We start from the raw sequence: 55068 nt of genomic DNA, 5'->3' as shown, positions 1-55068 counted from the left end.
GCGAGCTGATCGAGGCGAAGAACCAGGCGGAAAGCCTCATCCATTCGACCGAAAAGTCGATGGAAGAGCATTCCGACAAGGTCGACCCGACCACGATCGAAGCCATCGAGTTGGCGATCGCCGCGCTGAAGGACGAGCTGGAAACCGAAAATGCCGACAAGATCAAGTCGGGCATCCAGAACGTCACCGAAGCCGCGATGAAGTTGGGCGAAGCCATCTATAAGGCGCAAGCCGAAGAAGGCGAAGAGGAACCCGCTGCCGCAGACGCTGCACCAGGCGACGATGACATCGTTGACGCCGAGTTCGAAGACCTCGACGACGACAAGCGTAAGTAACGGGTAACCGGGCCAGTATGGGCCGGTCCGGATGCCGGGCCGGCCTATTTACGTTGAGGCGGAAGGAAACACTGATGTCAAAACGCGACTATTACGAAGTGCTCGGCGTGTCCAAGGGCGCTTCGGCGGATGAGATCAAGAAGGGTTTTCGTAGGAAAGCCAAAGAGCTGCACCCAGACCGCAACAAGGACAACCCGGATGCCGAGGCGCAGTTCAAGGAAGCCAACGAGGCTTACGACGTGCTGCGCGATGCCGAAAAGAAGGCGGCTTACGATCGCTTTGGCCATGCTGCATTTGAAAACGGCATGGGCGGCGGTGGCCGCCCCGGTGGCGGTTTTGGCGGTCAAGGCGACTTCTCCAGTGCATTTTCGGATGTATTTGACGACCTGTTCGGTGATTTCATGGGTGGTCAAAGGGGCGGCGGCGGACGTCGCGCCGCGCGCGGCTCGGACCTGCGCTACAACCTGCGTGTGACGCTGGAACAAGCCTACTCGGGCCTGCAAAAAACCATCAACGTGCCAACGGCCGTGGCGTGTTCGTCCTGCGAAGGTACCGGGGCTGAAGGTGGCGTTGAACCCACATCCTGCCCCACCTGTTCGGGCATGGGGAAAGTGCGGGCACAACAGGGCTTCTTTACGGTAGAACGGACTTGCCCGACCTGTTCGGGATTGGGTCAGATCATCAAGAACCCCTGTAAATCTTGTCAGGGGGCCGGCAGGGTCGAAAAAGACCGCGCTTTGTCGGTGAACATTCCTGCCGGTGTCGAAACCGGTACGCGAATTCGTCTGGCAGGCGAAGGTGAGGCGGGAATGCGCGGCGGCCCTCCGGGCGATCTGTATATTTTCGTCGAAGTGGCCGAGCACAAACTGTTCGAACGCGACAGCGTAAACCTCTACTGCCGCGTGCCGGTCAGCATGGCCAAGGCGGCGCTGGGCGGATCGATCGAGGTTCCGACCATTGATGGCGGTCGCGGCCGTGTTCAGATTCCGGCCGGAAGCCAGTCGGGTCGGCAAATGCGCCTGCGCGGCAAAGGCATGCCTGCGTTGCGCGGCGGTGGTGTTGGTGACATGTTCATTGAACTGGCCGTGGAAACCCCGGTCAACCTGACCAGCCGCCAGAAAGAACTTCTGCGCGAGTTTGATGATCTGGGTGAAGACAACCATCCGGAATCAAAAAGCTTTTTTTCGTCCGTCAAGTCTTTCTGGGATGGCATGAAAGGCTGAACGACCAGGAACGGGGGCTCTGCCCCCGCCGCCCTTTGGGCGACTCCCCCGGGATATTTTCAGCCAGATGAAGCAAGGGACCCTGTATTCATCTGGCGAATAATATCCCGGAGCGCGAGGCAGAGCCTCGCATGTCACTGTTCTAAACATGCAGTTTTGGCCTTAGCAGAAAGCTGAAAGTGGCAATACATCTGGAAAATTGAGTCTTGATTCCGGCCCTCGACCCTGAGATTGTCCGCTTCAACCGTTGGGGTGCCCTTTGACAGGGCTGAGAGACGCGACCGCGTTAACCCATCGAACCTGATCCGGGCAATTCCGGCGTAGGGAACGGTCTCTTGAACACAGACGTTTTCTCTACTCCGTTGCCCATAGAAGATGGAGCAACGACATGGTGGCAATTGCCCTGACCATAGCAGGATCCGACAGTGGCGGCGGCGCGGGCATTCAGGCTGACCTGAAGGCAATGTCGGCGCTGGGTGTTTTTGGCGCAAGTGTCATCACCGCCGTTACCGCGCAGAACACGCAAGCTGTCACCGCTGTGCATGGAATTCCGCTGGATGTGATTTCCGCCCAAATCGACGCGGTTCTGAACGATCTTGACGTCAGGGCCGTTAAAATAGGCATGCTTGGGACACCTGAGATCATTCATACGGTCGCCAGGGGCCTGGCGGCGTTCGACGGTCCCGTGGTTCTTGATCCGGTTATGATTGCAAAATCCGGCGACGCTCTGTTGGAGCAAGAGGCGGTCCGGACGCTGCGCGATGTGTTGTTGCCAACGGCGACTGTTCTTACGCCGAATCTGCCTGAGGCGGCGTGCCTGCTGAACATGCCAGCGGCAGAAACGCGTGAGCTGATGGCTGAACAGGGCCGGGCATTGTGCGCCTTGGGTGCGGGTGCAGTCGTGATGAAAGGCGGACACGGGTCAGGTGATATCTGCCACGATTTGCTGATCGATCCGTCGGGTGTCATGGCCGAGTTTCGGGCCCCACGTCAGGATACGAAAAACACCCATGGAACAGGATGCACCCTGTCGTCATCCATCACCGCCGGTTTGGCCAAGGGGCTGACCCTTAGGGACGCAGTTGCGCAGGCGCATGACTATCTGCAAGGGGCCATCGCGCGCGCGGATGAGTTGAATGTCGGCGCTGGGCACGGGCCGGTGCATCATTTCCACCGGGTTTGGCCCTCGTGACGCTTTGGTCTGTCATAGGGGCAGGGGTTGCCGGTCTTGCCGTTGCCAGCGAACTGGTGTCGCGCGGTGCAAAAGTGCAGATATTCGACCCCGGCGGGCCACCGGGCCCGCATGGGTGTTCATGGTGGGCCGGAGGAATGCTGGCACCTTGGTGCGAATATGAAAACGCGGAAGAACCGGTGTTGCGTCTGGGGCAGTCCGCGATGGAATGGTGGGCCCAACGCACCAAAGTGACCCGGCGGGGAACGCTTGTTGTCGCAAGTGCCCGTGATGTGCCGGACCTGCGCCGATTTGCGCGTCGAACAAAAGAGTTCACCAAGGTTGAACGGGCAGAAATATCTGAATTAGAGCCTGATCTGACGGGGTTTGGCCAAGGCCTGTTCTTCGAACGCGAAGCCCATGTTGATCCGCGTCAGGCGCTGCAAGATCTGTATCGTCAACTGCAAAGCCAGGGCGTCGTGTTCCACCGGAAGTTGGCGCCCGCCCAGTTGGAGAATGCAATTGACTGCCGTGGCCTTCACGCCCGCGAATACCTACATGATCTGCGCGGCGTGAAGGGTGAGATGCTGGTCATACGATGCCCTGACGTGGAGCTGACGCGCCCGGTTCGTTTGCTGCACCCGCGGATGCCGCTTTATATCGTTCCGCGCGGCGGCGGCGTCTACATGTTGGGTGCGACCATGATCGAATCCGAGGATAGCAGCCGCATTACCGCCCGTTCGATGCTGGAATTGCTCAGCGCGGCCTATGCCGTGAACCCGGCTTTTGGTGAAGCCGAAGTGTTGGAGATAGGCGTCGATCTGCGCCCCGCCTTTCCCGACAACTTACCGCGCATCCGGCGTTTGGGCCGCACGATCTATGCCAACGGGCTTTATCGCCACGGATATCTGTTGGCACCGGCGCTGGCGCGGGGTGTTGCGGATCTGGCGCTGAACAACACACATTCGGAGATGGTAGATGAAGATCGTGCTTAACGGCGAGACGCGCGAGGTGCGCGCCGAAACCCTGTCGGAATTGTTGGACGAATGCGGTTTCTCGGGCCGTGTGGCCACCGCTGTGAATGAAGAATTCGTGCCCTCAAGCCTGCGCGTCGCTCACAAGCTGGCTGAAGGTGACCGGGTCGAGGTCGTCGCACCGATGCAGGGGGGCTGAAGATGAAGACGTTTTACGGCACTGAACTGCCCAACTCACTGATGCTGGGCACGGCGCAATATCCAAGCCCGGCCATTCTGGAACAGGCGTTTCGCGAAAGCGGTGCAGGCGTTGCCACTGTATCCTTGCGGCGTGAAGCGGGTGCAGGCCAGACCTTTTGGAACATGATCCGCGAATTGGGAGTTCTGATCCTGCCCAATACGGCCGGTTGCCATACGGTGAAAGAGGCCGTGACGACCGCCCATATGGCCCGCGAAGTGTTCGAGACCCGATGGATCAAGCTGGAACTCATCGGACATACGGACAGTCTGCAACCGGACGTTTTCCAACTGGTAGAAGCCGCCCGCATTCTGACCGAGGATGGGTTCGAGGTGTTTCCCTACACCACCGATGATCTGATCGTGGGCGAACGCCTGTTGGAAGCGGGATGCGAGGTGCTGATGCCCTGGGGCGCACCGATCGGGTCAGGACGCGGGCTGAACAACGAATACGCCCTGCGCGCGATGCGGGCCGAATTTCCTGACATTCCCCTGGTGGTGGATGCCGGTATCGGCTTGCCCAGCCACGCGGCCCGCGCGATGGAGCTGGGCTTTGACGCGGTTCTGCTGAACACCGCTGTGGCCCGTGCCGGAGATCCGGTTCTGATGGCCAAGGCGATGGCGCAGGCTACCCTTGCCGGGCAATTGGCCCATCAGGCCGACCCGATCGAGCCGCGCGATATGGCGGAACCCTCTACTCCTGTTGTTGGAAAGGCCTTCCTGTCATGACGCTGGACCGTTTCTATCCGATCTTTGATCACTCGGACTGGCTGCGGCGGATGTTGCCGCTGGGCGTCAAGCTGGTGCAGCTGCGCATCAAGGATCAGCCAGACGATGCGGTGCGCGACCAGATCGCAGTTTCACGCGAATTGTGCCGCGACCATGGGGCGGTTCTGGTGATCAATGACTATTGGCAACACGCGATCGATCTGGGCTGCGACTGGATCCATCTGGGGCAGGAAGATCTGGACGACGCCGACCTGAAAGCCATCCGAAAAGCGGGTCTGAAACTGGGCGTTTCCACCCATGACGACGATGAGCTTGAGCGTGTGCTGGCCATGGATCCCGATTACGTGGCACTGGGCCCGGTCTACCCCACCATTCTGAAAAAGATGAAATGGCACCAGCAGGGCCTGCCCCGCGTAACGGAATGGAAGGCGCGGGTTGGTGATATTCCCTTGGTCGGTATTGGCGGCATGAGTGTCGAGCGCGCAGCCGGTGTGCTGAAGGCCGGGGCGGACATTGTCTCGGCAGTCACGGATATCACCCTGAACCCCGACCCCGAAGAACGGGTGCGCGCGTGGATCGAGGTCACACGATGAGTCGATATGCCCGCCAGACGCTTTTGCCCGAAGTCGGGGCACAGGGGCAGGCACGCTTGTCAGCGGCCCGTGTTCTGGTCGTTGGTGCGGGCGGTCTGGCTGCACCGGTTCTGCCACTTTTGACAGGGGCCGGGGTGGGGCGGATCACGGTCATGGACGGGGATACCGTCGATCTGTCGAACCTGCACCGTCAAACGTTTTTCTCCGAGGCCGATTGCGGGCAACCCAAGGCGGAAACCGCCGCCGCCCGTTGCCGCGCGCTGAATGATGACACCGATGTCATCGGTCTGAATCAGGCTCTGACCAGTGAAAATGCGCCCGGTTCGGTGTCGCAAGCCGATATCATTCTGGATTGTGCCGACAGCTACGCAGCCAGCTACATCCTGTCGGACACGTGTCTGGCGCAGGGCAAACCTTTGATCAGCGCCTCGGTGCTGGGGCTTTCGGGTTATGTGGGCGGTTTCTGCGGCGGGGGCCCATCGCTGCGCGCTGTATTTCCCGATGCACCGGACAGCGGCGCCAGCTGCGCCACTGCGGGGGTTTTGGGCCCCGTGGTTGGCGTGATCGGGGCGATGCAGGCGCAGATGGCGCTCAGCTTGATCCTTGGACTTGATCCCTCACCCCTTGGGCAGTTGGTTCAATATGACGCAAGAACCCTGCGCAGCACCGGGTTTCGCTTTGATGACGCACCCGAGCCCGGCAACTGCTTTCGCTTTCTGTCCGCAAGCCAGCTGAAGGGCACGGATCAGATCATCGAGCTGCGCAGTTCGCAGGAAGCCCCTGTTCCCATCCATTCGAACGCGACGCGCATTTCGCCGGATAATTTGCGCGAAATAGACCCTAATGGCGGAAAAAGGCTGGCTCTTTGCTGTGCCACCGGTTTGCGGGCATGGCGTGCCGCAGAACAAATTCAACCAGATTGGCCGGGCGAGATTGTCCTCGTCGCGGCCTCAACCTCGTGAAGAAAAGGGAAACGCGAGATATGAAAAAGCTGATGACAGCCATCGCCCTTCTGGCCGCCGCGCCGGCATGGGCCGAAGACAAAATGACCGTCCTGCTGGACTGGTTCATCAACCCTGACCATGGTCCTATCATCGTGGCGCAGGAAAACGGCTATTTTGCTGAACAAGGGCTTGAGGTCGAGATCGTTCCGCCCGCCGACCCGTCCGCCCCGCCCCGTTTGGTGGCTGCCGGCCAAGCCGACCTGGCGGTGTCTTACCAGCCGCAATTGCACTTGCAGATTCACGAGGGCCTGCCTCTGAAGCGTGTCGGCACATTGGTTGCGACGCCGTTGAACTGTCTTCTGGTGCTGGAAGACGGGCCGATCAAGTCGCCTGCTGACCTCAAGGGTAAAAAAATCGGCTTCTCGGTCGCGGGGGTCGAAGAAGCCATCCTTGGCACCGTTCTGGGCAAATACGATGTTGCGCTGGGCGATGTCGAGCTGATCAATGTCAACTTTTCCCTCTCGCCGTCGCTGATGACCGGTCAGGTGGACGCGGTGATTGGCGCTTATCGCAACTTCGAACTGAACCAGATGGATATCGAAGGTCGTCCCGGCACCTGCTTCTATATCGAGGAAGAGGGCGTTCCGTCTTATGATGAACTGATCTATGTCGCCAATCCGGAAACGATGGACAAGGACAAGATCGCCCGGTTCCTCGCCGCGACTGAAAAAGCGACCCAATTTATCGTCAATAATCCGGAAAAAAGCTGGGAAATCTTCGCGGCGACCTCGCCTGAACTTCAGGACGAGCTGAATGCCCGCGCCTGGGTCGATACACTGCCGCGCTTTGCGCTGCGTCCGGCAGGTTTTGATGCCGGTCGTTATGCCCGGTTCGAAACCTTCCTGAACGAAAGCGGGATGATCGACAGCGTCCTTCCGGTCAGTGACATCACCATCGACGTGACCGCGCAATGAGCAATTATGGCAAAGCCTTTGCGCTGATGCGCGATGCTGCGGCGGATCCGTGGCGGGATTACACCCGCCACGCCTTCGTAGAGGGTATGAAAGACGGAACGCTGCCACGCGAGGCGTTTCTGCACTATCTGCGGCAGGATTATGTGTTTCTGATCCACTTCTCACGTGCCTGGGCGCTGGCCGTGGTGAAATCAGAAACGCATAAAGAAATGCTTGCCGCATCGCGAACTGTGAACGGTTTGATCAGCGAAGAGATGAAACTGCATATCGGTATCTGCGCGGCGGAAGGTATCTCGCAGGCAGAGTTGTTTGCCACGCCAGAGCGACACGAGAATCTGGCCTATACCCGGTTTGTCCTGGAAGCAGGCTACAGCGGAGATCTTCTGGACCTGCTGGCGGCCCTTGTTCCTTGCGTCATGGGGTATGGTGAGATCGGTACGCGCCTGTCCGCCGAGGCAACGTCCGAGACATATCGCGGCTGGATCGACACTTATGCCGGCGAAGATTACCAAGCCGCATGTGTGGCGGTTGGCGAGTTGCTGGATCAGGCTCTAACAAAACGTACTGGGGCTGATTTCCAAGGTTCGCCACGCTGGGATCGACTGTGCCAGACCTTCCGCAAGGCGACAGAGCTTGAAGTCGACTTCTGGCAGATGGGTTTGACGCCATGACACCTGCGCCCGAACTGACCATCAACGGCACTGCCACGATCGACGGCGCGACCCTGTTTGCGCCGTTGTCCCTGACCCTAGGGGCCGGGGCGTGGACATGCCTGCTGGGCGGTTCGGGCGTGGGAAAAACCACGGTTCTGAGGTTGATTGCGGGGCTCGAGACCGGGGCTGTCTTCGCCGGGCGGATCACGGCCAGTGATGGCTTGCCTGTGGCTGAGCGTGTCGCATACATGGCGCAGGATGATCTTCTTTTGCCTTGGGCAACTGTCGCGCAGAATGTCTCGCTGGGTGCGCGTCTGCGCGGGGAAAACGTTGATCTTGATCGACGTGACCGCCTGATCAAGCGTATGCGGTTGCAGGATCACATGAACAAGAAGCCCAATGCGTTGTCCGGCGGGCAACGTCAGCGTGTCGCCCTGGCCCGGACACTGATGGAAGATCGCCCCGTTGTTTTGCTGGACGAGCCCTTTTCGGCCCTTGATGCCCGCACCCGCGCTGACATGCAGGATCTGGCCGCCGAAGCATTGCACGGTCGCACCGTCCTTCTTGTGACCCATGATCCCGCAGAGGCCGCGCGACTGGGGCAATCCATCGTGGTGATGACCGAACACGGATTGACGCAGTGCGAACCGCCCCGGGCCCAGGCCCCGCGCCGCGTGGATGATTTGGAGACATTGGAAACCCAGGGTGCCTTGCTGCGTCTTCTCCGCGAGGGCGTGGCATGAAGTATTTTTCTGCACTGGCCGCAACTTTGTTTGCCTTGCTGATCTGGCAGGGCATCGTGACCCTGACCGGGTTGCCGAAGTTCATCCTGCCCGGACCCGCCGTCGTGGCCGAAACCTGGTGGCAGAACCGCTGGGTGATCGCCGAGCATACCTGGATCACAGCGATCGAAGTGGTGATCGGTCTGGCATGCGGAACGCTGCTGGGTGTCGCTACTGCGTTGCAACTGGCGAATTCGCGGGCGGCGCGGGTCCTGGTGCAGCCGATGCTCGTGTTCACGCAGGCTCTGCCGGTATTCGCATTGGCGCCGTTGCTAACGCTATGGCTGGGCTATGGGCTGTGGTCCAAGGTCGCCATGGCGGTGTTGATCATCTATTTCCCGATCACCTCATCCTTTTTTGACGGGCTTATGCGCACCCCGTCGGGGTATCTGGATCTGGCCCGAACGATGCAGGCCAGCAAGCGCGCCGTATTGTGGCATATCCGTATTCCGGCCGCTCTGCCGTCGCTGGCGTCGGGGATGCGGCTGGCGGCGGTCTATGCCCCGATCGGAGCGGTGATCGGCGAATGGGTCGGCTCGTCGCAGGGGCTGGGCTATCTGATGCTGCTGGCCAATGGACGTGCCAAGACCGATCTCATGTTTGCCGCGATGCTGACCCTGGGCGTATTCTCGATCCTTCTGCACATGATTGTCCGCCGGGCCACGGCACGCATGGCGGGTGAGGTGCGTTAACCAATCAGAAACCGATTCTGGGTCAGGGTGCGCCCATGACACAGGACGCCTTTGCCGAAGCCCCGATGCTGTTTGATACGGACGAAGCGCCGGCGCAGCCGCTGCCCTCTGGCCGGTTACCCTCCTACATAAAAGACCACCGCAAGCGGCTGCGCGAACGGTTCATGACCGGTGGATCGGCGGCGATGCCGGATTACGAACTGCTTGAACTGGTCCTGTTCCGATCCATTCCCCGTCAGGATGTGAAGCCACTGGCACGGGCATTGATGGACACTTTTGGTGATTTCAATCGTGTCCTGACCGCGCCCGAGGAACGGCTGCGCCAGATCAAGGGCGTTGGCGATACCGTGGTTACCGACCTGAAAATTCTTGAGGCCTGCGCCCACAGGATGGCCCGCGCCCGGGTGATGCAGCGGCATGTGATCTCGGGATGGGATGCGCTACTGGATTATTGCCACACCACCATGGCGCATCGTGAGATCGAACAGTTTCGCGTGTTCTATCTGGATCGCAAGAACGTAATGATCGCGGATGAGGAACAGGCCAAAGGCACCGTGGATCACGTGCCGGTTTACCCGCGCGAGGTTGCCAAACGAGCGCTGGAACTGAATGCCTCAGCCCTGATTCTGGTGCACAACCACCCGTCGGGTGATCCGACGCCCTCGCAGTCGGATATCGACATGACCAACCGTATTCAGGATGCCTGTGCGGCCTTGGGCCTGACCCTGCACGACCACCTGATCATTGGAAAATCGACCGAGTTGAGCTTTCGGTCCGAAGGGTATCTGTGAGCTTCACTGCACCCAGATTTCAACCCGGCGGTTGACCTTGCGGCCCCATTCGGTGTCGTCACAGGCCATCGGCATTGCTTCGCCAAACCCTTCCGCGACCACCTCGATACTGTCTGATATCGATGTCTCGGCTGCGGCCAGAACCGCGTTTCGTACCGTCTGTGCACGTCGCAGGGCAATGCGGGCGTTGGCGGCGGCCCCGCCATCCCCGTCGCTGAAACCGGCAAACACCAGCTTGCGCGCCTTCAATATGCCGGCGTCAAGCATATGTGCCAGTTGCTGAATATTGGAACGTGACTGCGCATCCGGACGGGATGATCCGGGCTCGAACCGAACCGACAGGGACAGCCGTGACAGCGGACGCAGGGTTTCGATCATGCGCTGAAGCTCATCCAGCCCAACTTCGGGCCCTCCGGTGGCGATGGCATTGGCAAGCCGGTCGCCCTGTACGCCAACCGGCAAGGTTTCAGGCGATTGATCCACATAACCTGCGTCACGAATGGCCATCTGGGCCCCGGGGCTTAGGCTAAAGGCCAGAAATTGCCGTGCAATCCGCGGCAGGCGGCGTTCGGGCAGATACAGAAACATCGGCATGTTCAACGGATAATCTTCGGTCTTGATCGATTGACGGGTGGCGGCCAGCGGATGCCCACACCCTCCGGTCAACGGCAGGGCTCGGGTATTGTCGGCTGTCGCTTTGCTGGCGATTCCGATGGAAAACGGGTCCTTTGCCACGGCCTTGGCCAGATCGCTCGTTCGAATATGACGGATTGCGGTATCGGTCAGTTCCACGCCAGCGGTCTTCAATACCTGATCCTCGACAGCCTGCGCCAGCCCCGATCCCGGATCCGGCACATGCAATGCGATCGGAGCATCCGGCCCGCCCAGGTCCACCCAGTTCTTCACTTCACCTGACAGAATGCGGGCCAAGTCGGCCAGCGAAATCTGACGCATCACACTATCGGATGCCACCACCGGAACCATGGCGTCCAATGCAACAACCCTGGATCGCCGGGCCCGTTTCAAATCACCCAGCCCCGCGGCATCGGCTGCATCCCGCTCTGCCTCGCGTACTTCGCGCAGGGCCATCACGATATCTGTCTGATTCCCGATCAACTTGGCGAAGCCGCGATCCGTGGTCCCGACGTCAAAGTAGAACCGCGCCAACGGGGCGTCACGGCCTGACTGAAAAAGCTCATAGACGAAGGTGTCAGAATCCACGCGGGCAGGCGTTGCGGTCAAGCCTTCCTGCTGCGCAAACCCGATGATCAGGGCGGGCAGGACCGTTTCGGCCATGACAGACGATCCGGAAAATCGCAACTCGGCTACGAAATCCGTCAGGCTGGGGCACGCAGGTCCGTCGCAGGTGACGCCCGAGCCATCAACGGTCAACTCACCGAACTGCGTATCAACGCGGTAAAATTCGCCGTCGAAGCCCAGCAGGTTGCCTGTTACTTCGACCTTGCCGTCATGAGACGTCAGTGTGATGTCTTGCGCCATTGCACAGGTCGCACCTGCAACGGTAAACAGCGCGGTCACAGCCGCACGAAAGAAAGTCATAAGAGAGTCGAGCCTGCCTGCGGATTACTTTGCCGCGATTGTCAGGTCTGAGAGCAGATTATTCAACACCAGAAACTCACCGGCCTGTGAACAATCCGGCAGGGTCAGGGACATGTCGCGCGACCGCAGGCGGCTATCTGACAGAAGTTCCAGCGCCTGCACATTCAGCGTTTGCCCGCAGTTGGATTCGGTCACTTCGGCTTCGACCGTCAGGTCGATGCTGCCGGACCGATCCGACGCGCCCGTCGGAAAGGAATATACTTCGATATTCTTGGCACGACCCAGACCCGTCTGGCCCAGGCGCAGAACCTCTCCTGCGCCATTTGCCGAGGAATCATTCCACACATGGCCGCTGTTGCCATAGCTTGCCCCGAATTCCAGCGCGTGAATCTGCAACTCGGTATCACCCTGCCATTGCAGGACGACGCGGTCATATTCGGCAATGTCGGTCACGTGAGTGGTGGCGACCGTGCCTGTTTCATCTTCGAATGAAATCAGGAAAATCGCGTATTCCGACAGTGCCGGGATGGACATGTTCAAGGCACCGGAATCGTCGGTGTTCTGGCTGACCGTCAGGCCGCTGTGATGAATTTCAACGCGTTCGTTTCGGTGGCAGGGTGCCCGCAGCGACAGGTGTGCCATGGCGCCGGGGACGGCGACGGCGCGCGCGCTGATGTTGCAATCCGTTGTTTTCGGTGCTGACGGAACTGCGCGAGGTTCGGGCGCTGCCGCCCCGAAATCTGCGTCAGACGCCGGAGCCGAAGTCAGTACGATAGCATCCAACCCCGACAGAACCGAGGATTGCTGAGATGCCGAGGCAACATCAACACTACCCCCCGCGTTCGCAGGCTGCGCGGTTGGTCCGTTCTGCATCAGGTAGCCTATGCCCAAAGCACAAGCGACCGTGCCGCACATGGTCACGTAGTTTCGAACTACAAACAAGACACCCTCCCCAGTTGAAGGAGCAAATCGCACATTCGCCACGAATCGCGGCCAATTTGTGGCCGCAAGACGAACACATTGTGGATTCGGCGGGTAACGTTAGGTCAGTCGGCCATGGCAGTGTTTGAACTTCTTGCCTGAGCCACACGGGCACGGATCATTTCGCGACGGGTTGCCCCAGGTCGATGGATCGCTTTCGTCGAACCCCGGAAGCGCATCACCCGAGGCCGCAGCCTCGGCCTTGGCTTCGGCCTGTTTCGCGGCCTTGTCCACGGCCTCCTGCGCCTGAGCCTGCTGCCCGGCCATCTGCGCCAGCATTTCTTTCTGTTCTTCTTCGGTCAGCGGACGTACGCGCGACAATTGCTGTGTCACGGTCTCGCGCAGCGAATCCAGCATGCTTTCGAACAGCTGGAAGCTTTCGTTCTTGTATTCGTTCAGAGGATCGCGCTGGGCATAACCGCGGAACCCAACGACCGAGCGCAGGTGTTCCAGGGTCAGCAGATGCTCGCGCCATTTGCTGTCAATGGTCTGAAGCAGAACCTGTTTTTCGATGTTGCGCATGTTTTCAGGGCCAAAGGCGACGGCCTTCTGGGCCATCATCTCATCCGCGGCCTTGATCAGACGTTCGCGCACCTGCTCGTCATCCACGCCTTCTTCGGCGGCCCAGTCCTGAACCGGGACGTCCATGTTCAACTTGTCCTTTATCGCCTCGTGCAGACCCTCAGTATCCCACTGATCAGCATAGGATTTCGGCGGCATGTATTCGTCAATCAGGTCGTCAATCACCTGTTCGCGCATATCCGAGACGATCTCGGACAGGTCGTTTGCAGACATGATTTCGCGGCGCTGGCTGAAGATCACCTTCCGCTGGTCATTCATCACGTCGTCGAACTTCAGAACGTTCTTACGCATGTCAAAGTTGCGGCCTTCGACCTTGGACTGCGCGCGTTCCAGCGACTTGTTCACCCAGGGGTGAATGATCGCCTCGCCTTCTTTCATGCCCAGCGTGGTCAGAACCTTGTCCAGCCGTTCCGAGCCGAAGATACGCATCAGGTCATCCTCGAGGCTCAGGTAAAATACCGTTCGGCCCGGGTCGCCCTGACGGCCGGAACGGCCGCGCAGCTGGTTGTCGATGCGGCGGCTTTCGTGGCGTTCCGACGCCATGACGTAAAGGCCGCCAGCAGCCAGAACCTTTTCTTTTTCTTCGGCGTGGCGTGCTTCTTCGGCGGCCCGCAGCTCGGACGGATCCGCGTCTGGATTCTCGGCAATCGCTTTCAGGACCTTCATCTCGACATTGCCGCCAAGCTGAATGTCGGTGCCGCGACCGGCCATGTTGGTGGCGATGGTTACCGCACCCAGACGACCGGCATCGGCAACGATCTGTGCCTCTTGTTCGTGCTGGCGGGCGTTCAGAACGTTGTGCTTGATGCCTTCCTTGGTCAGCATCTGGCTGAGCAGTTCGGATTTTTCGATCGACGTGGTCCCCAGCAGAACCGGCTGGCCCTTTTCCTGCGCCTTTTTCGTCTCGGCGATCATCGCATCGTATTTTTCGGCGGCCGTACGATAGACCTGATCATCTTCGTCGATACGGGCAATCGGCAGGTTGGTCGGAACTTCGACCACGCCCAGACCGTAGATCTCGGCAAATTCTTCGGCCTCGGTCAACGCGGTGCCGGTCATGCCGCTCAGTTTGTCGTACAGGCGAAAATAGTTCTGGAATGTCACGCTGGCCAATGTGACGTTTTCCGGCTGGATCTGAACCTTTTCCTTGGCTTCGATCGCCTGATGCAGACCTTCGGACAGGCGACGGCCCGGCATCATGCGGCCGGTGAACTCATCGATCAGAACGACATCGCCGTCGCGCACGATGTAATCCTTGTCGCGCTGGAACAGCTTGTGGGCACGCAGCGCCTGGTTGACGTGATGCACAACGGTGGTGCTTTCCGGATCATACAGGGAATGGCCTTCGGGAATCAGGCCGGCCTGAAGCAGCTGTGCCTCAAGAAATTCGTTGCCTTCATCGGTAAAGGTCACATTGCGCGATTTTTCATCCAGGGTGTAATGATCGTCGCTCAGCGTCGGGATCAGGCCATCAATGGCGGTGTACAGATCCGACCGGTCCTGCGCGGGACCCGAGATGATCAGCGGTGTCCGCGCTTCATCGATCAGGATCGAGTCGACCTCGTCCACAATCGCAAAGTTGTGGTGTTTCTGGTAAACCTGCTCTAGATCCGCCTTCATGTTGTCGCGCAGATAGTCAAAACCCAGCTCGTTGTTGGTGGCATACGTGATGTCACAGGAATACGCGGCCAGTTTTTCCGCGTCGGGCTGGCCGGACCAGATCACACCAGTTGTCATGCCTACGGCCGCAAACACCTTACCCATCCATTCCGCGTCACGTTTGGCCAGGTATTCGTTCACCGTGACAACATGCACGCCCTTGCCGGTCAGCGCGTTCAAATAGGCCGGGAAGGTGGCGACCAGAGTCTTGCCTTCGCCCGTCTTCATTTCCGAGATGTTGCCCTGATGCAGGAAAATGCCGCCCATCAGCTGCACGTCAAAGGCCCGCAGGCCAAGTGCGCGCTTGGCGCCCTCGCGTACGTTGGCAAAGGCCTCGGGCAGCAGGTCGTCCAGGCTTTCGCCATCCAGTGCGCGCTTGCGCAGGTCTTCGGTCTTGTCGATCAGACCTTGATCTGAAAGCGTTTCAAACTCTGGTTCCAGCGCATTGATCTTTTCGACCAGAGGGCGGGTCGCCTTGATCTTGCGGTCGTTCGGTGTTCCGAACACCTTTTTGGCGAGCGTTCCGAGTCCCAGCATGTTCACTCCAGAGGATCTGTTCTTTTCGTGGTTGCGACAGGCTTGCCCACCTTGCGCGCAACCCATAGATACGGGGGGTGAAAGGCGGCCCTGTCCAAGGCTTCAAAGCGATGTAAGCGGCAGGTTCCAGAGTGTCAACGCCGCGCCCTGTCGCGGCAAGAAAATAGGATGATTCAATGCCCAAAGGTCTCACTTTTCTGCCATCGCTGGCCCTGGCCGCCGTGATGGCCCTGCCGCTGGCCGCCGAAACCCAGCCGGATGCGTCGACCGTGGTCGCTCGGGTAAACGGGGATGAGATCACATTGGGTCACGTGATCGCCACCGTCGCTTCTCTGCCACCGCAATATCAGCAGGCGGAAGACGACGTGCTGTTCGATTTCATTCTGGAACAGCTGATCCAGCAGCAATTGCTGGGACAGCAACAGGATGGCCTGAACATGCGGAACGCGCTGACACTCGACAATGAAAAGCGGTCGCTTCAGGCGGTTCAGACGGTCGCGGCTCTGACCAACGATCTCGTCACAGAGGAAGCCATTCAGGCCGCTTACGATGCGCGTTTCAATGATTTTGCGGGTGAAGACGAATTCGACGCCAGCCATATTCTGGTGCAATCGGAAGAAGAAGCCAAAGCGCTCAAGACTCAGCTTGATGATGGTGCAGATTTTGCGGAACTTGCCCGCGAGAACTCGACCGGTCCGTCCGGTCCGAATGGTGGCGCGTTGGGATGGTTCGGAAAAGGCCAGATGGTACCTGAATTCGAGGCAGCCGTGATCGCGCTGGAAAAAGGGCAGGTGTCGGATCCGGTGCAAACTCAGTTTGGCTGGCATCTGGTCAAGCTGAACGACAAGCGCAAAACCGAAGCCCCCGAACTGGACGCGGTGCGCGATGAGCTGGCCCAAACGATCCAGCAAGATGCCATTCAGGCGCGGATCGACGAGTTGACGCAGCAGGCACAGATCGAACGCCCCGCGCTGGAAGGCGCAGGCCCCGAGATCATGCGCCAGCTGGACCTGATTCAGGAGTAAAGACCAGTGGCCACGATCACGAAGGTATCGCCACTGGCACCGGCGTCTTTCCCTGAACTGCCTGCGATTGACGGTGTGCGTTTTGCCACCGTCGAAGCGGGTGTGCGCTATCAGGGTCGCACGGATGTCATGCTGGCTGTTCTTGATCCGGGCACGTCGGTGGCGGGTGTCTTCACCCGCTCGGCCACCCGCGCGGCACCGGTTCTGGATTGTCAGAAGAAAATAGGAGGCCCCAGTGATGGACCTGCGGCGATCCTTGTGAACTCGGGCAATGCGAACGCGTTCACCGGCCACTATGGCCAGACATCGGTTGCCGAGGTGACACAGGCCGTTTCCAAAGCGACCGGCGTCCCCGTCGAACGGGTCTTTACGTCATCCACCGGTGTCATCGGTGAACCGCTGCCACATGATCGCATCGTATCGCAGCTTGAAGCGTTGAAATCCGGCCTCAGCCGCCATGCCATCGAAGATGCCGCGCGGGCGATCATGACGACGGACACGTTTCCCAAAGGGGCGAGCGCACAGGTCGAAATCGGTGGCAAAACAGTCTCTATTGCAGGGATAGCGAAGGGTTCTGGAATGATCGCGCCAGACATGGCGACGATGCTGGTCTATATCTTCACCGACGCACAGGTTGAGCAATCGGCGTTGCAGGAAATGCTGAGCGCCCAGACAGATCGCACCTTCAACTGCATCACTGTGGACAGCGACACCTCGACCTCGGACAGTCTGCTGCTGTGTGCGACCGGATCTTCGGGCGTTGATGCCACCGGCGATGCCGCTTTTGCACGGGCTTTGGAAACAGTGATGCTGGACCTCGCGCAACAAGTGGTGCGTGACGGGGAAGGCGCCACGAAATTCGTGGAAATCCGCGTGACCGGAGCCGCCTCGGACGCTGACGCCAAGACCCACGGTCTGGCCATCGCCAACTCCCCTCTGGTGAAAACCGCCATCGCCGGTGAAGACCCGAACTGGGGCCGCATCGTCATGGCCATCGGCAAGTCGGGCGCGGCAGCGGATCGCGACAAGCTCAGCATTTCATTCGGTGATATTCTTGTGGCCGAGAACGGCTGGGTCAGCCCGGATTATCGCGAAGAAGACGCCGCCGCCTATATGAAAGGTCAGGACCTCGTGATTGCGGTCGATCTGGGGCTGGGCGAAGGGAAATCCACCGTCTGGACCTGTGATCTGACCCACGGCTATATCGAGATCAACGCGGATTATCGCTCGTGAAAACCGTGTTAGTCTCTGCTGTCGCCCTGATCGACATCGAGGGCCGCGTGCTGCTTGCCCAACGTCCCGAAGGCAAATCCATGGCCGGACTGTGGGAATTCCCCGGTGGCAAGATCGAGCCCGGCGAAACCCCCGAGGCCGCCCTGATCCGGGAACTGCACGAGGAATTGGGCATCGACACCTGGGCCTCGTGCCTTGCACCGCTGACCTTTGCCAGCCACAGCTATGATGATTTCCACCTGCTGATGCCGCTGTTCGCCTGCCGCAAATGGGAGGGTATTCCGCAGTCGAAAGAGGGCCAGGCGCTGAAATGGGTGCGCGCGAATGACCTGCGGAACTTTCCGATGCCGGCGGCGGATGTGCCGCTGATTCCGATTTTGCGGGATTGGCTGTAACAATTCGTAAGAATTGAGAAAACATCACGAAAAAGTTGACGCTGATCGTTCTCCTTGTCCTTAATCGGGGCAGCAGCGTTCCGGTCTGACCCGGCGACGCCGTTCCGGCCCGACCCGGGGCCGGATGGGGAGGAGAGATAGAATTGGCTCAGACGCAGTCGGGCGCCGAGGGGATGCACTCCCTTCCGGCGCTGCTACATCGCAATGCGACGCAGTTCGGGGATGCCCCGGCTTACCGCGAAAAGGAGTTCGGGATCTGGCAATGCTGGACCTGGGCGGAAACGGCCGCCGAAATCCGCGCGCTGGCGCTTGGATTTCTTGAACTTGGCGTTGAAAAGGGTGACCACATCGCCGTAATCGGGCGCAACCGTCCGGCACATTACTGGTCAATGGTTGCGGCGCAGATGGTCGGTGCCATTCCGGTCCCTCTCTATCAAGACGCGGTTGCCGAAGAGATGGCCTATGTGCTGGAGCATTGCGGGGCGAAATATGTCGTCTGCGGCGATCAGGAGCAGGTCGACAAGGTCATCGAGATTCAGGAAAACCTGCATCAGGTCAAACACATCCTCTATACCGACAAGCGCGGTATGCGGAAATACGACCACAGCCAGATGAATGCCCTTGACGACATCAAGGCCGAGGGCAGCGCCGGTCATGCGCGTTTCGACGCCGAACTGGACAGGCGCATCGGCGAGATCACCTATGACGACACCTGCGTGATGCTCTATACTTCGGGTACCACGGGCAAGCCCAAGGGCGTGGTGCTGTCGAACCGCAACGTGATCGAAAGTGCAAAGAACTCAGCCGAATTCGACCACCTGACCCGCAACGAAGACATCCTGTCCTATCTGCCGATGGCCTGGGTGGGGGATTTCATCTTTTCCATTGGTCAGGCCTACTGGTGCGGGTTCTGCGTGAACTGCCCCGAAAGCGCCGACACGATGATGACCGACCTGCGCGAGATCGGGCCGACCTATTTCTTCGCGCCGCCGCGCGTATTTGAAAGCCAGCTGACCAATGTGATGATCCGAATGGAGGATGCCAGCAAGCTCAAGCAGCGCATGTTCCACTACTTCATGGCGCATGCCAAGAAGGTCGGCGGTCGGTTGCTGGATGGCAAGCCGGTGAGCTTGGGTGACAAGGTGAAATATGCGCTGGGCAATCTGTTGGTTTACGGGCCGCTCAAAGACACGCTGGGATATGGGCGCTTTCGGGTGGGCTATACGGCGGGTGAGGCGATCGGGCCGGAGATCTTTGATTTCTATCGCTCTTTAGGCATCAACCTGAAACAGTTGTACGGCCAAACCGAGGCGACCGTGTTCATCACCGTCCAGCCCGACGGAGAGGTGCGCGCCGACACCGTTGGCGTCCCGGCCCCCGATGTCGAGATCAGGATCGACGACAAGGGCGAGATCCACTACCGCTCGCCCGGCGTTTTCGTCGAATATTTCAAGAACCCGGACTCGACCGCATCGACCAAGGACCCTGAAGGCTGGGTGGCCACGGGCGACGCAGGGTTCATCGAGGAAAGCTCGGGTCATCTGCGGATCATCGACCGCGCCAAGGACGTGGGCAAGATGGCCGACGGGTCGATGTTCGCGCCGAAATATGTCGAGAACAAGCTGAAGTTCTATCCGGATATTCTGGAGGTGGTGCTGTTCGGCAATGGCAAGGATCGCTGCGTCGCCTTCATCAATATCGATCTGACCGCGGTCGGCAACTGGGCCGAGCGCAACAACGTGGCCTATGCCTCGTATCAGGAACTGGCGGGACATCCGCGTGTGTTAGAGACGATCAAGGCCCATGTGGAAGAGGTGAACAAGTCGGTCGCCGCTGACGAGATGCTGTCGGGCTGTCAGGTGCACCGCTTTGTGGTTCTGCACAAGGAACTGGATGCCGACGATGGCGAGATGACCCGGACCCGCAAGGTGCGGCGCGGATTTGTCGAGGACAAATTCAGCGACATCATTGCCGCGCTTTATGACGGGTCCAAGACGGTTTCGACCACGACCGAGGTGACCTATGAGGATGGTCGCAAAGGATCGATTTCGGCGACGCTGGAAATTGTCGATGCGCCGGTTGTTCCCGTCGCCCAACACAAGGTTGCCGCAGAATGAGGGCCGTACGAGCGCCGCTCGACCTGCGGTCATCGCCCCGCCCGCCGTCCCGTTTTCGCGCAAGTCAGGGAGTGACCGATGCTGGATAATTCCGAAGGATATGTCACCGAAGACGGTCGCAAGATCGGCGGTGTGGTGATGGAAATGAAGAACATCACCCTGCGCTTTGGTGGTGTGGTGGCGATCAAGGATATCTCGTTCGATATCCGCGAAGGCGAGATCCGCGCCATCATCGGGCCGAACGGCGCCGGGAAATCCTCGATGCTGAACGTGATCTCGGGATTCTATGTTCCGCAGGAAGGCGAGGTCTGGTTCCATGGGTCCAGACGCCCGCCGATGCGGCCTTTTGAAGTCGCCCAGCAGGGAATCGCGCGGACGTTCCAGAATATCGCGCTGTTCGAGGGTATGAGCGTTCTGGACAACGTGATGACGGGTCGTCTGAACTTCATGAAGACCAACATCCTCCAGCAGGCGATCTGGCGCGGCAAGGCCGAAGCGGAAGAGGTGCAAAACCGCGAGGCGGTCGAAAAGATCATCGACTTCCTTGAAATTCAGCACATCCGCAAGACGCCGGTGTCGCGCTTGCCCTACGGTCTGAAGAAACGCGTCGAACTGGCCCGCGCGCTGGCGGCAGAGCCCAAGCTGCTGCTGCTGGATGAGCCCATGGCGGGCATGAACGTCGAAGAGAAAGAGGACATGAGCCGCTTTATCCTCGACGTGAATGACGAATTCGGCACCACCATCGCCCTGATCGAGCACGATATGGGCGTTGTGATGGATCTGAGCGACCGGGTGGTCGTGATGGATTACGGCAAGAAGATCGGCGACGGCACACCGGATGAGGTGCGCAACAACCAAGAAGTCATCGACGCCTATCTGGGGGTCAGCCATGATTAAGCTCTGGGCAGAATTGGGGAGGGGCTGGCATGCCTGAACAACTTATCTTCGCGATGGAGGTCATCCTCAACGGTCTGATGGCCGGGGTGCTTTATGCGCTGGTCGCGCTGGGCTTTGTGCTGATCTACAAGGCGTCCGGTATTTTCAACTATGCCCAAGGGGTTATGGCCCTGTTCGCGGCGATGACGCTGGTCGGGATTATGAATGGGCAGGTGCCGTTTGCCCATCTGATCAACGCGACTTTCGGCACCCATATCCATTATTTCGGGTGGAATGTGCCAGCGCTGTTCGCGATCATTCTGACGATGGGTGTGATGGTATTGCTGGCCTGGGCCGTGCAGCGGTTCGTCATGCGCCATCTGGTGGGGCAGGAACCGATCATTCTGTTTATGGCGACCATCGGTCTGGCGTACTTCCTTGAAGGCGTGGCCGACCTGATGTGGGGATCCGAGATCAAGACGCTGGATGTGGGTCTGCCGCAGGGCATCAATCTGTGGATTGACGAGACCACCTATAACATCTTCGACTACGGCTTCTTCATCGACAATCTGGACATCGTGGCGACGGTCATCGCGGCGCTGTTGGTAGCCGCTCTGGTGGCGTTCAGCCAGTACACCAAGCAGGGCCGGGCCATGCGCGCAGTGGCGGATGACCATCAGGCGGCGCTTTCGGTGGGCATATCGCTGAACTTCATCTGGGTCATGGTCTGGTCGGTGGCCGGGTTTGTCGCTCTGGTCGCGGGCATCATGTGGGGCACCAAATCAGGCGTCCAGTTCTCACTGTCGCTGATCGCGCTCAAGGCGTTGCCGGTGCTGATGCTGGGCGGGTTCACCTCGATCCCAGGCGCCATCGTGGGCGGTCTGATCATCGGCGTGGGTGAAAAGCTGTTCGAATTCGCAATCGGACCGATGGTCGGTGGCGCAACCGAGAACTGGTTTGCCTATGTGCTGGCGCTGATCTTCCTAGTGTTCAGGCCGCAAGGCCTGTTCGGAGAGAAGATCATCGAGAGGGTATAGGGCATGACCAAGCTGATCGCCATCATCAACGTGGTCGCATGGGCGGGGTTCTGGGCTTTTGGCTACATCGCCCTCACATCAGACGATCTGACCGAAGGCCAACTGACGATTGCAGCGATCCTGGCCTTTGCAGGGCTGATCATGGGGGTTCTGGCCTACTTGAAGCTGGTGCGCGCCTCGGAGGCGAGCGGATATGCCAAAGGGTCCAATCAACTGGACGCCGAAGCCCGGAATCGGGCGCAGGAAGAATGGGGAAAGTAAGACATGTTCTATCGTGAGGCCGGAGATTTCAAAACCTCCTACGTGGATGACAGCCAGACTTTCCCGATCAAGTTCGATCGGTATCGGTACTATGTGGTGCTGGCGGTGGCCTTCGGGATCATCCCGTTCATCATCAACGACTATTGGGCCAACGCACTTCTGCTGCCCTTCCTGATCTATGCGATCGCGGCCATTGGGCTGAACATTCTTGTGGGGTATTGCGGGCAGGTCAGCCTGGGTACCGGGGGCTTCATGGCCGTTGGGGCCTATGCCTGCTACAAGTTGATGACCGCCTTTCCAGACGTGTCGATGTTCATCCATGTGATCCTGGCCGGTGGCATCACCGCCATCGTGGGCGTGCTGTTCGGCTTGCCGTCATTGCGGATCAAGGGGTTTTACCTTGCGGTGGCGACGCTGGCGGCGCAGTTCTTTCTGGTCTGGCTGTTCAACCGGGTGCCGTGGTTCTACAATTACTCGGCTTCGGGGCAGATCAACGCGCCGGAACGGGATGTTTTCGGCATCATCATCACCGGTCCGAATGCATCGGCCTGGGCCACCTATCTGTTCTGTCTGATTTTCCTGACCGTCTGCGCCCTCGCTGCGCGCAACCTGACACGCGGTACGACAGGGCGGACATGGATGGCGATCCGCGATATGGACATTGCCGCCGAGATCATCGGGGTGAACCCGCTCAAGGCGAAACTGACCGCCTTTGCCGTAAGTTCGTTCTTCGTGGGCATCGCGGGCGCACTGTTCTTTGCGGTCTATCTGGGCGCGGTTGAGGTCGGTGAAGTCTTTGGCATCCAAAAATCGTTCCTGGTTCTGTTCATGGTCATTATCGGCGGGTTAGGCTCTATTTTTGGATCCTTTGCGGGCGCTGCATTCCTTGTGCTTTTGCCGGTGGTCCTGAAAGTGGTCGGCGTCGATGTGCTGGGCTGGCCCACAGATATCGTTGCCCATCTTCAGCTGGTGATTGTCGGCGCCCTGATCATCATGTTCCTGATCCTCGAACCCCATGGGCTGGCACAGCTGTGGCGCGTCGCGAAAGAGAAACTCAGACTCTGGCCGTTCCCGCACTAAGGGTAGGCCCAATCAAAAAGACGGGTGCGAAAACCCGAATACACCATCGGATCAATCAAGGGAGGATACACCCGATGAACAAGAAACTGGCAACCGTGGCGCTGAGCGCCCTTATGGCCGCTGGGCCAGCGATGGCGGATCTTGTGATCCCTGATCTCAGCTATCGCACCGGGCCATATGCTGCAGGCGGTATCCCGTTCTCGGACGGCTACAACGACTATTTCACTCTGCTCAATGAGCGGGATGGCGGTATCGGAGGAGAACCGATCCGGGTGGTTGAATGTGAAACCGGCTATAATACCGAAAAGGGTGTGGAATGCTATGAATCGACCAAAGGCGAAGGTGCATTGGTTTATCAGCCTTTGTCGACTGGTATCACCTATCAGTTGATCCCCAAAGTGACGGCAGACGGAATTCCGCTGCACACGATGGGGTATGGCCGCACTTCGGCTGCAAACGGGAAGGTGTTCAGCAACGTGTTCAACTATCCGGCCAACTATTGGAACGGAGCTTCGGGCGCGATCAACTATCTGCTGAGCGAAAACGATGGTGACCTGAACGGTAAAAAAATCGCGCTGGTCTATCACAACTCTGCCTATGGCAAGGAGCCGATCCGCACATTGGAAATGCTGGCTGAAAAGCATGGGTATGAGCTGATGCTGCTGCCAGTGGACCACCCGGGTCAGGAGCAGAAGTCGCAGTGGTTGCAAATCCGTCGTGAAAAGCCGGATTACGTGGTCATGTGGGGCTGGGGCGTGATGAACCAGGTCGCAATTCAGGAAGCTGCGAACATCCGTTTCCCAATGGAAAACTTCATCGGTGTCTGGTGGTCGGGCGCAGAATTCGACGTTGAGCCTGCTGGTGATAAAGCAACCGGGTACAAGGCGCTTACATTCACCGGTCTGGGCGATGACTACCCGGTTTACGACGACCTAAAGAAATACGTCGTCGATTCGGGTAAAGCTGCGGGCGCCGGTGATCAACTGGGCGCGGTGCAATACAACCGTGGTCTCTATGCAGCGATGTTGGCGGCTGAAGCCATCAAGACCGCACAAGAAATCCATGGCGTGACCGATATCACCCCAGCGATGATGCGCGACGGTATGGAGGCGCTGGAGATCACCAATGCCAAGATGGAATCTCTGGGCATGAGTGGATTTGGTCCCGAATTCAGCGTGACTTGTGAAAACCATGGCGGCCCGGGTCTGGTGGGTGTTGTTCAATGGGATGCCTCGACCGGTACCTGGAACAAGCTTCAGGACTTTATGCCAACTGATCAGGAAGTGATCGGCCAGCTTATCGCGGAAGACTCGGCAGCGTACGCGGCCGAAAACAACATCGAACCGCGCTGCGAATAAAGTCGGTTTCTTCCCGGCTGAGGCCGGCTCTCAAAACTCCGGAGCGGCGGTTTGCCGCCGCTCCTCACGAACAGTCCCGAAGGGGACAGGCATGAGGACACGCGCTGATGCTTGATGCGGCACAAACCACTGACGTGCAGGCGGAAAACCTGCTTGAGGTCAACAATATCGAGGTGATCTACAACCACGTGATCCTCGTGCTGAAGGGCGTAAGCCTGACTGTGCCCAAGGGCGGTATTACGGCCTTGCTGGGGGGCAATGGCGCGGGCAAGACGACTACGCTCAAGGCAGTGTCGAACCTGCTGCATTCAGAACGCGGCGAAGTCACGAAAGGCACGATCAAGTATCGTGGCCAGAACGTACACGAAAGCGACCCCGCCGTATTGGTTGAAAAAGGCGTGATTCAGGTGATGGAAGGCCGTCACTGTTTCGAACACCTGACGGTTGAAGAAAACCTGCTGACGGGCGCGTATACCCGCAAGGACGGCAGCGCAGCGATCCAGCAGGATCTGGAGCTGGTCTACAATTATTTCCCCCGCCTGAAAGAGCGCCGCCGTTCGCAGGCAGGCTATACGTCGGGTGGTGAACAGCAGATGGTTGCCATGGGCCGGGCTTTGATGTCGCGCCCCGAGACGATCCTGCTGGACGAACCTTCGATGGGACTTGCGCCGCAGTTGGTCGAAGAGATTTTCGGCATCGTGAAGGATCTCAACGAGAAAGAGGGCGTTTCCTTCCTGTTGGCCGAGCAGAACACAAATGTTGCCCTTCGGTTCGCGCATTACGGATACATTCTGGAATCCGGGCGCGTTGTGATGGATGGCCCGGCCGCCGAACTGCGCGAGAACCCGGATGTCAAGGAATTCTACCTTGGCATGTCGGATGAAGGCCGCAAAAGTTTTCGCGATGTGCGGTCCTATCGTCGCCGCAAGAGGTGGCTGTGAGCGGATGGAGGATATGGCGATGATGTATTTCGACGCACTCGAAACACGCTCGGCGGACGAACGCGCTTCGGATCAGGCCGCAGCGCTGGTAGAGCAAATCAAACGTGCTGCATCTGCCCCCGGGTTTGCTGCACATTTTTCTGAATCAGACACTAATAAGGTGGTTTCGGCAGATGATTTGCCGATGTTGCCGGTGCTGCGCAAATCGGACCTGATCCGGGCGCAGGCGGAACGCCCCCCTTTTGGTGGGTTCACCGTGAAGCCCGCGCGCCACTTTCATCACGTGTTCCAGTCCCCCGGGCCGATCTATGAACCGGGCAGCACCGATCACGACTGGTGGCGCATGGGCCGGTTCCTGCATGCCGCTGGTGTTGCAGCTGGCGATATTGTTCAGAACTGCTTTGGCTATCACCTGACACCGGCTGGCATGATCTTTGAAAACGGCGCCCGCGCTGTTGGTGCTGCCGTTCTGCCGGCGGGAACCGGGCAGACCGAATTGCAGGTGACAGCCGCGCGTGACGTTGGCTGCACCGCCTATGCGGGCACGCCTGATTATCTGAAAGTCATCCTGGACAAGGCTGACGAGATGGGCGTTTCGCTGAATTTCTCCAAGGCCGCTGTTGGTGGTGGCGCGCTGTTCCCGTCTTTGCGTCAGGAATATGCGGATCGCGGTATTTCGTGCCTGCAATGCTATGCGACGGCGGATTTGGGTAATATCGCCTATGAAAGCGCCGCGATGGAAGGGATGATCATCGACGAACATGTGATCGTCGAAATCGTGACGCCCGGAACCGGAACCCCGGTAGAGCCGGGCGAGGTGGGCGAGGTTGTTGTAACCTCTCTCAACCCGGATTACCCTCTGATCCGCTTTGCGACCGGGGATCTTTCTGCCGTCATGCCGGGTGTTTCGCCCTGTGGCCGGACCAACACCCGGATCAAAGGCTGGATGGGTCGCGCCGATCAGACCACCAAGATCAAGGGTATGTTTGTACGCCCGGAACAGGTTGCGGCCCTGGTCGACAAGCATGAGGAAATTGTCAAAGCCCGCGTTATTGCAGCCCGCCAGGGTGAGATGGACACGATGACGGTCCGGATCGAAAGTCCGCGCGGTGACGACCCGGCATATGCCAAGTCAGTGGCCGAAGTGTTGAAACTGAAAGGTGCGATCGAGGTCGTGGCCCCCGGATCCCTTCCCAAGGACGGGGTGGTGATCGAGGATCAGCGCGTCTACGAATAGCGGTGTTTTTCAGATCTGCGGCAGTTTGTGCCGCAGATTTGTTGACCGATGCACTGGTGTTTCCGAGCTTTTTGGTCGATTAAAGGCGAACCCTTCGCCTTTGCCAATCACAAGCCGGGATGATGGCCGAAATCGAGTTTTCACAGAACGGATCGCGCAATCGCGGTGTACGCGGTACCCGACTGCTGGCGGGGATCGCCTATGTCGTGGCTGCCGCGTGCCTTTTGCCGATGATCGCCGTGGTCCTGGCGGCTGTAACCGGGGGAACGGACACGATCTCGCACCTGATGGAGACGGTGCTGCCCGGCTATATCGCGACGACCCTGATTCTTGTGGTCCTGGTTGCGGCCGGCACGTTCAGCATCGGCACCGGGGCGGCTTGGCTGGTAACGATGACCCGTTTTCCCGGCGTGCGGATTCTGGAGATCGCACTGGTCCTTCCGCTGGCCTTTCCGGCGTATGTTCTGGCCTATGCCTACACCTTCATTCTGGATCACCCGGGCATCGTTCAAAGCACGCTGCGTGATGTAACGGGGTGGGGCCCGCGCGACTATTGGTTCCCGGAAATCCGCTCGACCGAGGGTGCGGCGGTCATGTTGATCCTTGTGCTTTACCCTTATGTCTATCTGCTTGCGCGGGCTGCGTTCCTGCAACAAAGCGCAACCGCGTTTCTGGCGGCGCGGGCGCTGGGCAACAATCCATGGCTGGCTTTTCGGCGCGTGTCACTGCCGATGGCGCGACCCGCCATTGCAGGCGGCGTTCTGCTGGCCGTCATGGAGACCATCGCAGATTTCGGAACCGTGTCGTATTTCGGCGTACAGACCTTTGCCACCGGGATCTACACAAGCTGGTTTTCCATGGCCGATCGTGCGGCAGCGGCGCAACTGGCCCTGTGCCTGCTGGTCTTTGCCTTGATCATGGCCGTGGCCGAGCGCACCCAGCGTGGCAAGGCAAAATACTATCAGGCGGGGAAACAGCATGTGGCGCAACCGGCGGCAAATCTGACGGGTCTGCGCGCCTGCGGGGCATTTCTGCTGTGTGCAATACCCGTTCTTTTCGGTTTTTTGCTGCCCGTCATCATTCTGGTCGAGATGGGCCTGGACTCCGAACAGAACCTGCTGTCGCAGCGTTATATCGGTTTCATCCAGAATTCGTTGATACTTGCTGGTACGGCGGCGGTCATCACCGTCTTTGCGGCGATCAGTGTCGGGTTCTTTCAACGTCTGAGGCCCGGGCGCGCCTCGTCTGCGACCGCATATATGGCGCGTCTGGGATATGCCGTTCCCGGTGGCGTCATTGCGGTTGGATTGATCGTCCCCTTTGCGAGTTTTGACAACGCGCTGGACGTCTGGATGCGACAGACCTTCGACGTATCCACGGGGCTGTTGGTGACAGGTTCCATCTGGCTGCTGGTCGCTGCCTACATGGTGCGCTTCCTGGCTGCCGCGCTTAGCGCGTATGAGGGGGGCCAAAGCACTGTACATGCGAATATGGACGCCGCAGCCCGTTCACTGGGGCAGACGCCGTTGGGAACATTGCGACGGGTTCACCTGCCGATTCTGACCCCCTCGCTGCTGACGGCCCTGCTGATCGTGTTCGTGGACGTGATGAAAGAACTTCCCGCCACGCTGATCATGCGCCCGTTCAATTTCGACACATTGGCGGTGCAGGCGTATCGGCTGGCCTCGGACGAGAGGCTGGAGGGCGCCGCCGTGCCTTCGCTGGTCATTCTGGCGGTGGGTCTGTTACCTGTAATCCTGATCTGCCGTCAGGTCGGCCGACGGTAACACTTGTGTCGCAATTGTAGGACAACTGCGCATCAGGCTTGATTCAAACACGATTTCCGGCAAGGCTGGAGGTATGAATATGCAGCCTCCCAGCCGGTTCTCGGCAAGCGCAGCGCAGATGCCCGTGGCTTTCGACCGGCATGAGATGTCTCAAATCCTATCCGTTTATGGTCGGATGGTCGCCGCCGGAGAATGGCGTGACTATGGTATTTCCAACCTGCGCGACATGGCGGTGTTCTCGATCTTTCGGCGCACCGCAGAACATCCGATCTACCGCGTCGAAAAGCACCCGCGCCTGAGGTCCCGGCAGGGAATGTATTCCGTCATAGGTATGGATGGCCGCATCCTGAAACGCGGCCACGATCTTCGGGCAGTCCTGCGGGTACTGGAACGCAAGCTGATCCGGGCCGTAAACCCGGATTAGAGCCTTTTGTGGGCCGTGACCGGCCCGTCACCCTGATCCATTATGCGGCGGATCGCCTGATCCATTGGTTCGAATACCACCGCCATATGGCTGGCGTTCGCATGCAAAAGCATGTTTTGGCCCGAAACCCAGGCCACGTGCCCTTTCCAGAACAACAGATCACCCCGTTGCGCAGGGCCCCCTTCGATCACGGTTTTGCCCAAAGCGCGTTCCTGATCGCCGCTGTCGCCGGGGCACGGCAGGCCACAAGCCAAAAGCGCCGCTTGAACCAACCCGGAACAATCGATGCCGAACCGGCTGTTGCCGCCCCACAAATAGGGTGTGCCCAGAAACAGCTGGGCCACTTCGACCGGGTCGTCAGGCTTTTCGGTCATCGGCGCCGTGTGTACCTTTGGGATATATCCCAGTTCGGTTTCAACAAACCGGTCCGTCTCGGTCCTGGCTTGGATTTTGCTTCCGAAACTCAGCGACACCAGATCGCGGCTTTTGAAATCCGCTTCCTGGTAGGCATGCGTTGCAGGCGCCGTGATCCAATGCGTCGCAGGCGCATCCGCCGTCAGCTGATCTGTTCGCAACCAGCCGGTATACCCATCTTTGTCTGCGATGACCCTGTTCCACCCGCTCTTTGTTTCCTCGATCTGAACCGTATCACCGAACAACAATTGCCGGTCGCGTGGCCCGTCTGGGCTGCGCAGCAAATCGACAACGGGTGCGGAAACTCGATGGCGTGTCACAGTCCCAATATCTCCGGCAACGCCGTCAGCACGGCACGAGGTCCCTGACCCAGACCGCCCTTGGTGCGCCCCGGCTCTTTGCTGGGCTGCCAGGAATAGATGTCGAAATGGATGTAGCGGCGTGTGCCCACGAACCTGCGCAGAAACAGAGCGGCTGTGATCGACCCTGCAAACCCGCCCGACGGCGCGTTGTCCAGATCGGCGATGCCGGGTTCAATCATCGCTTCATAGGGCGTGTGGAACGGCATGCGCCAGACCGGATCAGCCGAAGCCTCAGCGGCATGCGACAGAGCAGACGCGCAGCGCTGATCATCGGTATAGAAAGGTGCCAGATCGGGGCCCACAGCCACACGGGCGGCCCCGGTCAGCGTCGCTATCGAGATCACCAGATCGGGTTCACCTTCCTCAGCAAGCGCCAACGCGTCAGCAAGCACCAGACGCCCTTCGGCATCCGTATTGTTGATCTCGACCGTCAGTCCCTTGCGAGAGGTCAGGATGTCCCCTGGGCGGAAGGCATTTCCGGCAAGCGCGTTTTCGACTGCCGGTATCAAGACCCTCAATTGCAGGGGAAAACCCAGCTGCATGATCATCCGCGCCAACCCCAACACATTGGCCGCGCCACCCATGTCTTTCTTCATCAGACCCATGGATGCGCCCGGTTTCAGGTTCAATCCACCCGTATCGAAACACACCCCCTTGCCGACCAGAGTCAGTTTGGGGCCGCTGCTGCCCCAATTCAGCTCGATCAACCGGGGGGCTTGTTCGGCGGCGCGCCCTACGGTGTGGATCATAGGAAAATTCTGTTCCAGCAAGGCCGCGCCGCTGATCACGCTGCACGCGGCACCGAATTCACCGGCCAGAGCCTCGGCCGCCTGCTGCAACTGCTCAGGACCCATATCCGAGGCTGGCGTATTCACCAGATCGCGGGTCAGAACTTCGGCATTGGCCATCGCTTCGATACGGTTGGCGTCGACACCTTCGGGCGCAACCAGCGCCGCGGTTCCAGCAGATTGAGACGCGTAGCGATCGAAGGTGTAACCTGTCATCAACCAGCCAAAGCACTCCATTTCCAGACGATCAGCGGGAATGCCGGACGCGATATGATAGGTTCCTTCGGGCAATGCCATGGCTGCGGCGGCCAATGGGAACCTTTTTCGCTCGCGCTTGTCTTCTGTTCCATACCCGGCCAGCACAAAATCAACCGCGCCATGCGCGCCTGGCACCAGCAGGGTCTGCCCCATCGCACCTGTAAACCCGCTTGCGGCAACCCAGGTCCGGACGGTATCCGGCTGGTCCTGCAACCAACTGTCCAAATCCGGCTGCGCAATCACATGAAGCGGTATGGACGGGTCAGAGGATGGGGCGAAGGACAGGGTCATGGGCGTCTCGGCTGATGGTTTCTGCGCACAGACTAGCCGCGCATGATCTGCCCGCAACCCCTGTCAGACGGAAAGGTCCTGCTGGTCCCAGACGGCGGTCAGCGATCGTTCGCCCACGCGGATCAAACGCCCAAGCGTCGCGCCTGCCGCAACGGCGTCACCGGCATCGACGGTGTGGGCCACGTCACCCGCCACCCGGGCCAGGGCCGTCATCCCGATCTGTTCGGATATAGCGACCAGTGACCTGGCGCATTTGCGCAGGTCCGCCCATTCGCGCTGACGCCAGTAGCGTTCGCAGTTTGACAGGCGCACGGCAAGCTCTTCGACCGTGCGACACAGAACATCCAGCGCATTCTTGTCGCCAAGTTGCCGGTGCAGCCCGCTCAGTTGATCCGAGTCCAGACGGACGGATTCCTTATGTTCAAGCGTGATAATCTTTTCCACCACATTCACCCTAGTTCAAACGCCCCCACGGCGCGGTGTTGATCCTGGCAGAAAATTCCTTTGCGAAACCTTGCGGGGAAACTGGATAATGGCTCGAATTTTCGTTGAATTCGGTTTAGATCATCCTTCAGCGACAAGAACGGGGACATTGAAATGGAATTTGCCAAACCTCTGCCGAGCTACCTTGTAAAACGGTATCACGGTTGGAAGGCCACAACATATTCGGAAAACCAGGTCTGGTATCGCCGTCTCGCCGATGAAGGGCAACGCCCCCGCGCCATGGTCATATCCTGCTGCGACAGCCGGGTTCACGTCACGTCCATGTTCGGCGCTGACCAGGGCGATTTCTTTATTCACCGCAATATCGCCAACCTGGTGCCGCCCTATGCACCGGACGGGGACCACCACGGCACCAGCGCCGCGATCGAATACGCTGTAACGGCGCTCAAGGTCGCTCATTTGATCGTGCTGGGGCATTCGCAATGCGGCGGCGTGCAGGGCTGCATCGACATGTGCAAGGGGCAGGCGCCGCAACTGGATGCGAAGGACAGCTTTGTTGGCCGCTGGATGGATATTCTGAAGCCGAAATTCGAACTGGTCGCGGATATCGAGGACGGTGTCGAACAGGCCCGGCAGTTCGAACGTCAATCGGTTGTCGCTTCGCTGGAAAACTTGATGACCTTCCCCTTCGTCTCGTCAGCCGTTGATCAAGGCGCGCTGAGCTTGCACGGCTTGTGGACGGATATCGGCGCAGGCGGGCTTGAAAGCTATGACCCTTACCAAAAAAAGTTCGTCCCGGTCTGACAGTGACAGAGCTGGAAATCCGAAACAACAATGGCGGCTCTGATTCAGGGCCGTTTTTGGTATACTCCACCCATTACACCTGAATATTGGAGCCTGCCATGAAAGTCATCAAGCGCATCTTCGCAGGATTGGTCGTTTGTATTCTGGTTCTGGTCGCGGTTTCCTATCTGTTGCCGGGAAAGGCGGAAGTTTCGCGTAGCATCGCGATCGACGCGCCGGCAAGCGCCATCTTTCCGTACGTGAATTCGATGCAGGAAACCGAAAAGTGGTCTCCGTGGCTGCACCGGGACCCCGAAACCAAACTGACCTATTCCGGCCCTGCCGCCGGAGTCGGGAACACTCTGAACTGGGCGTCGGATCACCCGCAGGTCGGTACGGGATCACAGGAAATCGTCGAAAGCGTGGAAAACCAACGGGTCAAAACGGCGCTGGATTTTGGCCCGATGGGTACTGCCACAGCGTCCTTCATCCTTGAGCCTGACGGGGCGGGAACCAGAGTGACCTGGGGGTTTGACTCGGATCTGGGTCTGAATCCCATGTCCCGCTGGATGGGTTTGATGATGGATACGTGGGTGGGCGAGGACTATGACCGTGGTCTGACCAATCTGAAAGCACTGGTTGAAAACCAAAGCTAGGCTGCTTGTTTGTGGGAAAGCATGCGGAGGTGTGCTTGACCGAAGCCCTAGCCCAGTCGAAACCGGGCAAGCTTTCCCAGGTGATCGGATCCCATGAAGGGGCGTAGCTCAACTGTTCCGGTTGTGCCTTTGGGGAACAACAGGTTGTCTATCGGCAATGGGATTTTCCAACTGCCGAGGTTGTGGGTGTTCAGGACGGTTCCAAAGCTTTGGTTGTTTGCGGCTGCTCCGATCCGTCTGACGCTTTCGCCCCAGGGCACCATATTGAAATCCCCGGCAATCAGAACCGGTCCTTCAAGTTGGCTGATGCGGTCGGCAATCACCTGGCTTTGTCTGGACTGGTCGTAAGGAAATGGCCAGTTCAGATGAACTGAAACAACCCAGACCAAGTCACCGCCGGGCGCTTTGACCTGTAACCCCACAAGCCCATAACCTTGCAGACAGAACTCGGAATTCTCGACAATCGGCAAGGTCGTCAGGATGGCGACGTTTTGTTCAGGACGGAATTCACAGATCGCCTGTTCGGGGTAGTGCTCGAACAGATTGCTCATGTACTTGCGATTGTGGCTGGAGACTTCCTGCAAGGTCACGATCTGAGCGTCTGATTCAAGGATATCATCGGCCAGCGAATACCGGGGCCAGGCTTTGCTCATCAGGTTCTTCTGGTACAGCGTCAGGCAGGTGTCGTCGCAATCGTCCGAGGGCGCGGCAACGCTGGCCGCGATGGACCCGATGGCAATCCCGGAAAAGACCAAGGTGGCCAATGCAAGATATCTGGCGCGCATGAAAAGAAGAATTACCGCGCAGGGGAGAAGCAAAACACCAGCCTGAGGCCGGAGAAGAGCGATTGAATCTCCCACGGCAAAAACCTGCCCCGTAAAGCCAATGACGACCAGTATCATCAGAACGCATGTGCATCCGATGGTCAGGGTTCTGGCAATCCTGCGTCTGGTCGAAATGTGCATGCCCTGCCTCTTTTGCCTTGCGCCGGGCGGTTTTTTTTCCGGACTTCCGACATCCGCCACGACCAAGGTTCAGTTTTAGGTGGCAAGCGTGTCTGGTTTTGTCAACAGGTTGGCGATTTTCACCGCGCGCAAGACTGTACCCTAACCGAGGTTCATAGCGCAGCCATGATGGATGCGGGTGATGGACCGGAAGGTGCCGATTTGGTGGAAGAGGTGATCCGAGCCGGTTCTGCTGAGCGCATTGACGGGCCACCTCGGGCGCGGACTCACCTGTGACGTTGACTGCTGATCACGGTGGTAAAGGTTCGTGTTGCGCGACTTTGTGCAAGTGCAATGGCGCTCAAAACCAAGGCACAGGCCACTGCTTGCGCACCTGTGATTGTTTCACCGAAGGCAAAAACGCCCACGGCAAACATTGTCGGCAGTTCAATGCTGCCGATAACGGCCGTGCGCGATGCCCCGATGACAGGGGAACAGACGGTGTAAATCAGCTGGGGAACCAGTGCCGTCATAAGACCGATCCCGACGATCAGAAACCAGTCACTGCCGCCTGCTGGCAGGACTTCGCCAATCTCCGAAGAGATAATCAAAGGGGTTAGCCCGACGACCGACCCCAACGAAACCGACGCTATCCTGGCCAAAGGAGCAATTCGCGAAAGACGGTGTACAAGCACGCATATGCCGAAGCCAAATCCGAAAGGTGCAGCCAAAGAGACAAGCAGCGTTGGAATTTGGTCAATCGGTACGGATGCCGGAGACCCTGCAATGCCTGCCGCAAGAACAATCAAACCGGCCGCAACAAGGCTGCGCCGCGTCGGCGGATCGGCGAATATCGCCCAAGCGATGATGATCGTAAACACCGGGTAGGTCATGTAAAGAACACCCACCGTTGATGCCGGCACTGTTTCAAGTGCGGTAACATATCCGACCCACCCAAGCCCCATGACTGCCCCCGCAGCCATACCCCAGACTATTTCCCGCCGGTTTGAACGATGCTTCAGAAGGGTTGGCAACAATAGGATCGCCGTCAAAATGTACCGATAAAACGCAACTGCGTAGGGCGCGAGTCCGTGGTCAGTGAGACCCCGGCTGAAATAAGGTACAAAGCCAAAACAGATGGATGCAAAGAACACTCCCGCCCCGGCAAGGGCGTAGGGTATTGGATCGTGCTTGGTTGATGTTGGTCGGCCCATCTTTAAAACCTACCATGCAGTATTTCCGTTGGCATCAGCGACCTGACCGAACCGTCACGTCGTCTGCAAACCGGCTATTGGGAAACGCAGAAAAACCCGCCGAACAATCAGCGGGTTTCCTGGTTCTCAAGCTTTGACCAAAATCGGGATGTCAGCCCTTTTTTAGAACCTCACGGCCCAGCAGTTCGGCGATCTGTACCGCGTTCAATGCCGCACCTTTGCGCAGATTGTCGGATACGCACCACAGGTTCAGGCCGTTCTCGATGGTCGAATCCTGACGGATACGGCTGATGAAGGTGGCGAAATCGCCCGCGCATTCGATGGGCGAGACGTAGCCACCGGCTTCGCGCTTGTCGATCACCATGATGCCCGGTGCTTCACGCAGGATGTCGCGGGCTTCGTCTTCGTCCAGGAATTCCTCGAACTCGATGTTCACGGCCTCAGAATGGCCGACAAACACGGGAACGCGCACGCAGGTGGCTGTGACCTTGATCGACGGGTCGACGATCTTTTTGGTCTCGACAACCATCTTCCACTCTTCCTTGGTCGAGCCGTCTTCCATGAAGACGTCGATCTGAGGGATGACGTTGAAGGCGATCTGCTTCTGGAATTTCTTCGGCTCAACTTCGGTAGTCGGGTTGTAGATGGCCTTGGTCTGATCCCAAAGCTCATCCATGCCTTCTTTGCCCGCGCCCGACACCGACTGATAGGTCGACACCACGACGCGCTTGATCCTGGCACGGTCATGCAGCGGCTTGAGCGCGACAACCATCTGCGCGGTCGAACAGTTCGGGTTGGCGATGATGTTTTTGTTCTTATAGTCGTGGATCGCTTGCGGGTTACATTCCGGCACGATCAGCGGAATCTCCGGGTCATAGCGATAGAGCGACGAGTTGTCGATCACCACACAGCCAGCCGCAGCCGCTTTGGGGGCATAGGTCTTGGTTGCGTCCGAGCCGATGGCGAACAGGGCCATGTCCCAGCCGGTGAAATCGAAGGTGTCAATGTCCTGGGTGGTCAGTGTCTTGTCGCCAAAGCTTACTTCCGTACCCAGCGAACGACGGCTTGCCAGCACGGCAAGTTCATCGACCGGGAACTGGCGTTCTGCCAGAATGTTCAGCATTTCGCGGCCCACGTTACCCGTGGCGCCGGCGACAACGACGCGATAGCCCATTTCATGTCTCCAAAGTTAAGGACGCGCGTTCATAGCCGCGTTGCAGCAAAGAAAAAAGGGCTATCACGGGTGAATTGGCCGAATTGACGTCGATTTTAACCCGAATGCGCTTTTTCACCCGTATTCAGCAAAGACCGATAGACCCGCACGATGGCCTCGGCCTCACCTTCGATTCGAAAATGCTGCTCGACACGCTGTCTTGCGGCCTGACCGGATTGCACCAGCTTGTCCGGATCGCTCAACATCTGTTCCAGTGCTTCAGCCAGCGCCCCGGCGTTGTCCTTTTCGATCAAGCGGCCGGTTTTCCCGTCCTCGATCTGGGCGCTGAACGCTCCGACCCCGTGGCAGGCGATTGCAGGCACGCCGGAGGCCATCGCCTCAAGCGGTGTAAGGCCGAACCCTTCGTGACGGGCCGGGGCCACGAACAGGTCAAGGGCGCGGTAGGTTTCAACGATCTCCTCCCAAGGGCGCTCGCCCAGGAAGTGCACCCGTTCCGACAGCCCGGCAGCTTTGAGTTTGGCTTCCTGCTCCTGTTGGAAGGTTTCAAATTCTTTGGTGGCGCGCCCGGTGAACACGATGCTGGCGTCGGGATGGTTCGGCAGAATCTCGATCGCCGCATCCACCAGCAGATCGACACCTTTCTGAGGTCGAATACGCCCGAAACACCCGATCAAGGTCCCTTCCGGCAGCCCCAGCTTCTGCCGCAGGGCGGTTTTGTCTTCGGCCGGGTGAAACAGTTCGGTGTTCACACCGTGCATGATGACGGTTGCGGGATGTTCCAGAAACGACGCCGCTTGCGGCGTTGTGGCGATCAGCGCATCCATCTTCGAAATCAGCCACTTGGTGAACCCCGAATGATTTCGTTGCGCAGCCGAGGTGAACAGAAGTTTCAGATTGCGTCGCAGCACATGTTTCAGAAACAAACCCATCAGCATTTCGGTGTTGCGCCGTGCATGCCACACCCGGAGCGTTCTGTTCGAAAGGAACGGAATTTTGATCAATCGGATATGGGGCAGATCACCCGGCAGGCCGGGTCCCGTGGCGACGATCCTGATCATATGCTTTTGAATCGGCAACAGGCGGATTACGGTCGTGGTGACGCCGGAGAGGCTGTGTTTCAGGTTCGGCGCTATAACCTCGATATCCTGCACGGCTTGCTCCGCAATTGCTTCAATCCACATTATCCTGGCTGAATAGATAAATCACGCAACCGATGGCAAGGGTTACCGCAAAAAACCCGAAAATCGCGGTGTAGGGCGCGGTCGTTCCGGCCTGGGCCGTGGCGGCATGAATGCGTCCGGTGACAAATTGGGCGATGCCGACCCCTCCGATTCCGAAAAGGTTCAACAGGGTTACGCCTCGGCCCACCAGATGGGCGGGAACGAAGGCCCGACCATGGGCCATGATGACCGGAAAACTGGCCCCGGTGAACCCTATGATGGCCAACAGCAGAACGGACAGCCATGTGGCATGGTCGATCCAAACACAAAGCAGGGTCAGCGCCACGACACCCAGCGCGTTGCCCGTGAAGATAACCCATTTCCGAGTGCCGAAGACACGATCCAGCGGTCCGTAGACAAAGGTACCGGCGATCATCGCAGACCCCATGACCAGTGTCGCAGTGCCGATCTGGGTGGTGCTGAGCCCGAAGACATCGTTCAGATACGGCCCGGCCCATAGCCCGCGCAGCGCGGCAGAGGGCGCATAGGCCACCAGCATCAAGGGCATGATCAGCCACAGTGCAGGCTCTTTCAGCAGGTCCAGAAGTGAACCTTTGTGTTCCGTATCAACCTTCGCTGGATCGCGCAGGCTCAGCCAAATACCCAAAGCAATCGCAGCAGATATAACGGCCAGCCCAACCATGGTGGCGCGCCATCCCATCCATTCGACCGCAAGCGCAGTCGGATAGGAGGCCACGAGATTGCCCACCGAGCCAACACCCAGCATGACGGCAGCCAGTGTCGCGAATTTCGCAGGCGGGTATTCGCGGGCAAAGATGAAATAGGAAGCCATCAGAACCGGAGAGCACCCAACCCCGATCAGGCCCATGGCAACACTGACATGCAACGGTGAAGTCGCGACCGCAAAAATTGCGGATCCTCCTGCGCCGCCAACCAGAAGAAGCGCGGCTGCGGTCAGCCTGGGCCCAACCTTGTCCAGCGCCCAGCCGACCGGGATTTGCATTGCAGCGAACACCAGAAACCAAAGGCCGGATGCAAAGGCCAGATCTTCGGGTGTAGCGCCGATATCGCGTTCAAGATCCAGGCTGAGCACAGCCAGAAATGCACGGAAAAACTGGCTGAGCACATAGCCCAGGCACAAAACCACCAAACCCGCCTGCATATTCCGCCTCTTTTCCGCTTTTCCGCAAGGAATGCTTGGCACGCAATGATGCAACGCACAAGCATGTGTACTATGTTTCAAAACGAGGACTCGGGCCGCATTCCGGCTATCATTGCCAGAAGTTTGATTTCGAGGGGGAAAATGAAAGACCTCCATTCCGCATTTTACGAAAACCTGCCCCTGTTGAGGGATTTCACCCGTCTGGCGGATCCGGCGCAGTTTTCGCCGGTGCCCGACGACTGGTTTCTGGGGGTTGCCGACATCGTCGATTCAACCGGCGAGATCGCGCGGGGGCGATACAAAACCGTCAACACCGTGGGGGCTGCTGTTATCTCGGCGATGATAAACGCGATGGACGGCAAGTTGTTTCCCTATGTCTTTGGCGGCGACGGGGCGGCGTTTGCGATCCCCCCCAGCGAAATTGAAGCAGCGCGGGATACTCTGTCAGCCATGCGGCGCTGGGCGGAAGAAGAGTTTTCCATGCCGTTGCGTGCGGCGCTGGTGTCGGTGGCGGATATCCGAAAAGCAGGCAGGGACTTGCGCGTCGCTCGTTTTGCGCCCTCTTCCGGGGTGGATTATGCCATGTTCTCGGGCGGAGGCTTGGCCTGGGCCGAGGCAGAGATGAAAGCGGGCCATCACATGATCGCGCCTGCCGAACCGGGTGCGCAGCCGGACCTGACAGGCCTGTCATGCAGATGGTCAAACAGCCCGGCGCGGCACGGTCAGATCGTGTCACTGGTCGTTGAACCCACTGCGTCGGCAACTGAACGCGACTTTGCCGACCTTGCGCAATCGGTTCTGTCCGCGTCAGAAGAGCTGGAGCGCGCAGGTCATCCGGTGCCTGTAAATGGTCCGCCCATGACGTGGCCGCCCCCCGGCCTCGACATTGATGCGCATGTTTCGCGCAACGGGCGGAATTTGTTTCTGCACAAGCTCGTTCTTCTGTTTCAGAACCTGCTGATCGCGATATTGTTCAAAACACGCAAGAAGCTGGGACAGTTCGAACCCGAACACTACAGGACGATGGTCAGCAGCAATGCCGATTTCCGCAAGTTCGATGACGGCCTGAAGATGACGTTGGATTGTGACCCGGCCACTTTGCGACAGATCGAACACTTGCTGAAAGAAGCGCGCGGGCGCGGCAAAATCCGATACGGTCTGCACGTGCAGGACGAGGCGATGATGACCTGTTTCGTCCCGTCGGCCACACGGGACGATCATGTGCATTTCGTCGACGGTGCCTCGGGCGGATACGCCCAAGCCGCAGCGGCCATGGTCCGTTGAGCGGTTAGTCGGCTTTCCATCGTGCGGCGAGATCACGTGCCGTTTGCGTCAGCAGCATCACATCAATGCCAACCGCCAAAAACTGTGCGCCCATATCCAGATATGCCTGACGGGCCTCGTCATTTGTGGCCAGAATGCCCGGCGCTTTGCCTGCGGCCTTGATCCGCGTCAGTGCATCCCGGATAACCGCGCGCACCTCGGGTGCCGCGCTGTTGCCCTGATGGCCCATATCGGTCGACAGATCAGCAGGGCCTATGAATACGCCATCCACGCCTTCAACATCCAGGATGTCGTCCAGAGCAGCAATTCCGGCGCGGGTTTCCACCTGCAACAACAAACAAATCTCCTGATCTGCGGTCTGAATATAATCTCCGACCGATCCGTACATCGTCGCCCGCGATGCCATCGCGCCCACGCCACGGACACCGGCAGGGGGATAACGGCAGGCCCGAACCAGATCTTGCGCCTGCTCGGCACTTTCCACGATCGGAACCAGAATGGTCTGAGCACCCGCATCCAGAACCATCTTGATTAGCCAGGTCTCACCCACGGGAACCCGCACAACCGCATGAGAGTCGCTTGCCGCAAGTGCCAGAAGCTGGTCCCGGATCGACCGGATATCGTTAGGGGCATGCTCTCCATCGATTACCAGCCAATCAAAACCCGCGGTTCCCATCATCTCGGCCGCTGCGGGCTCGGCAAAGCTCATCCAGCACCCGATCTGCGTTTTTCCCTTTTTCAGAGCCTGTTTGAACGCGTTTTGCTGCGCAGCCATACTGTTTCCTTTGTTGCAAAATCTTCGGCGCGACGTGGTCGCGAAAGTGGCCGTTGCCACATCTTCTTCCGTGGCGCGAAATTGTCCAGTTTTAATGCAATTTGGCGTCATCGGATTGACGGCGGCAAAGGCGCGCCACGCAAGGGTGGCGGCGACCCTGCGGTTCTTGTGCTTAAAACCGAAAGCCGAGGGTTCCCTTGCGTAAATCACGGATTTCGGCGATAATTTTGGCATGACCGACGACCTCCCACTGACGTCGCGATCTTTGCCCATTGCGCTTTTGCGGGCGCGGGAAAAGGTTATGGGACCCATCCGAGCAATGCTGGCCGACGCCGGTGTCACCGAACAGCAGTGGCGCGTGTTGCGCGTATTGAACGAAGAAGGCCCGCAGGAACCGACGCATATTGCCGAACGCGCCTGTCTGTTGTTGCCAAGCCTGACACGGATATTGCAGAAACTGGAGCATCGCGGCCTGATCTCCCGACGATGCCATCCGGCGGACCGGCGTCGCCAGATTGTCGAGATCGGTGAGCGTGGCGTTCAGATCATTCATGCCAATCAGCCCGCCAGCATGGCACAGGCGAAACGCATTCGTTCCCTTCTGGGGCCGGAAAAACACGAATTGTTGCTGGATCTTCTGAACGAGTTGAACGACCTGGATACCTGATGCCGGTCGCAGAACATGGGTGTCATCTGCAAGGACCCCGCCGGAGATTTTAGGGGCGATCTCCGACGGGGTGGCCAGACTTGGATTTGGGTTAGGCCTGGCCTGAGGCCGGTTGCGTCACGCCTTGCCTGACGGTCCGGCCTGCGCATCGGAGTATTGAAGAGCCGGAAATGTGGCTCTGACTAGGGTCTTTCGGCCCTTGGGGGAAGGGCCATGCACCTATGCTCTCCGAAACAGACTTAGGCAATTGCCGATCGTTACGTGGGTCCGCAAGTGGTTTCCTCGCGTCACTTTGGTCGCTTATGGTGCCAAGGGCGCGGTGTTGCTGTCTTCGCATCTCATAAGTTGGATGCGTCAAACCAGTCTTCCTCAGTACCTAGCCCGACTTTCGTCTGAGCCAAGTGTTAACCCGATTTGTTTGTACCTTGATGCGTCCATAAAGACGGATATGCACTTGTTTTGATACGGCGGTTTTCTTTCAGGTCAGAATTGAGCAGGTTCGCGCTGAAACAACTCTTGGATAGCGGCGAAATCCAGCGCGCTTTCCCGGCTTGCTGACTGTTCTGGCAGGCGTAAGATGACGGCAAAGCAATATTCAGGAACCAACATGTCGAACAGTGTGTTTTCCCTTCCCGATCCAATCACCATCCCCATTGTTGGCGAGACCGCAGGGTATCCTGTTGGGCGCATTTTCTGCGTCGGTCGAAACTACGCGGCCCATGCTGCCGAGATGGGGAATGAAGTGGATCGCGAAGCACCTTTCTATTTCACCAAATCTGCGCCAAACGCGATTCTGACTGGTTCGACCGTCCCGTATCCAGCCGGGACCGAGAATTACCATCATGAGATGGAATTGGCATTGGCGATTGGAAAGCCTGTGTTTCGGACCACCCGTGCGCAGGCATGGGATGCTGTCTACGCCTATGGCTGTGCGCTTGATATGACCCGCCGCGACCTGCAAATCCGCGAGCGAAACAAGCAGCGACCCTGGGATCTGGGCAAAGACGTCGAAAACGGAGCGGTATTCGCACCGCTGACGCCCGCCGCTGCCTGGTCACCGGACGAAAACAAACACATCCGCCTCAGTGTAAACGGCGAACTGCGCCAGAACGCGACACTGGAAGAGCTGATTTGGAAGATAGACGAAATCGTTGTGCACTTGTCCGGTTTTTACCATCTGCGCCCCGGCGATCTGATCCTGACCGGCACGCCCGCTGGCGTGGGCCCGGTTGTAGCAGGAGATGTTCTGACTGGTGAAATCGATGGGCTGGAGCCGATTCAGCTCACGCTGTCTGACGTCGAATAGACCCTATTTAGGGTCTTTCAGCCAGTCAATTGCGAACTCTACATGCGTGACGCCTGCCAGCCTACGCACCCTGTCCAGCTCAGCGTTCAGGCGGCGGGTGCGGGCGTCAGACCAGCGCACTCCGCGTTCGGGCCAGAGCGCTTTGACATGCATCAGGTCGCGATCGCGATGCGCCTTCATGTCGATCCGGCCGATCAATCGATCGCCTTCAAGCAAGGGGAAGACGTAATACCCATATGTGCGCCTGTCTTCGGGCACGAAAATTTCGATGCGATAGTGAAAGCCAAACAGCCGCTCGGCCCGGTTTCTGTCCCGAAGCATGGGGTCAAACGGGCTGAGCACTCGGATCCGACCGGGCGGTTGCGGCAAGTCGGTTGCCCGATCCATCAATTCAGAGCGGGCAAAAGTTTTGCGCAGGCGTCCATCGGCGCAAGTGACCTCGATCTCTTCGATATTGCCTTGAGCCAACGCCGTGGCACACCAGTCTTTGGCTTCGGCGGTGGTAACCGTGCCCCAGAACGCGGCCAGCTCGCCGGACGTGGCAAAGCCCAACCGGTCCAGCGCTGCGTTGCACAGCCAATCCACGGTCGCCGTCGCATCACAGGCCATGTTCCCGGGGCACAGGCGGGTTTCGATCACACGTTCAGTCAGATCATACCGTTTCTGAAACCCGTCGCGGCCCACAACGGTCAGGGCCCCGGAACGCCACAGAAACTCCAATGCGGTTTTTGACGGGTGCCAGTCCCACCAACCGCCCGAGCCTTTCTTTTCATCCTTGCCAACGTCTGACGAACACACGGGCCCGTGGTCGCGGATGTGTTGCAAGACAGTCTCGAACTGTTGCTCGAACCCATCCCGCCGCCAGTTCTTCCAGCGTGCCTTCAACAGATCCGCATCACGCTGAAAGCGCAGATGCCAGTGCGGATAGAACGACATGGGGATTACGGCCGCATCATGTGTCCAGTGTTCGAACAGCGCTTTTTCCCTTTCATAGAGCCTTTTCAGGTTGGCGCTGCGATACGCAGGCCGTCGGGAAAACAGGATCATGTCATGAGCGCGGGCAACGGTGTTGATGCTGTCGAGCTGCACGAACCCCAACCGCTGGACAAGGTCAAGAAGCCCGGCGCCCTTGGCCGCGCCCGCAGGCTGTTCGGCCAAAGCATGGCGATCCAGGAAAACGGCGCGGGCCGTCCGGTTGTCGAGCCGCTTCAGGGGCGCATTCATCGTCGTTTCAGAGTGTCGCCATAGCTGATCTTGGGGGTCAGCGTGACCCGTGTCTCGATTTCGGCCTCCGGGTCCTTCAGGCGTTCAGCGATGATCTGCGCGGCCTGACGTCCTATGTCCAGACGACAGGCATCCATCGTCGCCAATTTGCGCGGAAGACCCTGCAAAAGTTCCACGTTGTTGAACCCCGCCAGACCGATCTGCCCCGGGATATCCACGCCTTGCTCCAGCAGGTACAACAGACCACCAGCTCCGATCATGTCGTTGGAATAATACAGGAAATCCAGATCGGGTGACCGATCAAGCATGGCCTGTGTCATCTCGCGCCCTTTGGCCAGGGCAGAGCCACCGGAATAGAACTCGCGATCTTCGATCTCGATCCCGTGTTTGCCCAGCACTTCCGTAAACCCTTCAAAGCGTTTTCGGGCGCGGTGATCCAGCGGCATCTTGGTGCCCATGAAGCCGATATGCTGATACCCGGCCTTCAGAATCGCCTGCGCCATTTCGCGCCCGGCGCGGCGATGCGAGATGCCGACCATCGCGTCGACAGGTTTGCCGTCGGTATCCATGATCTCGACCACCGGAATGCCAGCCGAATCCAGCATGGCGCGCGCCGCGTCGGTGTGTTCCAGCCCTGCAATGATCACGCCCGAGGGTCTCCACGAGAGCATCTCGTACAGCACTTTTTCCTCTTTTTCGGGCAGATAATCCGTCACGCCAACCACGGGTTGCAGTTCGGTATCTTCGAGCACCTGATTGATGCCGGTCATCACCTCGGGAAATACCATGTTCGAAAGTGAGGGGATGATCACCGCGACCAGGTTGACCCGGCTGGATGCCAGGGCGCCCGCGATCTTGTTGGGGACATATCCCAGCTCTTTGGCGGCGGCCAGAACGCGGGTGCGGGTGGCGTCGGAAACATCCCCCCGGTTACGCAGAACCCGGCTCACCGTCATCTCTGAGACACCGGAAGCCTCGGACACATCACGAAGGGTAAGCGGGCGTTTGGTTTCACTGTTCACGGGAGGCACCTGCGTTGTTGTTTTGTCCGATGCTAGCGTGAACAGGTCGGTGTGTACAACAATTGTGCAAAGGCGATGACAACCCGGAAAATCCCGGTTACAGAAGGCAGGGCGCGGCCCCGTGGCTCAACTGGATAGAGCAGCCCCCTCCTAAGGGGCAGGTTGCAGGTTCGAATCCTGCCGGGGTCGCCAGTTTTCCCAGATTGACGTTCGACATCCAAAGTCCGTTTTTACGACAAAAAACGGTTTTTTTGAATTGCCCTCGAATCTACCTTCCTTTTAGCGCAGTTCTTTCAACAACTTGTGTGTCGTGGATCGGTTCGTTCATTCCGGCCGGGTTCGATGGCGCAACCAACCAGGATGCGTTGACACGCTGCACGTTAGTTGTTCCCTAATCGTTTCACAGGTTCCGGAACCTTTCACACCCATCAGCCCCGCCCGCCCCGGCGGTGTGGACAACGGGCGGCAAGCCCCGTCGCGCCTCGAAAGGATTCTGCGATGCCCCGTGCCACCACCACGAATCCATTTCATGCGCTGCGTTTCGAAGACGACCTGCCGACGCTGCACGAGTTCGAACGGCGCCTGAAAACATTCCTGCGCGGCCTCCGCAGGCAACGCCAGGCGGCGCAGACCGGTGACGATGAAGGCGCCCGCGACAAGATGGACCAGTTCTTCGACTATCTGAATGAGGCCGAGCGGCGGAAGATCCGGCGTCGCGCGCACTGCTACGTGCAACGGCTGGGCGCCCTGTCTGGTCTGTCTCACCTCAGCGAGGAGAACCGCGCGAAGCTGACGCCCATTCGTGGCGGACTGCCGGTCACCCGCATCACCACCGAACAAGAGGCGGACGAGATCGCGACCGCCTTGCATGCTGAGATGCCCTGGATGGCGCCCGCCACCGAAGCCGTCTGGCACGGGTTGCGGGCCTCGACACGCGAGGGCCTGCCGGGTGTCCGCTTCGCCCCGCTGATCCTGAACGGCCCGCCTGGTATCGGCAAGAGCTTCTGGGCCCCGGCGACTGGCCCACCATCTGGAGGTCCCTGCGACCAATATTGATGCAACGGGCAAGCCGGCGTCCTTCGCGCTCACCGGATCCCAGCGCGGCTGGGGCAGCGCCCATGCGGGCAAACTGGTCAACACGGTCCTGAACAACCGGCATGGCGGGCCGCTGGTCATCATCGACGAGATCGAAAAGGCCGACGAGGTCCACTCCAACAAAGGCACGCGGCACACGCTGACTGACGCCCTGCTGCCGCTGCGGGAGCGGATGACGGCGGCGACCTGGGAATGCCCGTTCTTCCAGGTCAAGATGGACATGTCCTGGGTCAACTGGGTGATGACGGCGAACAGCCGGCAGGGCCTGCCAGAACCGTTTCAGAGCCGCTGCGTTGTGCTGGACCTGCCGGACCTGACCACGGGGCAGTTAAGGGACTTCGCCATAAACGAAGCCGCGCGGCGGGGACTCTGGCTGAACCCTCTCGGGACATTGCTGCGCAATGCCCTGCCGGGCAGCAGACGGGTCGTGCGTTCGGCTTCGGTCAGAGCGGCCCAACCACGTCTGGTCCTATGATTACGTCCAAGATCGAACCGCCGATGGGCGGGCCTACCGTACCCTGAACATCATCGACGAATACACCAGTGAGGCGCTGATGATCCGCGTTGATCGCAAGCTCAACTCGACCGACGTGCTGGATGCGCTGACGGACCTTTTCATTCTGCGGGGACCGCCGGAATACATCAGGTCCGACAACGGCCCCGAGTTCATTGCGCAGAAGGTGCAGGACTGGATCGCGGCCGTCGGCGCCAAAACGGCCTACATCGAGCCGGGGTCACCTTGGGAAAACGGCTTCTGCGAAAGCTTCATCGCACGGTTCCGCGATGAACTGCTCAACGGCGAGCTATTCTATAGCCTAAAGGAAGCCAGATTCCTGATCGAGCAATGGCGTGTCCACTACAATACCGTCAGGACACAGTGCACTGGGCTACCGTCCGCCCGCGTCAGAATGCATCGTGCCGGTGGACCAGAGGCCGACGATGAACTAACAATCAGACCGGACCACCCGACGGGGGCACGCCAGGTGCCTTACTTAGACAAGCCACAACACAAGGCAACATGCGATTGATCCGAGGGACAGGCTTCCAACAACCAATTGCAAGTGGAAGCGAGATGCCGGTTGGGCGCTGTGCGCTTCCAATCGGGAATACACGCGGCGGGCGTTCATCCACGCTCCCCAATAGATCAGCAGCGAGATCAACCCAAAAAGAGTGGCTGCGGCTTTCGCCAACCACTCGGGCTCGACGGCGGAAAATACGGCCTTGAGGCCAAGGGCGATGGCCACGCATGCCATCCCGGTTCTCATCCAACCCGCAAACGTGCGCTCATTGGCCAAAATGGTGCGGTCTTCGGCCCAGTCGGTCCGCTCTTCGGCCAAGTTTTGGCTTTTCGTGTTTTTATCAGACATTGCCACCCTTTGGACTGGTCACCAGATCAGAATGTGCAGGCTAGCCTATTTTTCGGCAAGCCTGCACAAGACCTTAAGCGCGCGCAGTTGGATCTCGAAATGCCAAACGCGCCCGGACACCGCGTCAGCTTGATTTGGAGATCGCCCGCAGCATCCAAGCTGCCTGCTCGTGAAATGCCGAACGTTCGGTCGCCAGATCTTCAGTCACGACGTCTTTGCGGCTGCCTGCAAGCTCGGTCAAGGCGTGCAGGCGGTGCGCCACCCGCTCGTGATCAGCAGCCAGATCTTCGATCATGTCGGCGGCGGTCAGGTCCCCTTCGCGGTCCTTGATGACCGAGAAATCCAGGATGTCGGACATGCGCGAGGGTGCCAGATGACCCAGCGCGCGGATGCGTTCCGCGATCTCATCAGCAGCGGCGAACATGTTTTCGTACTGTTCTTCGGTCAGCTTGTGGATCGAATAGAACAGCGGGCCTTCCACGTTCCAGTGATACGCATGTGTCTTGAAGGTCAGCCGGTAGGTGTCGGCCAGAACATCAGCCAGACCCTTGGCCAAGGGCGCGGTGTCGCGCACGCCAGTGGAAACGGGGTTTTCGTTCGGGACAACGTTCAATGCGTCGGTCATGACAACTCCTTTTTTCTACTGGGGAAGAAACGCCCAAAGCCTGGCGTTGTTCCACTTTCGACGAAAAAAATCAGGTGACAGTGGGCATTCCGCCATCAGCCGAATAGTCGACCGACACCCGCAGCAAAGTCGGAACGGCGACGTCGGCAGCCGCCTGCAGCGCAGGAGCAAGTTTGCTGTGGCTTTCGATGTCGTGATAGACCCAGCCAAAGGATCGGGCCAGTGACTCCCAATCGGGGTTGCCGAAGGAAAACTCGCGCGCACCTGGTTGTTTTTCGTCGATCAGACCATAGCCGTTGTCTTCCCAGACCAGAACAGTCACGGGCACGCACAACCGGGCCGCCGTCTCCATCTCCTGAACGTTCATCAGGAAGTCCCCATCACCGCAAACGGCGATTACCCGACCCTCGTCCAACAGACGGGCCGCCTCAATCGCTCCGGGCAGCGCAAGACCCATACCGGCCAGGCCGTTCGGAATGATGATTTGCCCTGCCCGGCGCGCTTGAACCTTGCTGGCGACCCAAAGTTTGTGCAAGCCCACACCAGACAACAGAACGTCGCCTTCGCGAAGCGTTTCGGAAATCGCCTGACAAATGTTCGACGGCGCGACACAGGCGGCATCGGAAGGTGTTGGCCCACCTTCCAGCGAGGCGTCAATCCTCCGCTGGAGACTTTTGAACCAGCTTTGCGCGGGGCGTTCGGCGGTGGCCTTCGCCAGAACGTCAATGCAGTGCGGAAGATCCCCAGTCAGAGCGGCCTTTACCGGCCAGTCCACATCAACCGCCGAGGCCACGTCCGAGATCTCGAGAACCGGCTTCTTACCGCCCATCGAGATGTTCGAGGTTGGATATTCAACCGGGTCAAACCCGATGGCAATGATCAGATCGCACAGGTCGAAGGCTTCAGACACCAATTCTTTGCCCGGTTGACCGACCGAATGCAGCGAGAGCGGGTGCCCCGGCGGCAAAACTCCTTTGGCCATGAATGTCGTGACGACCGGGGCGGAAAGGCTTTCTGAAAGTGCCCGCACGTCGCTTGCCGTGCCGGATCGGATCACCCCGTGTCCTGCAAGAATCAAGGGCTTTTTCGCCTCGGCCAGCAGGCGCGCTGAACGGATGACCGCATCGGCCGCCGGCCGCACCTCGGCTGTCGGCGGCGCCACGAAAGGTTCGGCCAGAATCGGGACCTCGGCCAGATCCTCGGGCAGGGAAAGATGGACGGCACCGGGCTTGTCGAGCTTGCTCAACCGCACGGCCTCGGCAACGACTTGGGGAATTTCATCCGCGACCATCAGCGTTCGGCTCAACTTGGTGACTGGCGCGAAGAGTGCTTCGAGATCGATGATCTGATGGCTTTCGCGGCCCAGCCTGGACCGCGCACCCTGTCCCGTGAGGGCGATAAGCGGCACATGGTCAAGCGTGGCGTCAGCCACACCGGTGACAAGGTTGGTCGCCCCAGGTCCAAGTGTCGAGAGGCATACCGCCGGGTTCCCCGTCAAACGCCCGTGAACCGATGCCATGAACGCCGCCGATTGCTCGTGCCGGCACAGGACGAAGTCGATGCTCGACTTGTCGATTGCGGCGATCAGATCGGTTGTTTCCTCACCCGGAACACCGAATGCACAGGCCACGCCGTTGGCTTCCAGGCAGGCAACCAGCAATTCGGCGGCGGTTTGGGTATGGACGGCATCTTTCATAGGGCTTTGAACCTCGGGGTACTGTTTCAGGGAATGGGGATGCGCGGGGGCTCACCCACGGATCAGCCGCAAGATCAGCGAACCGATGAACAGGACCAGAAAGATCACGAAAAGGATCTGCGCAATACCGGCCGAGGCCGACGCGATGCCGCCAAACCCGAAGATGCCAGCAACGATAGCAAGTGCGAAAAAGATCAGCGCCCAGGACAACATGGGATTTCCTTTCATTTCTGTGGCTACTGACGGGTTAACGCTTGGAACCCCAGATTGGTTCCGGGTCATTTTGGTGGAACCTTTGACGAGCGCCCGCGTTGGGTCGATGAAAGGAGATCTGACATGACACAGAAAACGGCGAAAAAGGCCCCTCAGGACACTCCGCATGTGGAGATGGCGGCGCGGATCGAAGAAGTGGCCAAGGAGGCCAAATCAGCGTTGGAAGATGGCGTAACCGCAACGCGTGACACGTTGAAGACGGCGCGCGATGAGGCGCAAAAGCAGCTGACACTGACATCCGAGAAAAGTGCCGCATTCGTGCGCGAGAACCCGGGTCTGGCTATGGTCGGAGCGTTGGGCGTGGGTGTCCTGCTGGGCCTCGCGTTGCGCAAGGCGGACCGCGGTTAGAACACGCGATACTTCGCGACCGATATGGGCATCGAGTACGTATTGCCGGCCATGCTCGGCTTGGGTTTGGCCGGTCTACTGATCTGGTTCTTCATCAGGAATCGCTGACAGCGCTATTCGTCACTGCCACGCCAACCAACCCGCCATCCCAAAGGCCCAAAGCGCCTCAGCCGCGCTTTGGGTCTTCTTCTATTTCGGGTTTGATCTGGGCGTAGGCCAGCATCGTGAAGACAGCGGTTCCTCCGATGATGTTGCCGGCCAGAACGGGCAGGAAAAAGCTGAAAACGGCTGCGCCTGGTGGCAACTGCCCCTGAAGCATCAGAACCGCCATTTCCACCGATCCGGCAACGACGTGGGTAAAGTCACCGGCCGCAATCATCCAAGTGAAGATTACGATGACCAGCACCTCGTTGTTCTGTGCCGAAGGCAGCATCCAAACGATCGCCGCAATCAGGATCCCCGCCGGAATTCCGCGCAGAAAGCCAACCCAGGCGCCCATGCCGGTGGCGTGGTGGCTCAGGTCGTTGATGACCGCGACGAGTTGGGGCGACAACACCGGCGTATGGATCAGGAAGGCAGATATCGCAAACGCCCCCAGCACATTGGAACCCAGAACGATTGCCCACAGCCTGGCGGTTTTGGTGAAGCACGCGACGGACGGATTTATCATGGCTGGAACGACGGTCGTTATCGTGTTCTCTGTGAACAACTGCATCCGCCCCAAAATGACCAGGACAAAGCCGAGGGAATAGCCCAGGTTCTCGACCAGGAAGCGCCCGCTGGTTTCGGGCAGATGTGCCCGCAAGATCGCTTCACCCAGCACCGAAAAGCTGATCAGCACTCCAGCGGCAATCCCGGACCAGAACAACGCTTTGGTCGGGCGGTCCAGTTCCTCCTCGCCGTTTTGGCGGATGGTCTCGAATATCAGGCGCGGAGACAGGCCGGACGCTTCTTCGACCGCTTCGCGCTCGCTCTCTTTCTCGACAAGATCTTTTCGCGGCGCGTTGTGTGTATTGGACATTTTGACCCCTTGTATCGACCTTCAAACCCAACGTTCTGCCGGTCGTTTTGGTTCCATTAGGCGCAAAAATCCTCAAGCCTCGTGCGAGAGCTGGGATCACACCCAGATCTTTGTCGGGAACTTTTGGCCACCTATCGCGTTGTGTCCTTGTAGGAACAACGACAAGTAACTCGAAAGGAACTTCGGTATGGTGGAAGTGTATGGCATTGGCGGTCTGATCGTCCTGGTTTTGTCGATCTGGGCCATTATCTCGATCATCGGCTCGTCTGCGACGACCGGTGCAAAAATCCTGTGGGTCCTTTTCGTTCTGTTGCTTCCGGTCGTCGGCTTCATCTGCTGGCTGATCTTTGGCCCGAAGGCAGCGCGCAGCGCGATCTGATCAGCGCGGAGATTGTCGGTACAAAAAAGCGCGGCATCGGCCGCGCTTTTTTTGGTTCAAGGATCTGGGGGCACAATGCACCCTTCGCCGTCTCACCCAGGATCAGAACCGATCTTCAAGCCGTTCCCACTAAAATCAATGGCTGCGATCTTGCGGGCAAGATCTGCGGCCGTAAAAGGCCGTATCAGTGCCGCACATTCAAATTGCGCTTGCACCTCGGGGGACGGGTCCAACAGCAACAGCGCACTGCCGCGCTCGGCCAACAGCCGCGCGACGGCGTCAAATGACGTCTCACTTCTGCGATAGCTCAGAACGCTCAAGGCTGGGGCGAATTTGGGCTCCTGCCAGAAATGCCTGCCCGCGTGCAGCTCGCGGATATGGACAATGCGATCGGTTGGAACTCCGGGGATGGCGTCACTGATGTCCGCTGCTTCGATAAAGTTTTCCGTAACAATCAAAACATCTGCTACGCTGCGGGAAGAGGCTTCCATAAATACCATCCTGAAATCTGTTCGATGCCACCCTAGGGCAATCCCACAGCGCCGCAATAAACTATGACACAGCAAAGAAAAAATTCTCTAATCGCATGTGCGGACTGTCCGCTGAGGCAGATGGACGTCTTCCTGCCGTTCTCGGAAGACGACCTGCGATTCATGCAGAGGTTCAAAACCGGCGAGATGCAGGCCGAACCCGGAACGCAACTGTTCATCGAGGGTGCGAAATCCGCGCATCTGTTCACGGTTCTGAGCGGGATGGGCGTTCGTTATAAAACGCTGGAAAATGGTCGCAGGCAGGTCATCGGCTTTGTGCTTCCAGGCGATCTCGTCGGGCTGCAGGCTGGGGTCATGGGCGAGATGCGGCACTCCGTCGAAGCGACAACCGCGATGCGGCTGTGCGTGTTCAATCGCTCGCGGCTGTTCGAATTATATCAGAACCAGCCTGATCGCGCCTTTGACCTGACATTCCTGGCCGCCGTCGAAGAGCATTTTCTGGGCGACGCCCTGACAACCGTTGGCCAGCGCGGCGCGATCGAGAAGATCGCGTGGAGCCTGCACCGGTTTTACACACGGTCGCAGGCCGTCGGATTGGCAAAAGGCTTGCGGTGTCCGCTGCCCTACCGGCAGCAGGATCTTGCGGATGCGTTGGGCTTGTCTCTGGTTCACACGAACAAGACCCTGCGCCGACTGAAGGATCTCGGCTTGGCCGAGTGGTCCAACAATGTGCTGCAGATTAACGACCTTGAGGGTCTGGCCGAGCTTGGCTTGGTCGAAATCACCGAAGCCGTTCCGCGCCCGCTGATCTAAACGTGGTGGATGGACAGGAATTGAAAAACCGCCGACCGAAAAATCGGCCGGCGGCTTGATCACGAGTTTTGCGACTGAAGAGCCGGTTTACGACCCTTCGTAGGCCGGCATATCCTTCAGCATCTCCTTGTCGGCATGAACGAAGGCATAGGTGGTGTCACCATCGATTTCACGCATCAGCGACACGCGCGAGAAATCGATCAGAACATCCTTTTCCCCCAAGCCGAGGAACCCGCCGACGCCAATCACGGCCCCATCAACCGATCCGTCCATGTCGACGACAACCTCTTCGATCTCACCGATCCACTCTTGCGAGACGTCATAGACGCGCATGCCGGTCAGATCTTTGGCCGGGATGGTGCCTTGGGCAACGGGGACATAGCCCGTGATGTCGATGGTGGTTGGATCAACTGCATCGGCCATCTGTCCGGCTTTTTCGCTGATGTACTCACCAGTTGCTTCGGCTGCCTGGTCGACGTCTTCCGCCGTGTTCCGGGCGGCGTTCTTGATGTCCTGCGCGGTATTGGACAGCGCATCACCGGCTGCCTCGGCTGCCTCTTCCAGGTTCTTGCCGACTTCTTCGACATTCGAGCTTTCTGCATAGGCCGATGCCGACATCACCAGAACGATCGAAGTTGTGGTCAGAAAACGTTTCATAGCTCACTCCTTTGGTCTGTTCTGACCGCATTTCCCGCGGTCTTGTTGAACAAACGAATGACGCCGCGACTTGTTCCCAGAAAAGTGCAAAAATATCTGTTTTAAAAAGAAAAAAACCGCGCAACTGCGCGGTTTGACAAGCCGTGGTCAGACCTTCAGACCGGGTGCAGCGGATCGGAAGATGTGGACAGAACCATGTAGTGTTCGTCGTCGGGAATATTGCGTAACTCAGCGAACGGAAAACTCAGGATATCTGGTCGCCCGTCGATCAAGAGAAACCGCAGAACCTTGGTGTCAGGGTCGAACTCAATATCCTTTAATTTGCCCAACTCACCAGTAGCGTCAAACACGGGGTTGCCCCGCAACTTCGTAAACCATCGGAAGTTGCTACCAGGTGGCGTGGGTTGCGGGCGTTGGCGGAGAGCGTCATTCAGGACCGCCCCCATCACAACCGGCGCAATCGCGTTGCCGAACGGCCCTACGACCAGGGGCGGCAGGCCTTTGATGTCCACTGCAAGGGGATCTTCGTCTTCTCTGCGCTGGCGAAGGTGATGCAATTGCTGATGGGAAAACGCGCACTCTATCACGCTTGCACCAAGTTCGAGCGTATCGGCGGTGAAAGCCACCGGGTCATTCCCTCCGGCCACGCTCAAATTGACCAAGACGTACTCCAACTCGGTCTGCCCAGCGCTAATAGCGATATCGGAAACGCGACCAATCGCGTGGTCGGTCCCAGCTGGGACAACGGGCTTATTGATAAGGTCAGACAGTTTCATAGCGGTGGTGATTACCTTTGGGGTCTATCTTGGGAGTGCGTGGGGCGCCACCGATTTGACGCCACCCCACACAATATGGGCATCCACCTTTGGGCTACATGTCCTTGATCAGGCGATCCACGATTTCCCGAACGTCTTCTTTCGAATCTCCGTATTTCTTTTGGATGATGCCTTCCAGTTGCTCGCGATCGCCGCGGGCTTGCTCGATCTCATCATCGGTCAAATCGCCGAAACGCTCGATCAGCTTGCCTTTGAATTCGGTCCAGCGTCCAAGAATTTGGTCCCAGTTCATCGTAAATTCCTTTCGATTGCTTCGTCGCTGCCAGTGAAACGCACCAAACTCGAACTGGTTCCGGGCACCGGCGATATTTCTGCGTTGGCCCGAAAAAT

59 protein-coding genes, 1 tRNA gene, 1 pseudogene and 1 riboswitch (1 of these 62 running past the window's edge) are annotated in these 55068 nt (G+C 58.8%); of the genes and pseudogenes, 38 read left to right on the top strand and 23 right to left on the bottom strand.

Features of this window, described 5'->3' with window-relative positions; genetic code table 11:
- The 13 genes from dnaK to radC all read left to right on the top strand — a co-directional run.
- Nucleotides 1-335 carry the 3' portion of a molecular chaperone DnaK gene (gene dnaK / locus ACR0LI_RS11340; RefSeq protein WP_209834348.1) on the top strand. 1573 nt of this gene lie to the left of the window's left edge, so the window shows 335 of its 1908 coding nt (coding positions 1574-1908); the start codon falls outside the window, past its left edge; the stop codon is at nucleotides 333-335.
- Nucleotides 336-409: 74 nt separating this feature from the next.
- A complete protein-coding gene (gene dnaJ / locus ACR0LI_RS11335; protein ID WP_171635418.1) occupies nucleotides 410-1558 on the top strand; it encodes a molecular chaperone DnaJ in 1149 nt (382 codons plus the stop codon).
- Nucleotides 1559-1796: 238 nt separating this feature from the next.
- Nucleotides 1797-1902, top strand: a riboswitch (TPP riboswitch).
- Between the two features lie 44 nt (nucleotides 1903-1946).
- Nucleotides 1947-2750: a bifunctional hydroxymethylpyrimidine kinase/phosphomethylpyrimidine kinase gene (thiD, locus tag ACR0LI_RS11330; RefSeq protein WP_480491690.1), complete on the top strand. Its 804-nt coding sequence runs from the start codon at nucleotides 1947-1949 to the stop codon at nucleotides 2748-2750.
- Nucleotides 2747-3724, top strand: a complete 978-nt coding sequence (thiO, locus tag ACR0LI_RS11325) for a glycine oxidase ThiO (protein ID WP_171724028.1) — start codon at nucleotides 2747-2749, stop codon at nucleotides 3722-3724. Before thiD ends, thiO begins: the two co-directional genes overlap by 4 nt.
- Nucleotides 3708-3902, top strand: coding sequence for a sulfur carrier protein ThiS (gene thiS, locus ACR0LI_RS11320; RefSeq protein WP_171635425.1), 195 nt, complete (start codon nucleotides 3708-3710; stop codon nucleotides 3900-3902). The genes thiO and thiS overlap by 17 nt, the downstream gene beginning before the upstream one ends.
- A gap of 2 nt (nucleotides 3903-3904) precedes the next feature.
- Nucleotides 3905-4669 carry a thiazole synthase gene (locus ACR0LI_RS11315; RefSeq protein ID WP_171635428.1) on the top strand — a complete coding sequence of 255 codons (765 nt, stop codon included), beginning with the start codon at nucleotides 3905-3907 and terminating at the stop codon, nucleotides 4667-4669.
- A complete protein-coding gene (locus ACR0LI_RS11310; protein ID WP_171635430.1) occupies nucleotides 4666-5262 on the top strand; it encodes a thiamine phosphate synthase in 597 nt (198 codons plus the stop codon). The genes ACR0LI_RS11315 and ACR0LI_RS11310 overlap by 4 nt, the downstream gene beginning before the upstream one ends.
- Nucleotides 5259-6224, top strand: a complete 966-nt coding sequence (locus ACR0LI_RS11305) for a HesA/MoeB/ThiF family protein (RefSeq protein WP_171635432.1) — start codon at nucleotides 5259-5261, stop codon at nucleotides 6222-6224. The genes ACR0LI_RS11310 and ACR0LI_RS11305 overlap by 4 nt, the downstream gene beginning before the upstream one ends.
- A gap of 20 nt (nucleotides 6225-6244) precedes the next feature.
- A complete protein-coding gene (locus ACR0LI_RS11300) occupies nucleotides 6245-7180 on the top strand; it encodes an ABC transporter substrate-binding protein (RefSeq protein WP_171635434.1) in 936 nt (311 codons plus the stop codon).
- Nucleotides 7177-7851 (top strand): thiaminase II, encoded by a 675-nt coding sequence (gene tenA / locus ACR0LI_RS11295; protein WP_480718528.1) that lies wholly within the window; start codon nucleotides 7177-7179, stop codon nucleotides 7849-7851. The genes ACR0LI_RS11300 and tenA overlap by 4 nt, the downstream gene beginning before the upstream one ends.
- A complete protein-coding gene (locus tag ACR0LI_RS11290) occupies nucleotides 7848-8576 on the top strand; it encodes an ABC transporter ATP-binding protein (protein ID WP_480486150.1) in 729 nt (242 codons plus the stop codon). Before tenA ends, ACR0LI_RS11290 begins: the two co-directional genes overlap by 4 nt.
- The gene (locus ACR0LI_RS11285) at nucleotides 8573-9307 is read left to right on the top strand and encodes an ABC transporter permease (protein WP_480718527.1); all 735 of its coding nucleotides are present in this window, start codon (nucleotides 8573-8575) and stop codon (nucleotides 9305-9307) included. The genes ACR0LI_RS11290 and ACR0LI_RS11285 overlap by 4 nt, the downstream gene beginning before the upstream one ends.
- 35 nt (nucleotides 9308-9342) lie before the next feature.
- A complete protein-coding gene (gene radC / locus ACR0LI_RS11280; RefSeq protein WP_210093156.1) occupies nucleotides 9343-10098 on the top strand; it encodes a RadC family protein in 756 nt (251 codons plus the stop codon).
- A 3-nt stretch (nucleotides 10099-10101) separates the two neighbouring features.
- On the opposite strand, the gene ACR0LI_RS11275 is transcribed toward radC, so the two are convergent.
- The 3 genes from ACR0LI_RS11275 to secA all read right to left on the bottom strand — a co-directional run bounded on the left by ACR0LI_RS11275 (nucleotide 10102) and on the right by secA (nucleotide 15417).
- Nucleotides 10102-11658 carry a phosphate ABC transporter substrate-binding/OmpA family protein gene (locus ACR0LI_RS11275; RefSeq protein ID WP_480718526.1) on the bottom strand — a complete coding sequence of 519 codons (1557 nt, stop codon included), beginning with the start codon at nucleotides 11656-11658 and terminating at the stop codon, nucleotides 10102-10104.
- 24 nt (nucleotides 11659-11682) lie between these two features.
- Nucleotides 11683-12600 (bottom strand): hypothetical protein, encoded by a 918-nt coding sequence (locus ACR0LI_RS11270; protein WP_171724036.1) that lies wholly within the window; start codon nucleotides 12598-12600, stop codon nucleotides 11683-11685.
- Nucleotides 12601-12699: 99 nt separating this feature from the next.
- The gene (gene secA, locus ACR0LI_RS11265; RefSeq protein ID WP_210093159.1) at nucleotides 12700-15417 is read right to left on the bottom strand and encodes a preprotein translocase subunit SecA; all 2718 of its coding nucleotides are present in this window, start codon (nucleotides 15415-15417) and stop codon (nucleotides 12700-12702) included.
- A gap of 176 nt (nucleotides 15418-15593) precedes the next feature.
- Here secA and ACR0LI_RS11260 point away from each other — a divergent pair, with 176 nt between their 5' ends.
- The 13 genes from ACR0LI_RS11260 to ACR0LI_RS11200 all read left to right on the top strand — a co-directional run bounded on the left by ACR0LI_RS11260 (nucleotide 15594) and on the right by ACR0LI_RS11200 (nucleotide 29188).
- Nucleotides 15594-16442: a peptidylprolyl isomerase gene (locus ACR0LI_RS11260; RefSeq protein WP_171724038.1), complete on the top strand. Its 849-nt coding sequence runs from the start codon at nucleotides 15594-15596 to the stop codon at nucleotides 16440-16442.
- Nucleotides 16443-16448: 6 nt separating this feature from the next.
- Nucleotides 16449-17675, top strand: a complete 1227-nt coding sequence (gene argJ, locus ACR0LI_RS11255; protein WP_171724039.1) for a bifunctional glutamate N-acetyltransferase/amino-acid acetyltransferase ArgJ — start codon at nucleotides 16449-16451, stop codon at nucleotides 17673-17675.
- Nucleotides 17672-18070 (top strand): NUDIX domain-containing protein, encoded by a 399-nt coding sequence (locus tag ACR0LI_RS11250; RefSeq protein ID WP_171635455.1) that lies wholly within the window; start codon nucleotides 17672-17674, stop codon nucleotides 18068-18070. The genes argJ and ACR0LI_RS11250 overlap by 4 nt, the downstream gene beginning before the upstream one ends.
- Nucleotides 18071-18243: 173 nt before the next feature.
- The gene (locus tag ACR0LI_RS11245; protein ID WP_480718566.1) at nucleotides 18244-20187 is read left to right on the top strand and encodes an AMP-binding protein; all 1944 of its coding nucleotides are present in this window, start codon (nucleotides 18244-18246) and stop codon (nucleotides 20185-20187) included.
- A 78-nt stretch (nucleotides 20188-20265) separates the two neighbouring features.
- Entirely contained in the window at nucleotides 20266-21084 is an 819-nt protein-coding gene (locus ACR0LI_RS11240; protein WP_171116793.1) for an ABC transporter ATP-binding protein, read from the top strand.
- A gap of 29 nt (nucleotides 21085-21113) precedes the next feature.
- Nucleotides 21114-22100: a branched-chain amino acid ABC transporter permease gene (locus ACR0LI_RS11235; RefSeq protein ID WP_171635458.1), complete on the top strand. Its 987-nt coding sequence runs from the start codon at nucleotides 21114-21116 to the stop codon at nucleotides 22098-22100.
- Between the two features lie 3 nt (nucleotides 22101-22103).
- Entirely contained in the window at nucleotides 22104-22361 is a 258-nt protein-coding gene (locus ACR0LI_RS11230; RefSeq protein ID WP_171635461.1) for a hypothetical protein, read from the top strand.
- 3 nt (nucleotides 22362-22364) lie between these two features.
- On the top strand, nucleotides 22365-23441 hold the full coding sequence (locus tag ACR0LI_RS11225) for a branched-chain amino acid ABC transporter permease (RefSeq protein ID WP_480718525.1): 1077 nt from the start codon (nucleotides 22365-22367) through the stop codon (nucleotides 23439-23441).
- 74 nt (nucleotides 23442-23515) lie between these two features.
- Nucleotides 23516-24799, top strand: coding sequence for an ABC transporter substrate-binding protein (locus ACR0LI_RS11220; RefSeq protein ID WP_480718524.1), 1284 nt, complete (start codon nucleotides 23516-23518; stop codon nucleotides 24797-24799).
- 107 nt (nucleotides 24800-24906) lie between these two features.
- The gene (locus ACR0LI_RS11215; RefSeq protein ID WP_171724042.1) at nucleotides 24907-25740 is read left to right on the top strand and encodes an ABC transporter ATP-binding protein; all 834 of its coding nucleotides are present in this window, start codon (nucleotides 24907-24909) and stop codon (nucleotides 25738-25740) included.
- A 19-nt stretch (nucleotides 25741-25759) separates the two neighbouring features.
- Nucleotides 25760-26977, top strand: coding sequence for a phenylacetate--CoA ligase family protein (locus ACR0LI_RS11210; protein ID WP_171635786.1), 1218 nt, complete (start codon nucleotides 25760-25762; stop codon nucleotides 26975-26977).
- A 122-nt stretch (nucleotides 26978-27099) separates the two neighbouring features.
- Nucleotides 27100-28764 carry an ABC transporter permease gene (locus ACR0LI_RS11205; protein ID WP_480620593.1) on the top strand — a complete coding sequence of 555 codons (1665 nt, stop codon included), beginning with the start codon at nucleotides 27100-27102 and terminating at the stop codon, nucleotides 28762-28764.
- A gap of 73 nt (nucleotides 28765-28837) precedes the next feature.
- On the top strand, nucleotides 28838-29188 hold the full coding sequence (locus ACR0LI_RS11200) for a DUF2794 domain-containing protein (RefSeq protein ID WP_117871396.1): 351 nt from the start codon (nucleotides 28838-28840) through the stop codon (nucleotides 29186-29188).
- On the opposite strand, the gene ACR0LI_RS11195 is transcribed toward ACR0LI_RS11200, so the two are convergent.
- From ACR0LI_RS11195 to ACR0LI_RS11185, 3 genes are all read right to left on the bottom strand, one after another.
- Entirely contained in the window at nucleotides 29185-29922 is a 738-nt protein-coding gene (locus ACR0LI_RS11195) for an NlpC/P60 family protein (protein ID WP_171724044.1), read from the bottom strand. The genes ACR0LI_RS11200 and ACR0LI_RS11195 overlap by 4 nt on opposite strands.
- Nucleotides 29919-31301, bottom strand: coding sequence for a leucyl aminopeptidase family protein (locus tag ACR0LI_RS11190; RefSeq protein WP_480718523.1), 1383 nt, complete (start codon nucleotides 31299-31301; stop codon nucleotides 29919-29921). Before ACR0LI_RS11190 ends, ACR0LI_RS11195 begins: the two co-directional genes overlap by 4 nt.
- A gap of 63 nt (nucleotides 31302-31364) precedes the next feature.
- Nucleotides 31365-31754, bottom strand: a complete 390-nt coding sequence (locus ACR0LI_RS11185) for a hypothetical protein (protein WP_480491715.1) — start codon at nucleotides 31752-31754, stop codon at nucleotides 31365-31367.
- A 144-nt stretch (nucleotides 31755-31898) separates the two neighbouring features.
- Between ACR0LI_RS11185 and ACR0LI_RS11180 the strand changes: the two genes are divergently transcribed.
- Together ACR0LI_RS11180 and ACR0LI_RS11175 are read left to right on the top strand one after the other, a co-directional pair.
- Nucleotides 31899-32549 carry a carbonic anhydrase gene (locus ACR0LI_RS11180; protein WP_152459543.1) on the top strand — a complete coding sequence of 217 codons (651 nt, stop codon included), beginning with the start codon at nucleotides 31899-31901 and terminating at the stop codon, nucleotides 32547-32549.
- Between the two features lie 98 nt (nucleotides 32550-32647).
- Complete coding sequence (locus ACR0LI_RS11175) at nucleotides 32648-33184, top strand: SRPBCC family protein (protein WP_210093163.1); 537 nt, start codon at nucleotides 32648-32650, stop codon at nucleotides 33182-33184.
- A gap of 47 nt (nucleotides 33185-33231) precedes the next feature.
- Here the strand turns inward: ACR0LI_RS11175 and ACR0LI_RS11170 are convergent, their stop codons facing one another.
- The 5 genes from ACR0LI_RS11170 to ACR0LI_RS11150 all read right to left on the bottom strand — a co-directional run bounded on the left by ACR0LI_RS11170 (nucleotide 33232) and on the right by ACR0LI_RS11150 (nucleotide 38859).
- Nucleotides 33232-34149: an endonuclease/exonuclease/phosphatase family protein gene (locus ACR0LI_RS11170; RefSeq protein ID WP_480718522.1), complete on the bottom strand. Its 918-nt coding sequence runs from the start codon at nucleotides 34147-34149 to the stop codon at nucleotides 33232-33234.
- A 266-nt stretch (nucleotides 34150-34415) separates the two neighbouring features.
- Nucleotides 34416-35342, bottom strand: coding sequence for a DMT family transporter (locus ACR0LI_RS11165; RefSeq protein WP_209834328.1), 927 nt, complete (start codon nucleotides 35340-35342; stop codon nucleotides 34416-34418).
- A 151-nt stretch (nucleotides 35343-35493) separates the two neighbouring features.
- A complete protein-coding gene (locus ACR0LI_RS11160; RefSeq protein ID WP_171635479.1) occupies nucleotides 35494-36516 on the bottom strand; it encodes an aspartate-semialdehyde dehydrogenase in 1023 nt (340 codons plus the stop codon).
- Between the two features lie 95 nt (nucleotides 36517-36611).
- Nucleotides 36612-37667: a glycosyltransferase family 4 protein gene (locus ACR0LI_RS11155; RefSeq protein ID WP_480718521.1), complete on the bottom strand. Its 1056-nt coding sequence runs from the start codon at nucleotides 37665-37667 to the stop codon at nucleotides 36612-36614.
- Nucleotides 37668-37686: 19 nt separating this feature from the next.
- Entirely contained in the window at nucleotides 37687-38859 is a 1173-nt protein-coding gene (locus ACR0LI_RS11150; RefSeq protein WP_480486124.1) for an MFS transporter, read from the bottom strand.
- Nucleotides 38860-39000: 141 nt separating this feature from the next.
- Here ACR0LI_RS11150 and ACR0LI_RS11145 point away from each other — a divergent pair, with 141 nt between their 5' ends.
- The gene (locus tag ACR0LI_RS11145) at nucleotides 39001-40143 is read left to right on the top strand and encodes a DUF3095 domain-containing protein (protein ID WP_171635484.1); all 1143 of its coding nucleotides are present in this window, start codon (nucleotides 39001-39003) and stop codon (nucleotides 40141-40143) included.
- A gap of 4 nt (nucleotides 40144-40147) precedes the next feature.
- Here ACR0LI_RS11145 and ACR0LI_RS11140 read toward each other — a convergent pair whose 3' ends face one another.
- Nucleotides 40148-40918, bottom strand: a complete 771-nt coding sequence (locus tag ACR0LI_RS11140; RefSeq protein ID WP_480718520.1) for an aldolase/citrate lyase family protein — start codon at nucleotides 40916-40918, stop codon at nucleotides 40148-40150.
- Between the two features lie 232 nt (nucleotides 40919-41150).
- Between ACR0LI_RS11140 and hpaR the strand changes: the two genes are divergently transcribed.
- Both hpaR and ACR0LI_RS11130 read left to right on the top strand, forming a co-directional pair.
- Entirely contained in the window at nucleotides 41151-41585 is a 435-nt protein-coding gene (gene hpaR / locus ACR0LI_RS11135) for a homoprotocatechuate degradation operon regulator HpaR (protein ID WP_171206457.1), read from the top strand.
- A 607-nt stretch (nucleotides 41586-42192) separates the two neighbouring features.
- A complete protein-coding gene (locus tag ACR0LI_RS11130) occupies nucleotides 42193-42891 on the top strand; it encodes a fumarylacetoacetate hydrolase family protein (RefSeq protein ID WP_171635793.1) in 699 nt (232 codons plus the stop codon).
- Between the two features lie 3 nt (nucleotides 42892-42894).
- On the opposite strand, the gene ACR0LI_RS11125 is transcribed toward ACR0LI_RS11130, so the two are convergent.
- Together ACR0LI_RS11125 and ACR0LI_RS11120 are read right to left on the bottom strand one after the other, a co-directional pair.
- Nucleotides 42895-44115: a winged helix-turn-helix domain-containing protein gene (locus ACR0LI_RS11125; RefSeq protein WP_480491729.1), complete on the bottom strand. Its 1221-nt coding sequence runs from the start codon at nucleotides 44113-44115 to the stop codon at nucleotides 42895-42897.
- The gene (locus tag ACR0LI_RS11120; RefSeq protein ID WP_171635491.1) at nucleotides 44112-45137 is read right to left on the bottom strand and encodes a LacI family DNA-binding transcriptional regulator; all 1026 of its coding nucleotides are present in this window, start codon (nucleotides 45135-45137) and stop codon (nucleotides 44112-44114) included. Before ACR0LI_RS11120 ends, ACR0LI_RS11125 begins: the two co-directional genes overlap by 4 nt.
- A gap of 115 nt (nucleotides 45138-45252) precedes the next feature.
- Here ACR0LI_RS11120 and ACR0LI_RS11115 point away from each other — a divergent pair.
- The 4 genes and pseudogenes from ACR0LI_RS11115 to ACR0LI_RS11100 form a co-directional block, all read left to right on the top strand.
- Nucleotides 45253-45329 (top strand) — tRNA-Arg (locus ACR0LI_RS11115).
- 306 nt (nucleotides 45330-45635) lie between these two features.
- Nucleotides 45636-46193 carry a hypothetical protein gene (locus ACR0LI_RS11110; protein ID WP_480718519.1) on the top strand — a complete coding sequence of 186 codons (558 nt, stop codon included), beginning with the start codon at nucleotides 45636-45638 and terminating at the stop codon, nucleotides 46191-46193.
- A 211-nt stretch (nucleotides 46194-46404) separates the two neighbouring features.
- Nucleotides 46405-46707 (top strand): hypothetical protein, encoded by a 303-nt coding sequence (locus ACR0LI_RS11105; protein WP_480491747.1) that lies wholly within the window; start codon nucleotides 46405-46407, stop codon nucleotides 46705-46707.
- A pseudogene (locus tag ACR0LI_RS11100) lies at nucleotides 46652-47180 on the top strand (integrase core domain-containing protein); the annotation flags it as partial. The gene ACR0LI_RS11105 and the pseudogene ACR0LI_RS11100, both read left to right, overlap by 56 nt.
- Nucleotides 47181-47224: 44 nt before the next feature.
- On the opposite strand, the gene ACR0LI_RS11095 reads toward ACR0LI_RS11100, so the two are convergent.
- The 4 genes from ACR0LI_RS11095 to ACR0LI_RS11080 form a co-directional block, all read right to left on the bottom strand.
- Nucleotides 47225-47599, bottom strand: a complete 375-nt coding sequence (locus ACR0LI_RS11095) for a YidH family protein (protein WP_171635494.1) — start codon at nucleotides 47597-47599, stop codon at nucleotides 47225-47227.
- 124 nt (nucleotides 47600-47723) lie between these two features.
- Nucleotides 47724-48224: a Dps family protein gene (locus ACR0LI_RS11090; protein ID WP_171635495.1), complete on the bottom strand. Its 501-nt coding sequence runs from the start codon at nucleotides 48222-48224 to the stop codon at nucleotides 47724-47726.
- A 70-nt stretch (nucleotides 48225-48294) separates the two neighbouring features.
- Nucleotides 48295-49920, bottom strand: coding sequence for an acetolactate synthase large subunit (locus ACR0LI_RS11085; RefSeq protein WP_480718518.1), 1626 nt, complete (start codon nucleotides 49918-49920; stop codon nucleotides 48295-48297).
- 51 nt (nucleotides 49921-49971) lie between these two features.
- Nucleotides 49972-50133: a DUF1328 domain-containing protein gene (locus tag ACR0LI_RS11080; RefSeq protein WP_093961673.1), complete on the bottom strand. Its 162-nt coding sequence runs from the start codon at nucleotides 50131-50133 to the stop codon at nucleotides 49972-49974.
- A gap of 123 nt (nucleotides 50134-50256) precedes the next feature.
- On the opposite strand from ACR0LI_RS11080, the gene ACR0LI_RS11075 reads away from it, so the two are divergent.
- Nucleotides 50257-50541: a hypothetical protein gene (locus ACR0LI_RS11075; protein WP_171635497.1), complete on the top strand. Its 285-nt coding sequence runs from the start codon at nucleotides 50257-50259 to the stop codon at nucleotides 50539-50541.
- A 166-nt stretch (nucleotides 50542-50707) separates the two neighbouring features.
- On the opposite strand, the gene ACR0LI_RS11070 is transcribed toward ACR0LI_RS11075, so the two are convergent.
- Complete coding sequence (locus ACR0LI_RS11070; RefSeq protein ID WP_171724068.1) at nucleotides 50708-51562, bottom strand: formate/nitrite transporter family protein; 855 nt, start codon at nucleotides 51560-51562, stop codon at nucleotides 50708-50710.
- A gap of 187 nt (nucleotides 51563-51749) precedes the next feature.
- On the opposite strand from ACR0LI_RS11070, the gene ACR0LI_RS11065 reads away from it, so the two are divergent.
- Nucleotides 51750-51941 carry a PLDc N-terminal domain-containing protein gene (locus tag ACR0LI_RS11065; protein WP_171172676.1) on the top strand — a complete coding sequence of 64 codons (192 nt, stop codon included), beginning with the start codon at nucleotides 51750-51752 and terminating at the stop codon, nucleotides 51939-51941.
- Between the two features lie 92 nt (nucleotides 51942-52033).
- Here the strand turns inward: ACR0LI_RS11065 and ACR0LI_RS11060 are convergent, their stop codons facing one another.
- A complete protein-coding gene (locus tag ACR0LI_RS11060) occupies nucleotides 52034-52432 on the bottom strand; it encodes a hypothetical protein (RefSeq protein WP_171724069.1) in 399 nt (132 codons plus the stop codon).
- A gap of 63 nt (nucleotides 52433-52495) precedes the next feature.
- Here ACR0LI_RS11060 and ACR0LI_RS11055 point away from each other — a divergent pair, with 63 nt between their 5' ends.
- Nucleotides 52496-53245: a Crp/Fnr family transcriptional regulator gene (locus tag ACR0LI_RS11055; RefSeq protein ID WP_171635504.1), complete on the top strand. Its 750-nt coding sequence runs from the start codon at nucleotides 52496-52498 to the stop codon at nucleotides 53243-53245.
- Nucleotides 53246-53332: 87 nt separating this feature from the next.
- Here ACR0LI_RS11055 and ACR0LI_RS11050 read toward each other — a convergent pair whose 3' ends face one another.
- The 3 genes from ACR0LI_RS11050 to ACR0LI_RS11040 all read right to left on the bottom strand — a co-directional run bounded on the left by ACR0LI_RS11050 (nucleotide 53333) and on the right by ACR0LI_RS11040 (nucleotide 54970).
- On the bottom strand, nucleotides 53333-53902 hold the full coding sequence (locus tag ACR0LI_RS11050) for a PRC-barrel domain-containing protein (RefSeq protein WP_171635506.1): 570 nt from the start codon (nucleotides 53900-53902) through the stop codon (nucleotides 53333-53335).
- A gap of 155 nt (nucleotides 53903-54057) precedes the next feature.
- Nucleotides 54058-54678, bottom strand: coding sequence for a PRC-barrel domain-containing protein (locus tag ACR0LI_RS11045; protein ID WP_480718517.1), 621 nt, complete (start codon nucleotides 54676-54678; stop codon nucleotides 54058-54060).
- 94 nt (nucleotides 54679-54772) lie between these two features.
- Entirely contained in the window at nucleotides 54773-54970 is a 198-nt protein-coding gene (locus tag ACR0LI_RS11040; RefSeq protein WP_171116905.1) for a CsbD family protein, read from the bottom strand.
- Between the last annotated feature and the right edge of the window lie 98 nt (nucleotides 54971-55068).

The organism is Ruegeria sp. CL7 (assembly GCF_056536445.1).
The sequence above is the reverse complement of the archived record's forward strand: the minus strand, read 5'-3'. Positions and strand labels throughout refer to the sequence as shown.

Excerpts from the sequence above, each read along its gene's own strand:
- dnaJ (WP_171635418.1), top strand. The coding sequence starts at position 410 with ATGTCAAAACGCGACTATTACGAAGTGCTCGGCGTGTCCAAGGGCGCT.
- thiD (WP_480491690.1), top strand. The coding sequence starts at position 1,947 with ATGGTGGCAATTGCCCTGACCATAGCAGGATCCGACAGTGGCGGCGGC.
- thiS (WP_171635425.1), top strand. The coding sequence starts at position 3,708 with ATGAAGATCGTGCTTAACGGCGAGACGCGCGAGGTGCGCGCCGAAACC.
- ACR0LI_RS11315 (WP_171635428.1), top strand. The coding sequence starts at position 3,905 with ATGAAGACGTTTTACGGCACTGAACTGCCCAACTCACTGATGCTGGGC.
- ACR0LI_RS11310 (WP_171635430.1), top strand. The coding sequence starts at position 4,666 with ATGACGCTGGACCGTTTCTATCCGATCTTTGATCACTCGGACTGGCTG.
- ACR0LI_RS11305 (WP_171635432.1), top strand. The coding sequence starts at position 5,259 with ATGAGTCGATATGCCCGCCAGACGCTTTTGCCCGAAGTCGGGGCACAG.
- ACR0LI_RS11300 (WP_171635434.1), top strand. The coding sequence starts at position 6,245 with ATGAAAAAGCTGATGACAGCCATCGCCCTTCTGGCCGCCGCGCCGGCA.
- tenA (WP_480718528.1), top strand. The coding sequence starts at position 7,177 with ATGAGCAATTATGGCAAAGCCTTTGCGCTGATGCGCGATGCTGCGGCG.
- ACR0LI_RS11290 (WP_480486150.1), top strand. The coding sequence starts at position 7,848 with ATGACACCTGCGCCCGAACTGACCATCAACGGCACTGCCACGATCGAC.
- ACR0LI_RS11285 (WP_480718527.1), top strand. The coding sequence starts at position 8,573 with ATGAAGTATTTTTCTGCACTGGCCGCAACTTTGTTTGCCTTGCTGATC.
- radC (WP_210093156.1), top strand. The coding sequence starts at position 9,343 with ATGACACAGGACGCCTTTGCCGAAGCCCCGATGCTGTTTGATACGGAC.
- ACR0LI_RS11275 (WP_480718526.1), bottom strand. The coding sequence starts at position 11,658 with ATGACTTTCTTTCGTGCGGCTGTGACCGCGCTGTTTACCGTTGCAGGT.
- secA (WP_210093159.1), bottom strand. The coding sequence starts at position 15,417 with ATGCTGGGACTCGGAACGCTCGCCAAAAAGGTGTTCGGAACACCGAAC.
- ACR0LI_RS11260 (WP_171724038.1), top strand. The coding sequence starts at position 15,594 with ATGCCCAAAGGTCTCACTTTTCTGCCATCGCTGGCCCTGGCCGCCGTG.
- ACR0LI_RS11245 (WP_480718566.1), top strand. The coding sequence starts at position 18,244 with ATGCACTCCCTTCCGGCGCTGCTACATCGCAATGCGACGCAGTTCGGG.
- ACR0LI_RS11240 (WP_171116793.1), top strand. The coding sequence starts at position 20,266 with ATGCTGGATAATTCCGAAGGATATGTCACCGAAGACGGTCGCAAGATC.
- ACR0LI_RS11235 (WP_171635458.1), top strand. The coding sequence starts at position 21,114 with ATGCCTGAACAACTTATCTTCGCGATGGAGGTCATCCTCAACGGTCTG.
- ACR0LI_RS11230 (WP_171635461.1), top strand. The coding sequence starts at position 22,104 with ATGACCAAGCTGATCGCCATCATCAACGTGGTCGCATGGGCGGGGTTC.
- ACR0LI_RS11225 (WP_480718525.1), top strand. The coding sequence starts at position 22,365 with ATGTTCTATCGTGAGGCCGGAGATTTCAAAACCTCCTACGTGGATGAC.
- ACR0LI_RS11220 (WP_480718524.1), top strand. The coding sequence starts at position 23,516 with ATGAACAAGAAACTGGCAACCGTGGCGCTGAGCGCCCTTATGGCCGCT.
- ACR0LI_RS11215 (WP_171724042.1), top strand. The coding sequence starts at position 24,907 with ATGCTTGATGCGGCACAAACCACTGACGTGCAGGCGGAAAACCTGCTT.
- ACR0LI_RS11210 (WP_171635786.1), top strand. The coding sequence starts at position 25,760 with ATGATGTATTTCGACGCACTCGAAACACGCTCGGCGGACGAACGCGCT.
- ACR0LI_RS11205 (WP_480620593.1), top strand. The coding sequence starts at position 27,100 with ATGGCCGAAATCGAGTTTTCACAGAACGGATCGCGCAATCGCGGTGTA.
- ACR0LI_RS11200 (WP_117871396.1), top strand. The coding sequence starts at position 28,838 with ATGAATATGCAGCCTCCCAGCCGGTTCTCGGCAAGCGCAGCGCAGATG.
- ACR0LI_RS11190 (WP_480718523.1), bottom strand. The coding sequence starts at position 31,301 with ATGACCCTGTCCTTCGCCCCATCCTCTGACCCGTCCATACCGCTTCAT.
- ACR0LI_RS11180 (WP_152459543.1), top strand. The coding sequence starts at position 31,899 with ATGGAATTTGCCAAACCTCTGCCGAGCTACCTTGTAAAACGGTATCAC.
- ACR0LI_RS11175 (WP_210093163.1), top strand. The coding sequence starts at position 32,648 with ATGAAAGTCATCAAGCGCATCTTCGCAGGATTGGTCGTTTGTATTCTG.
- ACR0LI_RS11170 (WP_480718522.1), bottom strand. The coding sequence starts at position 34,149 with ATGCACATTTCGACCAGACGCAGGATTGCCAGAACCCTGACCATCGGA.
- ACR0LI_RS11165 (WP_209834328.1), bottom strand. The coding sequence starts at position 35,342 with ATGGGCCGACCAACATCAACCAAGCACGATCCAATACCCTACGCCCTT.
- ACR0LI_RS11160 (WP_171635479.1), bottom strand. The coding sequence starts at position 36,516 with ATGGGCTATCGCGTCGTTGTCGCCGGCGCCACGGGTAACGTGGGCCGC.
- ACR0LI_RS11150 (WP_480486124.1), bottom strand. The coding sequence starts at position 38,859 with ATGCAGGCGGGTTTGGTGGTTTTGTGCCTGGGCTATGTGCTCAGCCAG.
- ACR0LI_RS11145 (WP_171635484.1), top strand. The coding sequence starts at position 39,001 with ATGAAAGACCTCCATTCCGCATTTTACGAAAACCTGCCCCTGTTGAGG.
- ACR0LI_RS11140 (WP_480718520.1), bottom strand. The coding sequence starts at position 40,918 with ATGGCTGCGCAGCAAAACGCGTTCAAACAGGCTCTGAAAAAGGGAAAA.
- hpaR (WP_171206457.1), top strand. The coding sequence starts at position 41,151 with ATGACCGACGACCTCCCACTGACGTCGCGATCTTTGCCCATTGCGCTT.
- ACR0LI_RS11130 (WP_171635793.1), top strand. The coding sequence starts at position 42,193 with ATGTCGAACAGTGTGTTTTCCCTTCCCGATCCAATCACCATCCCCATT.
- ACR0LI_RS11125 (WP_480491729.1), bottom strand. The coding sequence starts at position 44,115 with ATGAATGCGCCCCTGAAGCGGCTCGACAACCGGACGGCCCGCGCCGTT.
- ACR0LI_RS11110 (WP_480718519.1), top strand. The coding sequence starts at position 45,636 with ATGCCCCGTGCCACCACCACGAATCCATTTCATGCGCTGCGTTTCGAA.
- ACR0LI_RS11105 (WP_480491747.1), top strand. The coding sequence starts at position 46,405 with ATGACGGCGGCGACCTGGGAATGCCCGTTCTTCCAGGTCAAGATGGAC.
- ACR0LI_RS11095 (WP_171635494.1), bottom strand. The coding sequence starts at position 47,599 with ATGTCTGATAAAAACACGAAAAGCCAAAACTTGGCCGAAGAGCGGACC.
- ACR0LI_RS11090 (WP_171635495.1), bottom strand. The coding sequence starts at position 48,224 with ATGACCGACGCATTGAACGTTGTCCCGAACGAAAACCCCGTTTCCACT.
- ACR0LI_RS11085 (WP_480718518.1), bottom strand. The coding sequence starts at position 49,920 with ATGAAAGATGCCGTCCATACCCAAACCGCCGCCGAATTGCTGGTTGCC.
- ACR0LI_RS11080 (WP_093961673.1), bottom strand. The coding sequence starts at position 50,133 with ATGTTGTCCTGGGCGCTGATCTTTTTCGCACTTGCTATCGTTGCTGGC.
- ACR0LI_RS11075 (WP_171635497.1), top strand. The coding sequence starts at position 50,257 with ATGACACAGAAAACGGCGAAAAAGGCCCCTCAGGACACTCCGCATGTG.
- ACR0LI_RS11070 (WP_171724068.1), bottom strand. The coding sequence starts at position 51,562 with ATGTCCAATACACACAACGCGCCGCGAAAAGATCTTGTCGAGAAAGAG.
- ACR0LI_RS11065 (WP_171172676.1), top strand. The coding sequence starts at position 51,750 with ATGGTGGAAGTGTATGGCATTGGCGGTCTGATCGTCCTGGTTTTGTCG.
- ACR0LI_RS11060 (WP_171724069.1), bottom strand. The coding sequence starts at position 52,432 with ATGGAAGCCTCTTCCCGCAGCGTAGCAGATGTTTTGATTGTTACGGAA.
- ACR0LI_RS11055 (WP_171635504.1), top strand. The coding sequence starts at position 52,496 with ATGACACAGCAAAGAAAAAATTCTCTAATCGCATGTGCGGACTGTCCG.
- ACR0LI_RS11050 (WP_171635506.1), bottom strand. The coding sequence starts at position 53,902 with ATGAAACGTTTTCTGACCACAACTTCGATCGTTCTGGTGATGTCGGCA.
- ACR0LI_RS11045 (WP_480718517.1), bottom strand. The coding sequence starts at position 54,678 with ATGAAACTGTCTGACCTTATCAATAAGCCCGTTGTCCCAGCTGGGACC.
- ACR0LI_RS11040 (WP_171116905.1), bottom strand. The coding sequence starts at position 54,970 with ATGAACTGGGACCAAATTCTTGGACGCTGGACCGAATTCAAAGGCAAG.